Raw genomic sequence first — 46433 nt, 5'->3', positions numbered from 1 at the left:
TTTTATAATTAGACTAAACATTTTTATCGTCCAAATTTATTGACTATTTCCATCAATAAGTTTAAAATTAAATTACTAGATAGGTAATTTAATTTAGAGAAAATTTATCTTGGATATAGAGTATGCAACAGAAAGAGTCAAAATACAATGTACCAGTGTTAAAGATGCAACTAAACTATTCGGAGGAAACAAGACCTTAGTAAAAAGCTTATTTGCCAGAATTAATGCACTTCAAAGTGCAATTGTTATAAAAGATATTATTACCCTACCCACGTTCAGATTTCACGCTCTGAAAAATAAGCAAAATCAAAATCTCGAAGGTTATTTTGCTATAGATGTTAAATCACGCAAAGAACCTTGGCGAATTATACTTCAGCCATTAAATAACAACAAAAAACCTTTTGAACCTTGCAATATAGATGAGATTGCAAGGGTAGTAAAAATAGTAGAAATAAAGGAGGTCAGCAAACATTATGAGTAATTACATAGAATACAATAATAAAATGGCCTTCCATCCAGGCTATTATATCCAAGAATTAGTTGAAAATAGTGGCTTGACTCAAGAAGATTTTGCTAAACGCTTGGATACAACTCCAAAAAATCTTAGCTTATTGATTCGAGCTGAACAAAGTTTATCTATCGATATCGCTATTAAATTAGCCAGACTTTTTGATAACAGTGTTGAATTTTGGTTAAATTTGCAATCGACCTATGATGCCGCCGTAGCCGAAATTAAATCTATGGAAGAACTGATAAAAGAACGTAATATATTCCAATATATCAATTACAAATATTTTGTCGAATACTATAATTTACCGAAAAATACAGACAATATAGATCAACAAATTAAAACTGTACGTAACTTCCTACAAATATCTACCCTTTTAATACTCGCCAAAAAGAATCTCATAAGCAAATTTAGAAATTCAACCGAAAACTTAACGCCGGAACAAATTATTATGACTAATGCAATGCTACAAATAGGCATAAATCAGGCATTACAAGCCGAAGCAGTTAATTTCAATAAAACTCAATTCAAAAAATCAATTAACTTTATGGACGCTTTATATGCGGATAAAACATTAAATTTTAACCTTTTAAAAAATCACTACTCCGCTTATTACACTAACATTGATGATACCTTATTGAAGTCTGGTATTATTTTAACAAAAATACCTGCTATGCCCGGTACAAACTTCCGTAGTGCTACTAAAAAACTAGGTTCCAATGTTATGTTGTTAATCAATGATACCAATACTAAATCAGCTAATACATTAGATACTATATTTGCTGAGATGACCAATATTGCCACCGGCAACTATGGCATTACTTTAAATAATTAACTACAAAAAATCCTCGAAGTTTACCGGAAAATGTCACAACTAATAAGTTATGAACTAATTCTCAATTCACTTCGAGGATTTTTTATATTCTTCAAACCTTATCTAGCTTATTTTCTAGCGTCTGCCACCGCAGCAACGAATTTTTTAGCTGTTTCGGTAATTTCAGCCAAAGATTTTCCGCCACCGGTCAATGCGCCGCCTGCCCCGACAGCAACAGCACCGGCTTTAAACCATTCAGCTACATTATCAATGCTTACGCCGCCGGTCGGCATCATTTGAGCTTGTGGCAATGGGCCTTTTACGGCTTTAATAAATTTGCTGCCCACAACTTCGCCAGGGAATACTTTAACAATATCGGCGCCTAATTCCAAGGCCTGAATAACACCTTGGATTGTTGTAGTTCCCGGCATGCAAGCTACACGGTAACGATTACATAATTTTATGGTAGCTTCATCAAATGCAGGTGAAACAACAAAAGCTGCCCCATTTAAAATAGCCATGCGAGCTGTTTCCGCATCAAGAACGGTACCGGCACCAATAACAACTTGTGCATTATCTTTGTATTTTTCAGACAAAGTCAAAATTGCTTCATGCGCACGTGGCGTAGTAAAGGCAACTTCAATTGCTGTTACACCGCCGGCAATACAGGCTTCCGAAATCTGAACTGCTTCATCCGGCGTATTGCCGCGAATAACGGCAACAACACCTATTTTTTTTACTGTTTCAATAACTTGCAATTTGTCCATGATAAAAACCTCCTAGTATGTCCAATACTTTATTTTTTATGTCACTATACCTATATAAAACACCGTGCAACACGTGTAAGCGCTTACTTTTTAAGCTAAATATTAGGTATATAAACTACATTTTAATCACTTAACTTAGCACTCTTTTGATACGCCGCCAATTGTTCCGGTGTAGGCAATCCTTCGTTATCTCCCTCCACCTGTACTTGAAGCGCACCAATCGCTGCACCGCGACGCACAGCATCTTGCCAACTTAAACCTTCTAAACGGCCGCTGATTGTACCTACAGCAAAACCATCACCGGCACCTACGGTATCGACTACCTGTTCCACCACATACGCCGGTGCATAGAAGGCTTCGGCTTCCGTTTTAACAAAAGAACCTTTGGTCCCTAATTTAATAACCACCGCCTTGGCGCCTTGTTTGAGATAGAAGTCCGCAATGGCTTCCGGTGTATCAAAACCAGTCAAAATTTTCCCTTCACCAAAGCCGGGTAACACAATATCTGCTAACGATGCCAAGTAGTTAATTGTTTCACGCATAGCTTCTTCAGATGGCCATAAAGCAGGACGAAGGTTGGTATCAAAGGAAACCTGAACACCATGTGCTTTAGCTGTTTTCATCATGGCTATCGATGTTTCGCGGCAACTATCGGATAAAGCCGGTGGAATACCGGTTACATGTAAATGATCGTATTTATCCCAAGCAACTGTATCAACGATAGCCGGTTCCATATACGAGAACGCTGTGAAACGACGGAAATTAACGACCTCCGGATCGCCTTCCAAAGTTTTTGCTTTCAACTGCATACCCGTACGATTTACATCGTCCAATTCAACATAATCAATCCCGATATTTTGTTCTTCCAAGAAGTCCAAAATATGTTGACCGAACGGATCATTGCCGACACGGCTGATATACGCTACCTCATGCCCTAAGCGACTCATACCGACCGAAAAATTCACCTCCGCACCGCACACATAGCGGTGAAACGTGGTTACATCTTTAAGTGCCTTCGGCTCCGTTGCCACCATGAGTCCCATGGGCTCACCAATTGTTAAAACTCTTGCCACCCTCCATACCTCCTAAATATATTTTTAAAATGTCAATATCTCTTACAGGGAGTCGCGCTCCACAATTTTACCCGATAAAATAATATGTTGCTTCGCCACAGACGTACTATCTGAAGCTTCCGAAGACACTGATTCTTCAGACGCTTTAAGACTAGCCGTAACCCTCAGCAACAATAGACGGGCACATTCACTGCCTATTTGATGCGACGGCAATTCTATTACCGATATGCCCGGCCCGATACTATCCATCCACGGCCAATTATCATAACTGAAAAGCCCCACATCATCAGGGCTCCGTAATTTATTGCGCCTTAATAAATAGGCCATATCACTAAGTACAACACCATTACCGGCAAATAAAGCCAGCTTTTCACCGGCATCACGGGCCGCTGCCAGTGCAGAAAGAATCGCCGTTTTGAGAGCCGCTTTATCCGACTTAGTATATTCCAACGTCATAGCTTGACGATTTGTTAAAGCTTCATACTGTATCGAAAACTCATCAAATCGTTCACGCCGAATTCCATTGGTTCCAATTTGCCGCGTAGCAAAAAGAATACGTTCATACCCTTTGCTTAACAATAAGGCTAAACTATCATGCGTTACCTGCTTCGTATCGACAGAAACTATGTCGCATTCACAGCCTTCAACCGGTCTATCTGCCAACACAATGGGCACCATGGTACGATTCACTTCGTTCAAATATGAAACATTCGCGCCGGTTGCATTTATAACAAGCCCGTCCACACCTTGCGCAATCATGGACTGAATATAGCGTTTTTCCTTATCCGGATCATCACCGGCATCAGCCAACAGTACGGTAAAACCATGTTGTTCACAATACTCCGAAATACCGGTGTAAAGGATGGCTGAGAATGGGTTTGAAATATCTGACACGATAACACCAATCATATGACTTTGTTGCAAGCGCAAACTGCGGGCCATGCGATTCGGTTTATATTCAATATCCTTGATGACTTCACTGATACGTTTGCGCGTTTCTTCGGACATAAATTCATATTTACCGTTTAAAAAGCGTGATATTGTCGTTTTTGAAAAACCTGTTCGAGCGGCCACATCAGCAATTGTTACTTTTCCCATACAGCACCTCCCTACGCTAAAATCAATTTTTTAAGTCTCATTCTAATCCATGTATTCAATCACGTTCTAATTTATGTTTTAATTAACAGTCCATTTTGTTTTTATTTTACGAAATCGATTTACGAAATCGATTTCTAAACTTATTATACTCATAATACATCATCCGAAATCATTTGTAAAACCCTTTAACAATACTTTATAGTCATAGAACTGTCGCCATATACAGCCAATTCATATTTTTCACAACAAAAAAAGCCCGACTCTTCCCTTAGTTATAGAAAGAGTCGGACTATATCCGATTTACATACTAAATTATATAATCAAGCTAAAATATCTCCTGCACCAAGAACATGTACACAATGGTGCCTACGGCAATGCTGAGTAATAAATTGCGACGCCAATAGTGAACGACCGCCAATATTACTAAAGCAATGGCCTCCGGAATGCCGTTCGGCGCTACCGCCAACGATACGCCCTTTAACGAATACACGACCAAAAGTCCCATAACTGCGGCCGGCAACATATCGCCTAAATACGTGACGATGGCCGGCGGTTTTTCCGACTTGGCAAATACGACAAACGAAATAAAACGTGTAGCCATCGTACCAAGGACGACGGCGCCAATAGTAATCGTCATTTCCCATGCTGTCATGAAGCCGTCCCCCCTTCATCTGCTAAATCCGTTTCTTTTTTACCCTTAATCTTATACAGTAAACTGAAGATAACTACCATGAGAGCCATGGCCGGCAGCATAAATACATCCGGTCCCAAGAGAATACGCATCAAGAGCGACACGCCGAGGCCGATAAATCCGGGCATCAAATTTTTCCCTTTTAATAGCATATCCAAGAAAATAACCGCAAACAAAGCCGTTAGAACAAACTCAATACCTTTTAAGTTTAAAGTGATGAATTGACTGCCTATGGAACCCATAGCCACGCCGAGCACCCAATAGACAAAGTTCAGCCACGTTACATGGAGATAAAACCAGCCTCTATCCACATTATCCGGCAAGTTTACGGTCGCGTTGAGGGCAAATGACTCATCACACATGCCGAAAATAAGGGGATATTTTTTCCACCCCTGTGAAGTATAGCGGGTTAACATAGTCAACCCGTAAAAAATGTGCCGTCCGTTAACCATAAAGGCCAGAATAAAAGCGCCCAACGGATCAAAAGGAGCGGTCAATAAGGCGACGGTAACAAACTCCATAGAGCCTGCAAAGATGGTAGCGCTCATAATAATCGGCAAATACCAAGGCAGGCCCTGTCCTACGGCAAAGAGGCCGTAGGAGATGCCCAGAAATAAGAAGCCCGCACAAATCGGTACGGTTAAGGGAAAAGCGTAGCGAAACGCCTCCCGCCCCGCACTCTTGTCATGGCTCTTCTTACTACCATCGGGCGAAGTAGCAGCATCAATCGAAATACTATTTACATGGCGACTTTCATCATTGCGACTTTCATCATTCTTCATAGGGCCCCCAAGCCTTTTCAGCAACTCGTTTAATGAGTGCCAACTTGGCAAATTGTTCTTCTTCGGTTAAATTATTGCCTTCTTCCGTAGAGGCAAAACCACATTGCGGGCTCAACGCCAATTGCTCTTTTGGCACATACAAGCTGGCTTCTTCAATACGTGCCAATAAATCTTCTTCTTTTTCAAGTTCCGGGAACTTGGAAGTCACAAGGCCTAGTACGACCTTCTGATTTTTTATAAAACGAAGCGGTGCAAACCCGCCGGCACGGTCGGAATCGTATTCCAAGAAGAAACCGTCAATGTTACAATGACCGAATAGTGTTTCCGCCACCGGTTCATAGCCCCCCGACGAGAACCAAGTGGAACGGAAGTTACCGCGGCAAATATGCATAGTTACAGCTAAATCGTCCGGTTTACCTTCCAAGGCATAGTTAATAACTTCTACATATTTTTTGGCAATGTGATTTAAATCTAAACCGCGCGCCGCGTATTCTTTACGTTTTGTGTCATCGCAGAATTCACCCCAAGAAGTGTCATCCAACTGAAGATAACGGCAACCTGCATCATAGAAGGCCTTAATCGCTTTACGATAGGCTTTAGCAATGGCTTCAAATAAAGCATCTTCATTTTCATACTGCGGAATCGGTTCATAATGTTCTTCGCGGACACAGCAAATCAAATGGAGCATGGATGGCGACGGAATGGTAAATTTAGCAACCGCTCTATCACCGGCGGTAGCTTTTACGAATTTAAAATCTTCCAAAAACGGATGATTATCCGGGAAGTCGATATCACCTACGATTTTAAGAGTGGCCGCTTTCGGCTGATGGCCTTTAAAGGCTACGGACCAATGTTCCGCTTTAATACGTTCAACGCCTACCAGTTGTTCCAAGAAATCTAAATGCCAATACGCACGGCGAAATTCACCATCTGTTACGGCTTTAAGACCTACGTTAACTTCTTTATCGATTAAGTCGCGAATGGCTTCATCTTCGACTTTACGAAGTTCTGCCTTACCAAGAGCCCCCGCTTCTACTTCTTGGCGCGCTTTTTTTACAGTTTCAGGCCGTAAAAAACTACCTACTACATCATAACGGAACGGACCTTTCCCAATTGTCTGTTTTGCATTACTCATATTCTCAATCTCCTCTCAAAAGTGGCAGCTAATAAAAAAAGTCGTCAACAAATGACGACCTACTGTCTTATCATCTGCCGGTTACCCGTTGGACTTAGCACCTTGCCTTTTGCATATGCATCAAGCAGGTTGCCGCAGCATCATCGGGCCAAATCCCTCAGCTGCTCTGGATGATTCTATAAAATTATAACTACCTGGGGTAAAACATTACCCTTTCGATGTATATTATAATACTTCAATCAGAGATACATGTCAACTGTAGTTATACAAAAAGAGCATCAAATGCTGTGATTGTCACAAGCATTCGATGCTCTATGATTCGCTAATCGGAATATTCGTTTATCTCGCTATCGAAATAAACGCTTATTCTATTCGCAGCCTATCCTCTTATTCAGGTTTCTTGAATTTAGGGGATGTTGGGCAGGTTTCAGGTGTTACATCTTTACGTACACCAAGATCGCTGCTGCGGTCGGTGAAGTGAGTGTGTAACAACTGTTCGGACAATTCGCCCAATGGTTTATCAAAGAATTCAGTGTAAATTGCTTTGATTTCAGGGTTTTCATAGCTGGAACGAAGTTTCATGTTGGAATCCATATCGTAAATTCCTTTGATACGAGCTTCACGAACTTTGTTAGCTACCGGCATTTTTACGCGTGGCTGACCGCCGCCACCGATACAACCGCCAGGGCAAGCCATCATTTCAACGAAATCGTATTTTTTGCCATTAGCTTTCATATCGTCCAAGAATGTACGGATATTTTTACCGCCATGAACTACAGCTAATTTTAATTTTTTGTCGCCAATTTCAACTTCCGCTTCGCGAACGCCTTCCATACCGCGAACTTCCTGGAGGTTCGTGTAACGTTCAGGAGTTGGTTCTTCACCGGTAATGAATTTGTAAGCACTACGAACAGCCGCTTCCATAACACCGCCGGTATTACAGAAGATTACGGAGCCACCGGTTTCAGCGCCGATGTATTTATCCATCTGAGATTCTTCTACCTGAGTGAAGTCGATACCGGATTCACGAATCCATTTACCGAATTCACGAGTCGTAATACAGTAGTCGGTATCACGAAGTTCTTCTTTATCCCAGTATGCAGCCGATTTATTCTGTTCAGGACGACGAATTTCGAATTTCTTAGCCGTACAAGGAGCCACGCTCACGGATACGATTTTCTCAGGATCGATATTCATCTTCTTAGCGAAATATGTTTTAATAACAGCTGCTTCCATAGCGATACAGCTGCGAGTTGTAGAAATGTTTGGTAAATATTCAGGGTAGTAAGTTTCGCAGAATTTTACCCATGCAGGGCAGCAGCTTGTAAACTGTGGCAATTCGCCATGGCCGTTTACAACGCGTTCAATTAATTCGCTGGCTTCTTCCATGATAGTTAAGTCGGCACCAAAGTTGGTATCTACTACATAGTCGGCACCAAGTTGACGTAAGGCGCCAATCATTTTGCCTTCTAAAACGGAACCCGGTTCATAACCGAATTCTTCACCGATACCTACACGTACTGCCGGTGCAGTCTGAATAACCACGATTTTATCAGGATCGGCGATAGCTGCTTTTACTTCGTCCAATTCGGAACGTTCGTTCATGGAATCGAATGGGCAAGCGGCTGCGCACTGACCGCAATGAACACAAATCGGTTCATCACCGGTAGATTCTAAATCGTAGTAGTCAAGTACACCCATAACGTCAGCACAAGCACGACGGCATAATGTACAGTTTTTACATTTAGTTAAATCATGAATGATTGCAGGATTATTCTCTGAAATCGGAACACGACGATCAATATGTTGGAATCGACTTTCGAAACTCATAGTTTTGCACCTCACACAAATAATACTAGTTATGTATTCAATATAATCCAACCTCTGTTGGAACCGACATCGACCAAAATTGTATGGTTGTGAGTGATGTCTCTTTGTAGTATAGCAAATTAAATCTCCTGTTTTCAAATAGGAATTAGATTATCATTGTGCATTATTACTATGCAAAAAGTATGATAATACCGCCTTTTTTAAAGGATTTAAAAAATCAAAAAACAGCCTTCGAACAAAGGCTGTTTTTATAATTTTTATCGCATTAGTTTACTACTTACGTCCACTCAAGGCGAACACCAAACTAAATTCAAAAAGATGTTACTAAATATCCTCTTGGTTAAGACAATATCTTATCGATGCAAAGTAAATTGAGCCAAAGAATACAGTGTCTTACCTTTAATAAGGCTAGCTTCTACTTTCGCGCAAACCAACTCTTTTACTCTGAATACAAGAGCTATGGCCGACCAGTAGCTACACAATTCCGCCATTTCTTCCAAGTTTTGATGGTAAGCCGACCACAAAGAAATCATATTTTTTTCAAATATAGTTTCACCTAATACGAGTCCGCCTATAAAAATAGCGAGGTAGATAAGAAGCGTGCGATCACTAAGATGCTCTTTATATAAAACAGCTATTAAATCGCGTCCCCGCCATAGGGCCACACACAACAAGAGCGCCATGGCCCCTAAAAACCAGGGAACATATCCCCCAAACCAGACTTCATTTATCCCGGGAAATTCCGGCCCGGTGGTCGTCCATGCCATCGGATAGAAAACACGGCCCCAACTCAATTCACGACCCAGTGCCACTAAAAATAGTACCGCCGCACTCAGCCAAAGCCACCGTTCAGAGCGAGCTCCTAAAAATGACCACTTAACTGTCATTAAAAAGCCACCTAACAATATTAAGGCCTCTATATTTTCTATCCAATTATTTTCCCAAAAAGCCCAACCGGGCAAAAGAAATGCTAACGGCCAAACCACGATTAATAGCACTATACTCACTTTGTTAATTATCTTCACACCGGCACCTCCGTATCTGCTTGTGAATTTCCTTCATCGTATAAAATATTTATTTTCAGTCATTACATAATTTAGAATTTTAGTACGTAATTAGACCCAGTTTATAAATTGTTTATATTTTGTAAATATTTTATTTAAATTTTACTCTTTCTTTACAATTAATCAAACAAAAAAAACATTTAGAGTACCACTATATATATAATGTTCAAAATGGCGTTAATTAGGTTCTTAATATTGTTAATAATTCTCTTTATAAAAAAAATACATCAAGTTTATTTCACTTGATGTATGAGAATTTGCCGATACAAATCATTTCTCAATGTTCTCTCAAAATATTATTTAATATTATTTTTCATATCCTAGTGCATCACCATGGTTTCGACGCGTTTGTATTCTCCGCTTATTTGGCGTATAATCAAAATTAATAAGAGCTACAATAATATATGTTAGCTGATAACTCTATACATACTCACTAATTTAAACGAGGTGACAATATGAATATTATCGTAATGGAACCATTAGGCGTATCCGCCGCCAAAATCGAAGAAGTCAGTGCCCCACTTAAAGCAGCCGGCCATGAATTCTTCTATCCCGAAACGCAGGAGTTAGACCAAGCAAAATTATTGGATCGCGTAAAAGACGCAGATATTTTGATTTTGGCCAATCAGAAATTGTCCGGTGACATCATTCGCCAATGCCCGCATCTCAAAATGATTTCTATCGCCTTCACCGGCGTGGACCATGTGGATTTAGAAGCCTGCCGTGAACGCAACATTACCGTATGTAACGCCGCCGGCTACTCCACTAACGCCGTAGCTGAACTCGCTTTTGGTCTTGCTATTTCTGTAATTCGCAATATCGTACCATGCGACCACGAAGCACGCCACGAAGGCACTAAAGCCGGTTTGGTGGGTTTTGAACTTTTTGGCAAAACCTTCGGCGTAGTAGGCACCGGTGCCATCGGTCGCCGCGTAGCTGAAATCGCCCTTGCTTTCGGTTGCAAAGTTATTGCTTACAATCGCAGTGAAAAACAAGACCTCATCGACAAAGGCGTTAAATTCGTTTCCAAAGAAGAATTATTCCGCGAAGCCGATTTCGTATCTTTACACACGCCGTTAACGGCTGAAACGAAGGGCCTTGTGAACGCCGACATGATTAAGCTCATGAAACCGACCGCCGTGCTCATCAATACAGCCCGTGGTCCCGTGGTAGATAGCGTTGCTTTAGCGGCCGCCCTTAACGAAGGTCGTTTAGCCGGCGCCGGTATTGATGTATTCGAAACGGAACCGCCAATTCCGGCCGACCATCCATTATGCCATGCCAAAAATACCGTACTTACCCCGCATGTAGCTTTTGCCAGCAAAGAAGCACTCGAAACCAGAGCAGATATTGTTATTGAAAATATCAAAGCCTGGGAAGCGGGCAAACCTCAAAACTTAGTGTAGTTTCATAATTGCAACAAAAAGCAACCGAACTTACATAACACTGTAAGCATCGGTTGCTTTTTTATAATCATCGCCTCTAAAGTTAATGACTATTTAGTTTTTGGTTTTTCAAGCTTTAATATCGACCACAATCAATATTGGTCGTCAATAATTTCGGTGCCCTGCTCTTTGAGTGCGTCTTCCACCCATTGACGGTCCGCATCACCGGTCAAGGCCGCATGCACATTGGCTGCATCTTTGGCTTGGATTTTTTTAGCCCCTTCCAACACTTCTTCCGCATCCTGCCAAGGTACAACGATAACGCCGTCGCGGTCCATAACGACAATATCCCCCGGATTTACAGAAATGCCGCCGCAAGCAATTGGCGTATTGATTTCACCGGTGCCATCTTTGTAAGGGCCTGCCGGATTGGTACCGTTTGCGTAAACAGGCATGCTCATAGCCTCTACCGCATCACTGTCGCGAATCGGTCCGTCAATTACGAGGCCGGCAATTTGTTTATAAATCGCATAGCCGAGCATAACTTCACCCATGAGCGCCCGATATTCCGTGCCCCCGTCATTGGACACCATAATAACATCGCCCGGCCCAGCCATATTGAGAGCTTTATGAATCATTAAGTTATCGCCGCCACGCGTTTTTACCGTCAAAGCACGGCCTACCGTCACCGGTTGTTTAGGTGAAGATTTCAAAGAAACACGCGGATGCAAGGCACTGAGGCGCCCCATACAATCCGCCACATTCGCCGCCGGAATCCCCTGATATTCGTTCAATAGTTCATCACTTACCATCGGTCTTTTCAAATACACTCGATTACCTACTGCCACTAGTATCACTCCATTCTTTTGAAAACATCATCACTTTTTGCTATGACTAGCTTATATATCTATAATACTAGATATCCTCTCTTTTTTACAAGTAAAAAGAGGTATAATATAGATAAGCACAAATAATTTAGAATTGACTTTACCTCGTTTTTGTGTAAAAATTATTTGAATATATTATCAAAGGAGGCTTACGATGGCAGACGACAGACTTATAGTAGCCCTTGATGTGGCCACCATGGATCAGTTAAAAAACTTGGTGACTACCTTAGGTGACTCCGTATCGTATTACAAAGTGGGCATGGAATTATTTTATGCCGCCGGTGCCGAAACCGTTACATATTTGCAAGAACAGGGGAAATCCGTATTTCTCGACTTGAAATTGCATGATATTCCCAACACGGTAGCACAGGGGGTAACCTCTTTGACGCATTTAGGCGCCAAGCTCATCACCTTGCACAGCCAAGGCGGGCCCGTTATGATGGCGGCCGCTGCCAAAGCAGCTACCGAAGCCGCTGAAAAATTACAGGTAGAGCGTCCTAAACTCTTGGCCGTAACCGTACTCACCAGTTTTGACGATGATGCTTGGACTGCCATCGGCGGTCAATTACCGATTCGCGATCAGGTACTGCGTTTGGCAAAACTTGCTAAAGAATCCGGCATGGACGGCGTTGTAGCATCCCCGTTGGAAGCCAAGGCCATCCGCAAAGCCTGCGGCGAGGATTTCCTCATTGTAACGCCGGGCATTCGCCCAAGCTTTGCGGCTGCCAATGACCAGAAACGCATTGCTACACCGAAAAACGCCTTAGAGGACGGTGCTTCAAAGCTCGTTATCGGTCGCCCGATTACCAAAGCCGAAAATCCGCAAGAAGCGGTTCGTTTAATTGTTGAAGAAATGGAGGCTGTTCACCCATGATGACAGAACAAGAAGTAAAACAGTTATTAATCGACACTAAAGCTATTTTAGAAGGCCATTTTCTTTTGACCTCCGGACTCCACAGCCCAATGTATGTGGAAAAATTCAACGTATTGCAACATCCGAAATATACGGAACGTCTTTGCCAAGAATTGGCCGAACGCTTCAAGGATCAAAATGTTGAACTCGTTATCGGACCTATGACGGGTGGTATCTTGTTGGCTCATGAAGTTGGTAAAGCGTTAGGTACCCGTGCTATTTTCACCGAACGTGAAAAAGGCGTTATGACTTTACGTCGCGGTTTCCGCATCGAACCGGGTACACGCGTACTTATCGTTGAAGATATCGTAACAACCGGCGGTTCCGTTCGCGAAGTTGTAGACGTAGTAAAAGCTTCTCAAGGCGAAATCGTAGGTGTAGGCCTCTTGGTTAACCGTAGCGGCGGCAAAGCAGACTTTGGTATTCCAAACGACAAAGTGCAGGCTTTATTGAACCTTACCGTACCGACCTACCAGCCGGAAGAATGCCCGCTTTGTAAAGATCATGTGCCAATGACCGAACGCGGCAGCAAACATATTAAATAATTAATTATAAACTTATAGGTCATTTTGAGTTGGTCTTTAGACCGATAGGATTAGTATTTATCTAGTCTTATCGGTCTTTTATTTTTTGATTTCAGGCTTATAGGACAAAAAAGCCCTTGCCTGAATTTCAAGCAAGGGCTAACTACAACTTAAGCAAATATTCTGTTCAAACAACCCTACACATCATAGTTAAACGTAGCAGTCTGTATTACATCATCATTCAAGCTACGGCCGACAATACATTTTTCATGAAGCAAGGTTTCAATTTTACTGCGGTCTTCTTCTTTAACAGCTTTTGGTAAATGGAAGTCAATTTTAATTTCTTTAACTCTAAATTCTTCGGAGCTCACATCGGTGGCCACTTCGGCATAGGCACCAACAAAATCATAGCCCATTTTACCGCCGATAAGCCCCATAATGGAGAGGGCACAAGAAGCAAACGTGTCAGCTAACAATTCAACCGGTGAAAACGATTCTTCCAAACCGCCCACATCTTTGCCTACATCAGTAAATACAGTGTGACTCTTTTTAGCGTTTGTTAATTCATTTCTCAAATGTGCCTGCATTACAACTCGTGACATACTGCTACCTCCTTGTAAATAATCTGCCAAGTATCAAATTCAAAAGTTATTATAAAAATAGCCTTCGCTACTTTATAAACCGATCGATAGCTTCATTCAATTTATCAAGGGTTTCTGTATCATTATCTTTTACCGCATCAACGATACAATGCTGAATGTGGTCCTTTATGACAACGCGGCTCACACTTTTCACCGCCGAATCAACCGCGGCCAGTTGCACCAACACCTCACTGCAGTCGCGCCCATCCGCCACCATCCGCTTTACCGACTCCAAATGACCGATAATACGTGACAAACGATTCAATACCGCCTTAGTCTGCGTGTGCGAATGTGTATGTCCATGAGCGTTTTCATCTGTATGAGTATGTTCATGAGAATGTTCATGGCCGTGTATATGTTCATGCATCGCCTCATGACTGTGGGCAATACCTAATTCATGTAATCTATCGTGCTCCGTTTGCGCCACGTAATCACCACCTTGTTTCGTCTGTTATAAATTTATTATAACATATTGCACAAGATGACTTATGGTAAAATACTATGGTATTGTAAAACAATGGTAATACAATTTTAGTATTTACCTTTTAAGTAATGTGCGTGCTTCTACCAATTGTTTGGCCAACTCTGATTGAGGATTGGCTAAAACAGCTGCCACCGTCCCTGATTCCACAATGCACCCTTCAGCCAATAAATAGATGCGTTCACATAAAGATTCAGCTATCGTTAAGTCATGGGTTATGACTAAACCGGCGAGCTGATTTTTTTGTTTTAAATCATTTAATACGGTTAATACTTCCGCTTGCGTTTGCCCATCCAAAGCAGATGTCATTTCATCACACAAAAGTAAGGACGGATTATTGGCAATAGCCCGCGCCAAAGCGGCTCGCTGACATTCCCCGCCGCTCAACATGTGCGGATAACGCTTACTGTATGAACTTGGCAAATTCACGGCGCCCAAGAGGGTAGACACCTGTTCTTGGCCGGTTGAAGCAGAACTTGCGACCGGTGAAAACCGCGCCCTGTCTGCGACATCTAAAATGGTGCACTCTTGCGATAAAAATCTGACATTTTGTGCCCCTAAGGATTGCAAAGATTCCGACTTCACCGGCTTTGCCGGCTTATGTTTGATAGCTTCTTCAAGGCTCCATCCGATTGTTTGACGCGGATTAAAAGAACTTTGCGGATCTTGCCAAATCGGCTGGACTATTTGTCCCAACTCAGCAGGCGAATAATTGGCAAGCTCCTTTTCACCATATAAAATCTCACCGTTTAAAGTGGGCTGCCAGCCTAGTAAGCAGCGAAACAAAGTGCTCTTACCGGCTCCGCTGAGACCAACCAAGGCCACCCATTCACCACGATGAACCGTTAAACTTACGTCATGTAATACGGAGTTACTATCAGCCTCGTAACAGGCTTGGAGATTTTTAATCTCTAAAAGCGGTGCCGTCGCAACATCTGTTACTGCCACAGCACGAGGCTCTTTGTCAATCGTAGTGATGTCTTCCACGCTAATAGACGCTGAATGATCGCCCTCATTCATAGAGGCCTTCAAATTTTGCAAACAACCGTCCTGCAAACATTGCAAATGACCTTCCTGCAAACATTGCAGGCGACCGTCCTGCAATTCATATACGCTGTCACCGATACAGTTTGCCAATTCCCGTTGGTGAGTAACAAACACCAAAGTCAACCCTTCCGATTGCTGCACTTTTTTCAAAAGCTCTACTACTTGCAGTTGACGAACCATGTCTAAACTCGAAGCCGGCTCATCGGCGATTAGAATATCCGGTTTTGGGAGTAAGGCAAATAATAACGCCACCCGTTGAGCCATACCGCCGGACAATTCAGTGGGATATAAAGATAAGACGTTAAGGTCTAAATCAAGAGCGATGCTTAAAGTTTCAATCCGACTGTGGGCTTCAGCCCAATCGAGATTAATAGCCTTTGCCACATGACGACATTGCTCTTCAATTGTAAAAAAAGGACTAAAAGAGCTTACGGCGCCTTGCGCTACATAAGTGATGCGTCGGCCTCGTAAATCGTGCCAAGCTTGTTCCGATTTAGGCCAAGAAACGCCACATAAAGAAGCTGTTTCATACGTAATCCGGGCATTTTTTGGCAATAAACCCAATAAGGTCTTCAATATAGTCGTTTTGCCTGCTCCCGAAGGGCCTATAATAACGATTGCTTCACCGGCTGCAACGGTAAGATTTACATCTTGTAAGACCGACTGCCCGTCATAGGCAACTTGTAAATTTTTTAATAAAATCATCGGCTCGGTCAACACATCACCCCCTTTCCGTCAACTCTATAGCTTCACCTTTTTACATATCTACCTTTTTTACATGTCTATATTTTTACATAGCTACATTTTTTTTACATAGCTACATTTCTTACATATCTACATCTTTGATGAGTTCATAATAATCGGTCGGCGACGCTTTAAAGTTAACAACTTTATGTTTCATAACAAGATTCATTTTAAGATGAGCCACATAAATAAACGCCGCATCATCAAGCACGGTCTGTGTCATTGTTTGAAAAATCGCCTGGCGCTGAGCCGGCTCCGTTGTTTGATCCAGTTGTGCCATCAAATCCTGAATTGCAGGATTGTTATAGCTCCCCACATTGTCCACCGCACCGGCCAGGGCATTGGTCTTGAAGTAATAAGAGCCTTCACCGGTTGGCGCTGTTACAAAGGCCTTTGCAAATACATCAAAATTCCCTTGTTTTAAAACACTGCGATACGCATCGGTAGCATTGACTTCGACTTTAATACCCACCTGTTTAAGGGTAGCTTGAGCGGCTTCTGCCAAAACCGGCAACTCTTGACGCGACGTATACGTAAGCCAACGCACGGTCAGTGGTTGACCGTTTTTATCGACATAACCGTCACCGTCCGTATCACGATAACCGGCATCAGCCAGTATTTTTTTAGCCGCTTCAATATTGAAGCTTGGCGCCGTTACTTTCATATGTCCGAGCGCCGTATTTCCCGGGAACGGACCTACCGCCGCCACGCCATTCCCTTTTAAAAGCACCTTAGCAAACTGAGTCTTATCGATGCTCATGGCGATGGCTTCACGGACCGCCTTATCCCGCATAGCCGGGCTGTTGAAATTAAAGGCCACTTGATAAACCCGCGAAGTAGGCATCGAGCTGATAGTATAGGCTGAAGCATCCTTAAATAACTCCAAGCTGTTATAAGGCAAGCCCTGAGCCGCATCGATATCGCCCTTTTGGAGCGCCATAGTAAGCGTATCGCCTTCCGTGATACGTACCACTTCAACACCATCAAGCTTTGGTTTACCGTCCCAATACGAGTCATTGCGCACGAGGCTTACCGATTTTTCCGTAATATTCGTTGCCTTAAACGGACCTGTCCCCACATATAAACCGTCTTTCGGTTTTTCAGACACATCAATAATAGCACTGTACGGATCCGCCAAATAGGTCAAAAGCACGGTAGCCGGATTAGCCGATTGAATTGTAAGATTTTGACCGTCAGCCACCATCGACTGAATGCCTAAATCCTTAGGCGCCCTGTCATGCACAGCTAGAAGTTCTTCAAAATTAGCCTTCACCGCCTCAGCCGTTAAAGGTTTCCCGTTGGAAAACGTCACCTTATCCCGAATGTGCAGCTTCACCGTATGAGCATCCACAAACTGCCACGAATCGGCCAACCACGGTTTTACTTCCATGGCATCATTAAAACGCACCAACGTTTCCGCGACACCGTATCGAACGGCGCTCCAGCCTTGATACGCCTCATGAGGATTTAAACCGGCATTTTCCATAGCCGGCCCATAGGCCGTCGTGCCGTAATGTAACACTTTACCGCCGCCATCGATATTGCTGCTGCCGCAACCACTGATTACCACGGCCATAAAGACACAGGCAATGACCGCCATAAGGCGCCGCAAACCTTTTAAATGCTGCTTACCGCCTCTGCTCTCATTCATAACTTAAACCTCCAACCACAAATACCCGAATACCTCACCGTACCGATTAATGACCAAACTATAAGCTTTTCGCTTGTCAAAAAATGATTATACACACAAGCCTTAGCGTTTCTCAAAAAACTTATACACACAAACCTTAACGTTTCTCAAAAATCGATTATACACATACGCCTTATATTTTATCAAAATATTGCCGCAAGTTTTCACCGACATAGTGAAAATACGCCACCGTCACAACGATAGCGCCACCCGGCGCCAGCAGAAGCCACGGTGCGGTTTGCAATAAGCTCCGATTTAGACTGAGCATACTGCCCCATTCAGCCATAGGCGGCATAGCCCCTAAGCCCAAAAAGGACAGCCCTGCCAGTTCCATGAGAATCACACCCATATCGAGCACCGCCGTCACCACCAACGGACCCGCTATTTGCGGCATAATGTGATAGTAAAAAATCCCCCACTTCGTCTGCCCTTGCAAGCTCGCTATCTTGATATACGGTGCCGCTTTGACCTGCAGGGTCAAACTACGCGCAAGTCGCGCATATTTCGGCCAAGCCACACAAATAAGGGCCAACGCCGCGTTGCCCATGCCGCCACCCAATACGGCGGCAATCGCTAAGGCAAAAACAAGTGACGGCACGGCCAGCGCTACATTAATAAAGAGCCTAATAAGCCAGCTCATAAAACCGCCCATATACGCACTCATAATACCCAACAACGTTCCCATTACGGCAATCGTCACCGTTATAACAAAGGTTAGCCCTACCGTAACCCGTCCTCCGGCCAGAATACGGGCTACCATGTCCCGTCCGTATTGGTCGGTCCCCAACCAGTGGGAAGCACCGGGCCCTTGCAATACTTCGCTTAACACCTGCTCATAAGGGTCAAACGGCCATAGCACCGGCGCCGCAACAAACATAAAAATCATCACGCCAAGGCCGCCCCATAATAGCCACTGTATTTTGCCAAACCGCTTAAAGCCCTGCTTGCCGTCCAAGTTATATTTCATGATCGGCCTCCTTCGCATAACGGCGATTCAGCTTTGTTTGCCAAAAATCCGTGCTCCAATTGAGTAAAATGTAAAGGGCTACCAGCCAAAGCACATAGGCCTGTAACACCGGGTAATCCCTGGCCGTAATGGCATCAAAAGCCATTTTGCCAACACCGTCCCACATGAATATGGTCTCCACAATGGTTACGCCACCCAGTAAAGAACCGCAAGATAATGCCACCAAGGCTACAAGGGGGCCCGCAATAGCTCTCAGAACATACCGGGCGAAAATCGTGTACCAACTAAGACCACGGGTGCGAAGGCCCATAATATAGGGTTTACTTAATTCATCCAAGGCCAAGGCTCTTATTTGTTGAATATATTTGGCACTCATGGACCAAACCAAGGTGATTGTCGGCAGAATGAGCTGCGTCGGTTCATTATGACGGGCAATAACCGGTAACCAGTTTAGTTTTAGGGCTACCACATAAAGCAACAATAAGGCGGTAAAAAAATTTGGCATCGTATTACCGAATAAGGTCAGGCTGCGCACCAATTTATCACCTATACGACCCTTTTGGTGTGCCGTCCAAAGGCCTGTCGGCACAGCTATTAACAGAGTGACCCCTACAGCCGCTCCCATGAGAAGGAGTGTAGCCGGCAGTTTTGACCACAGCAAAGAACTGACCGCTTCCCCAGTTACCATAGATTGGCCGAAATCGCCCTGTAAGACGCCCCAAAGCCAGCGGCCATATTGCAACCATATAGGCGCCGTTAAGCCCAGTTCAGCCCTTTTTTCAGCTTGATCCTCTATAGATAAGCTCTGCTGCCCCGAAAAGACTTGATCTACCACATCATCATTAGTGAGTTGCATCAAGCCGAAGGTAAGGGTCGCTACCACCCACAGCACCCCGATTACCTGCAAAATAGGTTGACCATATTTGATACATGTGCGCCATGATGAATTGGGGCGATTAAGTAAAGCAAGCGCAGATTGCTTAGTTCTTTCTTTATTTTCTGTCATCACGGCACCTCCTTACATGAATTCTTCTTGTTACTGCGTTAAAATATACTGCCGGTTTTTAGGGCATAACTAGTGAACTTAGCGGTACCAAAGTACCCATTATTCATCTTCTTCATATTAGTGTACCTACTATTCATCACTTTGAAAAGCCCACCTAGGGGATACTTTTTTCAAAAATAACCCCCACCCCCGCTTATATCTCGCTTGATTTTCCTCTATACTGTTCTATAGAAATATTTTTGCCTATAGTAAGGACCGGCCTTAGTTCCGGCCATTATGAAACACGATAAGGATTAATAAACAGGAGTCTGTCATGGATATAACAAAACGAATTGAATCCTACTGGGATAAACGAAGCGATGCCTTTAACGAGCTGCGCCTTCAGGAACTAAAAAGCCCCAATGCCAAAGCGTGGCACGCCTTATTGGCTCAGCATATCCCCTTAGAGCGACCGATTCGCATCCTTGATGTAGGCACGGGTACCGGCTTTTTTACCTTCTTGCTCTGTCATCACGGTCATACCGTAACGGGCATCGATATGTCGCAGCAAATGGTGAATCACGCCCGTCAAAACGCCGCCACCTTTCACAGTACGGCGACCTTTGAAAAAATGGATGCTACTAAACTCACTTATGAAGATGGTACCTTTGATGCCGTCTTGAGCCGTAATCTCACCTGGACCTTACCCGATCCGAAAGCGGCCTACAGCGAATGGCTTCGCGTCCTGAAACCAAAGGGCGTCATCCTAAACTTTGATTCCGACTACGGCAAAACTACCTTTGCCCGCAATGAAGGTCACGTTCATGCCAACGTAGACAGTCAGATTCTAGATGAATGCACGGCCATTAAAAACAGTCTCACCATCAGTCAGGAAACACGCCCGGCGTGGGACTTAAAAACCTGCAAACAACTGGGAGCTCACGAAGTCAGCCTCGTGCCCGATGTACGCCCCTATGTACAACAAGATATGAGTTTACAATACGAAGAAATTCCCATTTTCATGATGCGCGTTGTAAAATAACAAGCAGCTCTCCCGGTGTGGTCTTAACCACAACAAGGAGAGCTGTTTTTCATAATTAAAATAACCATGTTACTCAAGGTTCTGTACAACCAGCACGGTCTTTAAGCAACATGGTTATTTATTTTACTGACCGAAGTCAGCTAAGTTCAATTGTACAAATTATTCGCGTGGAAGGTCGATTTCTTTAAGAATAACTTGTTTGCTGTGTTTTTCGAAGAACTGTAAAGCTACTTCTGGGAACATAGCATAGGACAATACGTCTTCGTCAGTGAAATTCTGGTAACCAAGTTCACCCAATTTCTGACGATACATTTCCAATTCAGGTTGGATAAGATCAGCTGGACGGCAAGTAATAGGTTCTTCGTCGCCGATGATTTTCTTACGAATATCTTCGCTGATAGGAGCAGGTAAACGACCATATTTGCCGCGTACCAAGTCTTTAACTTCGCTAGGAGTCATAGTGTAACGTTCCATTCCGTTTGCCATAAAGTTAACGTTCATCATAGCCATAGTACCAACGATCTGGCTGGTAGGAGTTACCAATGGAGGGTAACCGAGTTCGGCACGAACTTTAGGCATTTCGTTCATAACATCAAAGAATTTGTCAGCCATGCCCATTTCACGAAGCTGGTTCTGAGTGTTGGACAACATGCCGCCAGGAATCTGGTAATGACGAACTTCAGGTAATACTTCATGAGCCGGAGTAATACCGAATTCATCAGCGATTTCTTTGCGAACACCACGGAAGTATTCAGCCAATTCACGAAGAGCAGCTAAATCCAAACCGGTATCATATTCAGTACCGCGGAACATTTCAACGATACTTTCAGTTGCAGGCTGGGAAGTTGCATGACCGAATGGGCTTAAAGCTGTATCGATTACGTCAACACCGGCTTCAACTGCTTTTAAGTAAGTAGCGCTGGCAAGACCGCAAGTGAAGTGACTGTGTAAGTCGATCATCATGTCGTCGCCCAATGCTTTTTTAAGATCCTGAATCAAGGATACTGCATCGTATGGAGCCAACAAACCGGACATATCTTTAATACATAAAGAATCCATGCCCATTTCTTTCAATTCTTTGGCTACATCAACGAACATCTGGTTGGTGTGTACAGGGCTGATAGTGTAAACCATAGTACCTTGTACATGAACGCCTGCTTTTTTACCTGCTTTAATAGCAGCTTCCATGTTGCGAGGGTCGTTCAAAGCATCGAAAATACGGATACGATCGATACCGTTTTCTTTAGCTTTTTTAACGAATGCTTCTACTACATCATCAGCATAGTGTTTGTAGCCCAATAAGTTCTGACCACGTAACAACATCTGCAATGGAGTATTTTTAAGATGAGCTTTTAACGTGCGAAGACGTTGCCATGGATCTTCGTCCAAGAAACGAAGGCAGCTGTCAAATGTTGCGCCGCCCCAACATTCCAATGCTTCATAACCTACCGCATCCAATTTTTCCAATACAGGCAACATCTGGCTGGTACGCATACGAGTTGCCAAAATGGACTGATGACCATCGCGGAGGACGGTTTCCATGATTCTTACTTTTTTCGCTTTCATAACTCCTTCTCCTTCACTGTCGAGATGAATTGTTCTCTGCCACTCCATAAAACCTTCCACATTTTACAGATGTTAACAATCCATATCCTCTAAAATTACGCTTATGACGAATACCCGCTGTCTACCTCAGGGCAGTCTCTGTATTCGTCTCACATATCTATTAGACTACTAATGACTTTCTTTGTCAACATATTTACAATACCGATTACTCATAAATATATATTTATATTAATTATTTATTTTTTTTAGGAGCTGTTTCAATCACAATATTACGGCCATCTTTTTTAACTTGAATAGAGAAATTACCATAACCGTCCTTAAAGTATTCCATCTTAATATCTAATAAGAGCTTACCGATTTGAGTTTCCACTTTCTCAGTTAAAAACTCACGATAGAAGGCTTCCTGACTATTGGCCGGCGATTTGCGAAGTGGCGCCGGACGACGGGCCGCCGCTTCCCCTTTAAGCATAGCCGTTTCGAAGGTTTCTTCTTCCTTCACATTCTTAAACATATCATCATCGCTCAAGCCTTTTTGAATTTTAATTTTAGCCATAATACTCTTCCTTTCACTATTAAAACGAGAAAAGGCCTGCTGTAGCAGACCTTTTTCTCTTACCTATGCATAAACCTCATAATTAACACCAAAAGTCTGTTTATGCTTATTTATTACTTTTTATTGTCACTACCGGTACCGGACGACCTTTTATCTTCAATCGTCTTCTGAATCGATGCGACCGTAATATCTTTTAAATCTTGCGGCGTAGCAAAAGTATCTACCGTTTCAAATCCAACGCCAAGACGTCCTTCCATGACAGATAAGGCCTTATCATCCTCATCCACCTTGGCGATGTAAATATCTTTGTCTTTATCCACACCGATCAAGCGATAACGGCCGGGCGGATTAATAACACGCCAGCCCCCTTCCGTGCCGTCAAACATAAACACGTCACCGGTACGCACATTATCATAGAAGAAAATATCTTCGTCATAGAAAACGGCGATACGCCCGATATTGGACGCCTGCATGTAAACGCGGCGCGTATCATAGTTCGCATCCGTACGATAAATGCGGTACGCATTATCGGCCACTTTAATCTTCATATATACTACGTTGGTAGCCGTGGAGAAAGCGGCATCCACGATTTTGCTGTCTGCCGGCAAATCTTCCATCGTTGTATCCACTTCATGTTCCGGACTTTCCGGGTCAAAACGGGCCAATACCACATTATCGGAGGCCCCGCCGTAAAGCCCCATAATCGCCAAATCGCGATCCGGTAACCATTCGAAATAACTTACCGAACGGCCCTTTAAATCAATATTGGTCGGTGTTTTTTCACCGGACTTGTACACTTTAACGGAATCCTGAGTTACTACCGCCATATACTTATGACCTTCGGAATAATATTTATTACCATCCACTTCAGGGAAGTTACCGTCTTTTTCCTGACCATCACTGGCCGTTACTTCAAAATCCGTAGTCGGGGCGAAGTAAATTTGATCTAAGTAGTAATAGATGCCGCCCTGCAAGGCCAAGCCCAGTGCAAAAGCTGTCATTATTTTACCAAACGATGCCATAGCCCCTCCTATTCAACAATAAAGGCCGTCGGAATCATCCGTTCGCCCAATAAATCGGCCGGTTTATTAATAACTTTGCCGTTATAATACAAGGTCGTACTGGAACCGCCATCAAGGTTAGCCGCAATATAGCAGCCCTCTTCGTAAAGCACATCCTGCACGTCACGCAACGTGGCGCCCGTGGAATAGCCCGGTTGGCGTCCGTCGATAACGAGGAAAATCACCGTGCCGTCTTTTTTCTGACCGATAGCCGTACGCGGGCCGATGCCCCAGCCGCCGTCACCATCAGTAATCATCTTTTGGCCGTCCACAATAAGCGGCGGTCCGAAGGTAATCCCTTCAGCCGCATCCATGTCGGCCAATTCCGTCTTAGTATAGGTACCGGCGATTAAGTTGCCTTGCTTCGTAAAACCGACAAAATCAACCGCTTCATCGGGACCTACGTCCTTACCGATAACATAATTGCCGTCCTGCATAATAAAACCGTATGGCAAACGGCCCGTACCGGTACCGTTCGGATCGTGGAAACCGCCCGCATTAATAGCGGCTACCGCATCATTATCCTTGGCAATATTACTTACGGTTTCCCCTTTTTCCTGAATATTTTTAGCCGTAGCCACCTTCACGCGGCGCGGATCCGGAATTTCAAGAACGTACCCCACATAACGCGTAGACTCAATGCGGCGCATTTTGAGCGTCGTATCTTCGCGCGCTTTAAATTTAAACAAATCCTGACTCCGCACGGTGCCGACCGTCCCGAGAATCATGTTGATTTCGTCTTGATTAAACAACCAAGTAATATACTGTGGATGACGCGAACGCATAATCGCCCCCACAACGGTTCGTTTCAGATTATCAAAAGGGCCAAACAGCACCACAATCGGCGATGTGACAGCGGTAAAAATAAACATGACGAGTATGAATTTTACCCACCCTCTGCTAAAAAATCGTTTCATCCTTTACTCCTATCTATTATAAATCGGTGTAATCCTCAGTGGTAATACGCTCTTCAAAATGCTTTAAATCCACTGCATTGCCTATCCAGATACGCTGTAAGGCATACGGATTATCACCGTGGTGAACCCAACCCGGATTCATAGTTACAGCGAGCAAAATACCGTTATCTTCGGCCGCTTTTTGCGTGTAGTCATCTTGACGACCGTACGGATAACAGAACCACTTGTTGTCGATACCCAATTCATCCTTGAGTGCCTTCTGAGCTTTTACAATATTATCCAACTGTTCACTCTTAGAAAGTTCGTTCATGCGTACATGATCATAGCCGTGACTGGCAATGGTAACGCCGCCTTTTTGCATTTCTTTAATTTGTTCCCACGTCAAACGGGTCCCCACATCGCCGGGATTTACAAATACCGTTGCGGCGAAGCCGTATTCTTTGAGCACCGGATACACGATGCTGTAGGTATCGGCATAGCCGTCGTCAAAGGTGAGTACCACCGGTTTAACCGGAACGGCTTTACCGTTACGGACGTAGTCATTTAATTGTTCCATCGTAATCGGGTTGAACCCTTTATCGTGTAATAATTTCATTTGGGCGCGGAATAAATCCTCGCGAATTACCGCATCATTGTCTTCATCGGGTCCCACTTTGTGATACATCAGTACCGGAATCCCTTTAGGTACCGCTGTAGCCACCGTCGTTTCTGTCTTAACCGCAGCCGGTTTAGCTGCTTCCGGAGCCGGTTCTTTAGTGTCCGCCGCACAGCCGGCGATTAACATCATAAGGCCCCACATCAATCCCAAGACTATTATGAAACGTTTCATTATAAGCCTCCTACTTATTCAATTGTCTTCTAAAAACATTTATGCACTCTATATTATATCATAAAGAATTGTCCTATGCCTATTGACACCGAATCAAATCGACTCCTATACTTGAAGTATATTCGAATAATAAATATAACATTATAGCAATAGACTCAGATGAAGTTTTATTTTTTGAAAAAACGAAAGGAGTCCTCTCTTGTGAAAAAGAAAATCGCCCTTGTGCAAATGAATATTGTCGCCGGTGAAGTCGAACAAAATTACGCCCACGCCACGGAGTTGATTGAAACGGCCGCACAGCAAAAGCCGGATATTATTGTTCTCCCCGAAACATGGAACACCGGGTTTAAGATGACCGAAAAGCTTCCTCAGGAGGCCGACAAAAATGGGGAACGCACCCAAACTCTACTCAGTGAATTGTCCAAAAAGCATGACGTGAATATCGTGGGTGGCTCCGTAGCCACCTTGCGTGATGATAAAGTGTATAACACAACCTACGTGGTAGACCGTAAAGGCAATGTCATCTCCGAATTCGATAAAATTCACGGCTTTTCGCCGGCTAAAGAAGATCAGTACTTTGAAGGCGGTAACCATACGCACCGCTTCTTCCTCGACGATATTCCTTGCTCCAGCGTCATTTGCTATGACATCCGCTTTCCTGAAATCATTCGTAAAACAACTCTCGAAGGAGTGGATTTATTCTTCGTACCTGCCGAATGGCCTACCTTGCGCCTTCGTCATTGGGAGCTTCTAAACACCGTCCGTGCCATAGAAAACCAGATGTTCCTATGTGCTGTGAACTCATCCGGCTTCATCGGTAAAGTGGAAGCAGCCGGTAACTCCATGCTCCTCGATCCGTGGGGCGAAGAAATCCTCCACCTCGGTAAAGACGAAGAAATTGCCGTTGGTACCATTGATCTAAGTGTGATTCAGGAGATTCGAAATAAAATTAATGTGTTTAGAGATAGACGGCCGGAGTTGTATTAGGGTAAAACACGACTGACATAGACATAATAAGCATAATTATCCTGCCATTAGAACCAAAAACTGTTAGACAAACAAATAATTAAAGCGTATGATAAAGACATTATTATGAATTATACATTTTTTAATGATGTTTATATTCTAGCCTTAAACTAAATTATGAATCAGCCGCGTAGCAACGACTATCCATAGGGTTCTGCTTAGAATATACCACAACGGGGAGGCGTATGTGGTGAGTCCAAAAGATAAAGACAAAAAGTATGTTACACCGGAATTTACAAATTCACAAGTAGCCGAAGATGAAGGCGTAATGCGCTTTCAAAGACGAACAGAGCGAAGAATATTGGCCCGCAAGGCGAGATTCGGCTTGGAGAATCGTGCGGAAGCCTTGGCTCTGGCGCCGTTATTTGTCTCGCCAATGCACGTAGAAATGCCTGACGATGGCATTCCACGGGGCAATGCTCTATTCAATTGTTTGGGGTATAAAATTGCCAATTTGCGCAAAGTAAAAGGTTGGCTGCAAAAAGATTTAGCCAAGGAAACCGGAATCAGTGTCAGTTATATTTCAAAACTGGAACGTGGCTATCAAATTGAAGGCGTAACGCTTGATATCTTACTCACCCTCGCCAACGTGCTGGAAGTGACATTAAAAGATTTATTTGATTTTTCAAAAGAAGATGTCTACTTTGCTTATTATCGACTGAAGATTCACAGCTATTCCTAACTACTCATAACAGAGTGAATTCTTATAGTATGTTACCTTAACAACTAATATGCTACCCTAAGCCGTATACAAAAATCTTCGTAATTTTTTATTTTTACGATTGACAAGTTATTTACTTTCCCTTATACTATTAAAGTACGTTACACGACGTGGAGAGGTGTCCGAGCGGCTTAAGGAGCATGATTGGAAATCATGTGTGCGGTGATACCGTACCGAGGGTTCAAATCCCTCTCTCTCCGCCAAGCTAAAAAGCGCTGTCTGATTAGTCAGACAGCGCTTTTTTATGTCTACTCGTATTCTACTTTACATCTACTTTTTTATATATAACGTCTCCTTATTTTTTACACACTCCTTACGTTTCCATTACCATTCATTGATATTCTCCTGATATAATCAGCTTACATATGCGAACTGCATAATTTTCTGGAGGTGCATGATAACAATGAAAAAGCAATGGAAATGCTTACTCGCCCTAGGTATGACGCTTACAACCATGGGAGGTCTCGGCTTTGCGGCTGACGGCGTTCAAACAACGTCCTACATCGTTAACGCAGACAAATTCCAATTGCCTTATGCCGGCAATGAAGCTGCTTTTAACCACAAAATCAACCCCGGTTATGGCTCCGCCCTTGCCTTGAAATCCATCAACAAAGACGGCACGATTGAATTCTATGCCATCACCGACCGCGGTCCTAACGGCGACATTCCAACCTATGTGAAAAACGGTAAAAAAATGTCCGGGAAGTTCTTCCCTACCCCTGATTTCACACCTAGCATCGGTATCATCAAAGTTGATCCCGCCAAAGATCGTGCGGACATCATCAAATCCATTCCGCTCAAAGTTAACGGCAAAGCCATCACAGGCAAACCGGTTCCATCCGGCCTCACCGGTTCCACTAACGAAGTGGCTTTAGACTTCAATATGAATAACTTGGGCACCGACGTAAACGGTCTTGATACCGAAGGTATTTCTCTCGACAAAGACGGTAACTTCTGGATCAGTGACGAATACGGTCCATTCGTAGCCAAAGTAGATAAAAACGGCAATATCATCGAAAAATACGGTCCAGGCATGGGCTTACCTACCATTTTAGCTAACCGTGTTCCAAACCGTGGTAGCGAAGGCGTTACCGTTGATGAAAACGGCCATGTATTCGCCTTTATCCAAAGCCCGATGAACATCGACGGCAAAACGGCCAAAACAGCTAAATATATCCGTATCGTTGAACTCGACCCTACAACGAAAGCTACTACTATGTATGCATATCCTGTAGATACCGGTTATAAAAACACCGGCGCCGCCAAAATCGGCGATATTACGTCTATCGGCAACGGTCAGTTCCTCATGATCGAACAAGGCAAACAAAACGGCAAAATGCAAAACCTCATCTACAAAGTAGACCTTAACGGTGCTACCGCCATCCCTAACAACGGTGACCTCGAACTCGGTCTTTTAGACGGTCAGATCGTACCGGCTAAAAAAGAACTGGTTCTCGACTTACGCGCTCAGGGCTGGGATATTGAAAAAGCCGAAGGTCTCGCTCTCATGCCTGACCGTAAAACTATCGTAGTTGTTAACGACAATGACTTCGGCATGGACATCAACGTAGATGACAAAGCCGTAGCGGATGCTGAAGTAGATGATTACACCTACGACGCCGACAAACAAGTCATGATTTATGACGAAGACAAAGCACCTCATGATGTGACTATCAGCTTGAAGCAAAACGCTCCGTCTGAACAACAAAGCCAGATTTGGTTCTTCACTTTGCCAAATGCTTTATAATACCCTAACCTCAATCAACCTCAAAAGCTTTGGTACGTAGAATCTTTTCAATACCTACAATTTAAGCAAAAAGAGCAACAATTCCTCGTTGTTGCTCTTTTTGTTTGCCCCTGTCATTTCGACTACGGAACTTAATGCCAAGCGTTTACAACGAGGTTTTCATTGAACTTGTCAACATGAGAAAGCATCTGTATTTTTCAAAAAAACAGTAAATTTTAAATTTCCTACTTTACAAGTGTGATTTACTCATGCTATAATCAGCCTCAAGAAATTCAATAGCGATATTATCAAGAGTGATGGAGGGACTGGCCCTATGAAATCCGGCAACCATTCGATGGTGCTAAATCCTGCGGCATGTCCCGAGAGATAACAAAGAAGTAACGATGACTTGGGAATACAAGGGCATCGTTTTTTTATTACCCATCGCTTACTATTTTGTATTTGGGGATACAGGATAACCATGAATTTCAATTTTGTTATATTATTTTCAGTATATTATTTGAGACAAAAGGAGAGTTTTAACATGAAGAAATTTTTATCCGTAGCTGCTACTTTCGTATTAGGCAGCGCCCTACTACTCGCGGGATGTGGTACTGATCAAGGCAACGCCGCAGCCGGTTCTGACAAAAAAGTAACATTAACCGTCGGTGCTTCACCGGTTCCGCACGCTGAAATTCTGGAACATGTAAAAGACAAATTGGCCAAAGAAGGGGTAGACCTTAAAATCATCGAATTTAGCGACTACATCAAACCTAACTTGGCTTTAAATGACAAAGAAATCGATGCCAACTTCTATCAACATATTCCATTCATGAAAAAATTTGAAGAAGAACACAACATGAAATTTGTGTCTGCCGGTGCCGTACATATCGAACCGATGGGCTTATACTCCAATAAAATCAAAGACAAAAACTTACAACAAGCCGTACCAAACGAGGGCAAAGTGGCGATTCCTAATGACCCGACCAACACGGGACGTGCTTTACAATTATTACAACAAGCCGGTCTCATTACGTTAAAAGACCCTAATAACATTTATTCCACCAAACTGGATATCGTTTCCAATCCTAAGAACTTAGATATTATCGAAGTAGAAGCGGCTCAAACACCTAGAACCCTTGATGACGTAGATATTGCCGCTATTAATGCCAACTATGCCTTGGGTGCTAATTTAAATCCGTTAGCCGATGCGTTGTTCTTAGATTCCAAAGATTCGCCATATGCTAATTTAATTGCTGTTCGTCCTGGTGATGAAAATCGCCCAGAGATTAAAAAATTGGTAGAAGCACTTCATTCGCCTGACACCAAACAGTTTATTGAAGAAAAATACAAAGGCTCTATCTTACCGGCATTCTAATTTATTCTTCTTTTCTCTTTACAAGTTTGTCCCCTCGTGGTATACTAACGAAAGAATTAAATACGGACTGTTATCGAGAGCGATGGAGGGACTGGCCCTGTGAAATCCGGCAACCATTCGATGGTGCTAAATCCTGCGGTATATACCGAGAGATACGAAGTAAATGTAGGCGACTCGGTTTTACCGAGCCGCCTTTTTTATTCCGATACGTTTCGTGCAGTTTTTCTATTTTGAGGAGGTAGAGACATGAAAAAATTATTTTCGTTAGCAGCTGCTGCTATTTTGGGGAGTGCCTTACTTTTGGCCGGTTGTGGCAGCGACAACAACGCATCCGCCGGCACATCCGGTAAAACAGTGATTACGGTTGGTGCATCACCGGTTCCACATGGTGAAATTTTGGAGCAAGCTAAACCATTATTGGAAAAAGAAGGTATTGAACTTAAAGTTGTAGAATTCACCGATTATGTAAAACCTAATATGGCGCTTAACGACAAAGAATTGGATGCTAACTTCTTCCAGCATGTGCCATATCTTGAAAAATTCATCAGCGAACATAAAATGGATTTAGTATCCGCCGGTAAAGTTCATGTTGAACCAATGGGTGTTTACTCCAAAACGATTACCGATAAAAACTTGGAAGCTAACTTGCCTAACGGCTCTAAAGTAGCGATTCCGAATGACCCAAGTAATGGCGGCCGTGCCCTTATCTTATTGCAAAAAGCCGGTCTCATCACTTTGAAAGATCCTAATAACATTTATGCTACAAAAGCCGATATCGCTTCCAACCCTAAGAATCTTGAATTCGTAGAACTCGAAGCCGCTCAGTTGCCACGTAGCCTGGATGACGTAGCTATTGCCGTTATTAACACTAACTACGCTTTAGAAGCTGGTCTTGATCCTCTTAAAGGTGCTTTATACTTAGAAGATAAAGATTCCCCATATGCTAACATCGTAGCGGTACGTAAAGGCGACGAAAATCGTCCTGAAATCCAGAAATTAATGAAAGCCTTACAATCTCCTGAAGTTAAAAAATTCATCGAAGATAAATACAAAGGCGCTATCTTACCAGCTTTCTAAATCGTAAGATAATTTAAAACCAACAACAAATACAACTAACAACTAAAAGCCCGCTGAAGTGCTTCTCATCTGAACACTTCAGCGGGCTTTTCTTAAGTAGTGAACCATGTTTAAAGGAGCGAAGCGACGCATAAATATGTGTGAATCTCTTAGTTCGCGGCGTAAAATTTTACGAAGTAAAATTCACAGCCGCCGAACAGAACGTATTTACAAAGTACTTTGCGCTCACATCACACCAAATCCTTCGGTCCGAAGCTATGTGGTAACATTTCGTCCATGGTATAGCTTATAATCTGTCCGGCTTCATCTTCCAGCAAAATCTGCGGAATATCGAACTCTAACATCACCTGGCGACAGGCGCCGCAAGGCATGCACGGATTACTTTTCAGACCTACAACGGCAATCGCTTTAAACGTCGTATAGCCTTTGGCAATCGCCGTCTGAATGGCACCTCGTTCGGCGCACATGGTAAGGCCGTACGACGCATTTTCTACATTACAGCCGCTTATAATGGTACCGTCTTCACTGAGTAACGCTGCCCCTACGGCGAAGTTTGAATAGGGACTATACGAATGGAGCGCCGCTTCTTTCGCCGCCTCAATTAATTTCTGTTGCCATGCTTCCATGGTTTTCCTCCCCGGCTTATTTCATAATTGATTACATTTGTTGGTGATTATATATATCGCTCCGTACCGTCCGCTGTAACTCTGGCAAATACCAACGGTCGCTTAACCGGAGGTTCACCGGCTATCGTAAGAGCATCTAAGTAGCGAGTTTCCCCTTCTACCAAAGTACTTTCAGTACCACTTTGCAGGTACGCAATGGTTTCACCCGCTTCAACTGCATCACCGGTCTTTTTAAGTATCCAAATGCCCGCCTTATAATCGAGCGCATCCGTCTTCGTATAACGGCCGGCCCCCAAGGCCAGGGCGACTCGCCCGCAGGCTTCCGCATTCATGTGTGTGATGTAGCCTGCTTTAGGTGCCAGTACGGCTTTTTTATAGGCTGCTTCCGCAAAGGCTGGTTCTGTCAAAACGGTTGCATCACCACCCTGGGCTTTAACCATTTCGACGAATTTTTCAAAACCGCGACCACTCTTCAATGTGTCTTCCGCCAAAGTTACACAGTCTTCATAAGTCCCTTTACCACCAAGATACAGCATATTGGCGGCGAGGGTTATGGACTCGTGAATTAAATCTTCAGGGCCTTTACCGCGCAGAACTTCCACGACTTCCGCAATTTCGGTGGCGTTGCCGATGGCCTGCCCCAAAGGCCTATCCATATCGGTAATCAGCGCCACTGTTTGACGCCCGTTATGATGACCGATAGCCACCATCGTTTCCGCCAGTCGCACCGCATCATCCAGCGTTTTCATAAAGGCACCGCTGCCTACTTTAACATCCAAGAGAATCGCATCGCTGCCGGCGGCCAACTTCTTACTCATCACGGACGACGCAATGAGGGGTATGCTGTCCACCGTGCCCGTCACATCACGAAGAGCATACATGAGTTTATCGGCGGGCGCCAAATTACCGGATTGCCCGGTTACGGCAACCCCCACCTTTTTGACAATATCAAAGAACTCTTCCTTCGATAAGGCCACGTTCACATGAGGAATGGATTCCAATTTATCGATGGTACCGCCCGTATGGCCAAGGCCACGGCCCGACATTTTAGCGACGGGTACCCCGCAAGCCGCCACGATAGAGGCAATAATAAACGTCGTCTTGTCGCCCACCCCGCCGGTGCTGTGCTTATCCACCTTAATACCCGGAATCGGACTCAAGTCAATCTGTTCCCCCGACTCAGCCATAATCATGGTCAAATCCGCTGTTTCCACGCCCGTCATCCCTTGGAAGTAGACCGCCATGAGCCAAGCACTCATCTGATAATCGGGAATATCGCCTTTTACATAATTATCGATAATATATTTCAACTCTGCCTTTGTATGAGCCTGGCCGTTGCGTTTTTTGATAATCAATTCATTCATATGCATAGTATCACCTGTTTTTGTGAAAACCGCAGTGGCGGTCTCTTATTATCAACTATTATAAATGGCAGCTACTAATGCCTAAATTCCGCATCCGCTTAAAATGTTTCGTCTAAACGATTGGCCAAAAGGCCTACAGCCGCACTGGCACCAATACGGTCACAACCGGCCGCCAAATACGCCACCATGTCTTCGATGGAACGAATTCCGCCGGCTGCTTTTATCTTAACATTCGGGCCGATATGCTTTTTAAATAAAAGCACGTCATCAAGCGTAGCTCCGGCTGTGCCGAAACCGGTGGAGGTTTTAATATAATCGGCGCCGCCATCCGTTACCGCTTGGCAAAGGGCGATTTTCTCGGCCTCCGTCAAATAACAGGTTTCAATGATAACTTTAAGCACCTTTTCACCACAGGCCGCCTTAATCGCCTTAATTTCTTCCACTACGTTCGCATAATGACCGTTTTTAACCATGCCTAAATTAATGACCATATCCACTTCGGACGCACCGTCTGCTATGGCCGCTTTTGCTTCAGCCACTTTGACAGCAGTTGTCATGTAACCGAGGGGAAACCCGATAACCGTGCAGATGTTAACTTCTTCGCCGTATTTTTCAAACACCGGCTTCACATAGGTCGGAGGAATGCAAACGGAGGCAGTTTCAAATTCCACTGCCTCTTCCACCAATTGCTGAATAGCCGCCCAATCGGCGGTTGCTTTCAATAAAGTATGGTCCACATGTTTTAAAATTTCTCGCCCCGTATATTTCATTACTGTCGCTTTGCCGCTCATACGCCACCCCGCATCATATTAACTGTATATTGTAAAAAATTGACTATTCTTAGAAGAACGACATCTGTTCGCCCGATGCTTCTTCTTTTACTTTTTCACGATGGTCTTCCGTAATGAACGACTCCTTAGCGAGACCGATATTAGCCAATAATTGGTCCATAGATTGAACCCCACGCTTTTTAGCGGCCGCAATGGCTACCTGTGCACAAATTTCCGCATCATCCAGTGCATAATGATGTTTGAACTCATAGCCCAAATAAGCAGCTAATGTATTCAATTTATGATTCTGCAAATCAGGCCAAACGCGTTTGGAGATTTTTACCGTACAGGTATAATCAAGTTCCGGCCATTCGATATTATAGTGATCGAGCGTAGCACGTAACACGCCGATATCAAACTTAGCATTATGAGCGATAACCAGCTTTCCTTTCAAGTGATTTTCATAAATAGCCGGCCATAATTTATCAAAAGTTGGTTTATCCATTACATCTTTTGGCAAAATCTCATGAATGGCGATACATTCTTCATCAAACTGCATGAACGGTGGCTTGATAAGACTATAGCCGCGTTTGGTAATCTCTCCGTTTTCAACAGTGACTACCGCCAACGAACAGGCGCTGTTGGCGTATTTATTGGCTGTTTCAAAGTCAATGGCAACAAAATTTAACATATATAAACTCCTTTTATTGTGAATCAAATAATCAATGTGCTTTTATTTTCAGGCATTAATAAGGCCGCTCGTCACAATATGGACTGATAAAAAGCCTTTTCTATGCCGCTACTATATCGAAACATCTACCTTTTATTATACTCCATATGATAGGTTTTATCATCTATTTATACAGTTCAAAATTCAATTTTAAACCCTATTTTTCCTTAGAACGAAGTGCCGCGAGAATACCAAAAACACCTTTTAAACCGTATTTTCCATTAAAACGAAGCACCACGAGAACACAAAAACACCGCAAGTGACGCGCATGGCCTCTCACCCATACGCGCCGTCTTACGGTGTATTGTGCAATATTAAATCTTGAACAGATTTTGATGTATATAAACTTCCCTCTCAGGGAAGGTGCCATATTATATTAACAGATTATCTATGTAAAAGCCGAAGGCTGTCATTATTCTAAATGCAACATTGTGCCTGTTTTGACAATAAATTATATTGTCTTATTTAATAAGTAAATGTGGGGTCTTCATTTCCATGAAAGCGTAGGTCCCCGGTGCAATCATGAGCAAATCGCGATCTTGTTCATTCAATTTAGTACGGATTTCGCTATCACGGTTAGCCAAAATTTTGTGGAACCATTTAGGGTCAATCAATACGCCGGTACCGATAGCGGCAATATCGGAGTATTTAAGCGCCGCTTCCACGTCTTCACGAGTATGAATATCGCCTACGGAAATGAGCGGTAAACGACCGTTAATTTTTTCATACACATATTGTAACATAGATTTGTCGGCATATTTTGCTATATCAGTAGCTCGGTCATAGCGCGTTAAGGAAATGTGGAGATAATCCAGTTCTTTGTCGGCCAATTGATCAACGAGCCACAAGGTTTCTTCCAAGTTGAAGCCCGGATCGGTTTCTTCACGTGGGGAGAAACGATAGCCTACGATGAAGTCTTTATTACCTGATTCTTTTACCACCTCAAGGACACCGTCTACAACACGTTCAATGAAGGTGTAGCGTTTTTCCATGGAGCCGCCCCATTTATCGGTACGACGATTGGAATGTGGTGAAAAGAACTGATGTAACAAGTAATGGTTGGCCCCGTGAAGTTCAACCCCGTCAAAACCGGCTTTCATGGCACGAACCGTAGCTGCTTTGAAGTTTTCAATGATTTCTTCAATTTCATCATTGCTAAGTTCGCGAGGTACTTCAGACCCTTCGCGGCCCGCCGCATAGGCACTCGGCGCTACCGGTTGTTCACCGCCCAATGTCTTGCTGTCCGACATACGACCGGCATGGAAAATCTGAAGAATAGCTTTCGTTCCGTTTTCTTTCATGGTTGCGGCTAATTTTGAAAGGCCCGGGATAAATTTATCATCATAAACGCCGAGTTCACCGGTCCAGCCGAGGCCGTTCTCTTGGATATTTGCTACACCCGTAATGAATAGGCCAGCACCTCCGGTACGCATGCCGTAGTAAGCAATTTCATCACCGGTTACCGTACCGTCATAATAACTCATACGCGTGGTCATCGGTGGAATCGCCAAACGATTCTTTAATACGACACCATTTCTTAATTTTACTTGTTCCGTTAACTGTTTCATCGGTCAATCTCCTTTTTGCTGACTATGACGGCTTTTAAACGTCATTATCTCTTCTCTATCTGAACAATAGTTTTGCCTATTGGAATTTTCACCACAAGCATGCCTTTATTAATATGCATGCTCATGCATGTATCTATGTAAAAAAATATATGTAAACAACCTAAGCAGTAATCACGTCTCATTACTGCTTAGATTGGAATTACTGACAGCTACTCAACTTCATAACCCACCGTTTATCGGTCGGTTGTCCTCATACAGCCTTATTTGTAATAACACTGCAATACTTCTTCTACTACTGTTTTCGCTTCTGCCAGTCGTTTCATACCACAATCCGTAATGGCGATATAAACGCCTCGTTTATCACAATCGCAATTAACTCGTTGAATCGAGCCGCAATTGCTACCTTCCATACGAACGATCATACGCGACATAGCACTTTGACTAAGCCCCATATATTCTTGCAATATATTCAAACGCATTTTCTTTTCTTCGCTGTGCGCCAAAAAGTATAATACGTAATACCCGTTTAATGTTACTGATGTTCTTGCTTCTAACTCTTTGCTCAAAGCATCGGTTATATCTTTAACTCGTCTTATATCGGCTAACCATTGATCCATGAAAGCCATCGACTCACCTCCTCTAAATGCATGTACATGCATTTACTTTGTTTAGTATAAAGCATGTTCTAAAAAAATGCAACCCCTAAATTTAAATTTTTCTATCTTTTTAAACTTAGGGGCTGCCATGCCTTATTTATTCTGCTATATCTAGTATTCAGCTTTTAGTATTCAGTTTTCTGAAAAATCCGTATACTGCGTCGATTATACCCTATTTTAAAATCGGCACGGTGTACGAACCATGAGGCATCAATAAGATTTCCGCATCTTTACCGAGCTTTGCTTCGGCCAATTTCAAAGCTTCGTCCAAAGAGTGAACCGGTGTGAAAAAGGCTTTACGGGCGTAGTCATCATCGAGACTCGACATCAGGTAGAAGTCGGCTTTTTTCATCAAACGGGTAACGGCATAGGCTTTATGACGACCAATTTGGAAATCGTGACGCACCGAATCTTCGATGGCCTGAATCGAATGGAAGTCATTTACCGTTTGGTCAAAAATAGGTGAACCGGAACCTTCGCGGCATTCCGCCAATAGAATTACCACACCGCCCGGTGCTACGGCACGAACCGCATTATCCATGGTCTTTTGAGACTGGTAGATATTAATATCTTTTGGATAGCCGCCGGTTGAAGCAATAACAATCGGTGCCTGACGTTCAATAACCACACCGTTTTGGGCGTTTACGAAGTCACAAGCAGCTTTATGGGCAGAAATATAATCACCCGCAAATACGCCGGTAAATTCTTTTTCACCATTCAATACTACGTTCAGTAAGAAAGTAGGCGGGCACATAGTCACACCTTCCATTTGATCATCATAGATAGGATTCCCTTCCAAATGGCCAAGCGTTGCTTTATCGTCAAGCATTAAGCTGTGGTTTTGACGAATCGTTTCATAAGAGGCTACGCCCGGTAAAATCGCCTTACGGCCACCGCCAAAACCGGCAAAGAAGTGATGGACTACGGAACCGGTACAGATAATGTGGTCTGCTTCGACTACATGGCGATTGAGCCATACATCGGTACCGAAGGACGTCGTGCCTACATGAACGAAGTCTTCTTTTTTCTTCGAACTGGAGTTATACATGGCAACACGACCGGCGGCCTCCATCCCCACTTCGCTAATCATTTCGGCTTCAGTCATGTCACGATGTGTCCCTAAAGCGAAAACTATCTTAATATTTTCATCAGGAATCCCCACTTCGTTCAATTCATCAAGAATAATCGGCATGAAAACATGGGTATTGGCAATACGGGTTGTATCATTGGCAATGATAGCTACCGTTTCACCGGCTTTAAAAAGCTCTTTGAACGGTTTGGAATCAATCGGATGGGCCAACGCCTCCTTAATAGCCGCTTCCGGGTCTTCAATCACCGGTGTTTCCGCCATATGTAATTCCCCAATAATACGTTTTTCATCTAAACTGCAGTCAATCATTTGATCGCCATAGTGAAATGAGTAAGTTTTCATGCGTAAGCCCTCCATTATAATGTTTATATTATTACACCAGTAATGTATATGTCTCCGTATCCTGATAACGGCCCTGTTTGATGCCTACTTCAGGCACGGTTCCCGAGAATGTAAAGTTAAATTTATTATGCAATGACACGCTTGCCTCATTGCCCGCTGTGATTACGGATACAACGAGATGAATGGAATCGTCGTCTTTAGCCAATTGCAAAATATCCCCCATTAAGCGACTGGCTACGCCTTTGCCGCGATAATTCGGGTCGATGTAGATGGATAATTCCACCGTGCTGGCATACGCTTCTTTGCTGCGATATTCAGACAGCGTTGCATAGCCGCAAACGTTACCATCAATTTCAGCCACCAAGAGCGGATGGTTTTTTATATTATGGTTTTCAAACCAAGTGGTCCATTCATCAATCGTACGAGGCTCAAGGTCTAGGGTCGCCACGCCATGCACTACTTCGTAGTTGTAGATGTCTAATAATGTGGGAATATCTTTACGTTCGCCACGGCGCACTGTAATCTCTGCTTTCATGTAAAGCACCTCTTCTTCTCAAGTTTGTTATAAACAATTATAGCATATGAGGAGATAATTGGGGTAAAAAGGTAAAGGTTTGAAGGTATACTAAAGTTGCATCTATATAAAAATAAAGGCACGAGCCCGAATAGGGTCATGCCTCTATTTATTAACTATATAATATCTTACTTAGCAAGAGCTGCTTCCAATTTAGCCAAGCGAGCTTTTAATTCGTCGTTATCAGCTTGTAAAGATTGAATATTTTTATCCTGGGCCGCCAACTTCTGATCTTGAGCTTCTAATTTATTAGCCATTTCGGTCTTACTCATATTGTTATATGGCGAAGATTCACCGAATTTAAAGGAAACACCGGCATTATACATATCGTCGCCACTGCCTATGGATGCTGCAATATTGAACATAATATCGTTATTAGGACGATAGAAAGCACCTACTGCAGCTGCTTTTTCACCTTTATAACCACCCATACCAACGGCAAAAGATACTTTTTCATTAGAGTCAAAATCTAATGGATGTAACGCCGCTAAAGCAGCCGAACCGGCAGCTACTTTATTGATTTCTGTTCCTAAACGAGAAATTTGCTGACTGTTGCTCATCGTTTGAGCCGCTACACTGTCGATAGATTTCTGCAATTGATCGCGAACTGTAACAACCTGATTAACCGTAGCTGCATTCATGGAGCCGGCTACTAATGGAGATTCTCCTACATTGCTGATAACTTGGCCATTAGCATTAATTCCGTCAGTAGTAATGTAGGTATTACCGCCTACCGTGATGCTGTTTTCTACTATAAGATTAGCCGGTACATCATTAGTTACTGTTGTGCCGGAGCTTGCCCCTGCACTGCCGGTATTGCCCGTATTGCTGCCATTATCTGTATTGCCGTTATTATCATTGTTATCTGTATTGCCGGTATTACCTGTATTACCGGTATTATCATTGTTATCTGTACTACCTGTATTATCTGCATTGCCGGTATTATCATTGTTATCTGTACTACCTGTATTACCGGTATTATCGCTATTATCTGTGTTGCCTGTATTACCGGTGTTATCGGCTGATCTGTCTTCGCCTGGATTAGTAGCATCCGGATTGGTAGTACCTTGATTACTGCCTTGTCCGCCAGATGAATTATTATTAACTAAATTAGTAACTGATTCGTCAATCTTATCTACACGTTTTGTAAGATCAGTAATATTTTGGTTTATGACATTGTTAAATTCAGTTACCTTAGTAACTACAGTTTTTAACTGAGCCACGTTAACGGCATCCGTATCGGCACTACCGGCCGCAACATTAATAATTTGACGTGTTTGAGCCTGTCTAATAAGGTTTCCGTTTTTATCATAAACGGCAGAACGCCCTACACTTACAGCACCTTCGGTCGATTTATAGGTAGCCAAAATGGCGTTTTTAGCGGCAACACTAGCTTCATTTATGTTATTGGCGGCTTCAAAGTCTTCTAGCTTACTACTAGCATCTTTTTGTGCCGCATCCCATGCCTGTAGAGTATTATAATCTGCCTGGCGCGCAGCTTCATCAGCATACGTTGTCGTAGTCATTTTAGCTAGTTGCTGATTATAGCCTTGGTAGTATGCCATGTAAGTCTGACGTAACCGTTTCCATTCACTATATGTATCGGCAGATATATTATTATTGTTGTAAAAATCAGTGACCGCCTTAATAACCGTTGCATCTCCGCTGGCTTTAGCTAATGCTATATCATTCGCTCTTGCATCACCATAACGCAGACTCAAATCAGCAGTAAAATTCTTATCAAATGGAATATAGCCATACTTACCAAATGTGCGATCTGCCACAGCTCGATCACCTAAAGCAACTGCACCGCCTCGATGAAGATCATAGGTAGCACCACCAATAGTAGTCCCGTTACCAAGTGCTGTACCTCCATTCAATGCATTAGAGCTATCCCCTATAGCAACGCCACTATTATTAGATCTCGCATTATAGCCAAAAGATGTCCCGTCAACGGCTAAAGATGAATTCCCAACAGCAGTAGCATATTGATTAGAATAACGCTTTTGTAACGTTGAACCGGTATTAAATTGGGCGGCAATTGCACTGTTGCCAATAGCTATACCACCGCCGGCTTTGGAATTAATCCCAATTACAGTCGCTGAGTTAACACCGAAATTATCACTACCAACCACCACTGAAGACGACCAACCTTCATTTGAGTAACCAATACTGGTTGCTCCATTATTGGCAAAATTACTAAAACCGATAGCCGTCGTAATCATTTTATTTAAATCTGCAATTGTATTAGGTTTATTCACCTCTGTATTCGTCAAATCAAGTTTTTCCGCCGAAACGAATGAATAACTGCTGATTAATGCCAATAAAGTTGCTGTAACACGTAGCGAAGCTTTCTTTGTATTCTTAGATAACACTAATTTTTGTTTTAACATAATCCCACCCCTAAAATTTCCCAATTCAATACCTATCGAATTAAAAGCAAGAGTAAATTTTAATGAAATCTTCATTAACCCTATCAATTAACTACTATATTAATCCATTATTTTATCAAATGCAACACTTCAAACGTTTAATGGACTCCATTTTAGTCCATTTTAAGCGTATTTTATTCCATTCAGGCAAAACTATACCAATTGTGTATATTTGATGAATTTTGCATTTTTCATTGATTTTATAAAGTTTAACGAAACGTTAAATAATGAAATATTACACGATTATGATAAAAACAAATTAATATCAAAACCTCATTCAAATTTGATATACCAACTAGTTTCAGGGGTTTTATTGTATTAAAGCAGTAAATAATTAAAAATTCCGAGCAACCTAAATTAGATTGCTCGGAATTTATTCTTTCTGCTATTAATAGCATATTAAATTAGTTTTTTAATGACTACATATAATATCTTACTTAGCAATAGCTGCTTCCAATATAGCCAAGCGAGCTTTTAGTTCGTCATTATCAGCTTGTAAAGAAGCAATATTCTTATCTTGTGCTTCTAATTTATTAGCCATTTCAGTTTTGCTCATATTGTTATATGGAGAAGATTCACCGAATTTGAAGGAAACACCGGCATTATACATGTTGTCATTGTTACCTACAGCGGTAGCAAAGTTAAACATGATATCGTTATTCGGACGATAGAATGCACCGATAGCAGCGGCTGTTTCACTCTTATAAGCACCCATACCAACGGCAAAGGTCAATTTTTCATTAGAATCAAAGTCTAATGGATGTAAAGCGGCTAATGCAGCAGCACCGGCAGCTACTTTATTGACTTCTGTTACTAAACGGGAAATCTGCTGACTGTTATTCATAGTTTCAGAAGCCACATTATCGATGGATTTTTGTAATTCATCACGAACGGTTACCACTTGGTTAACGGTAGCTGCATTATGAGAACCGGAAACTAAATCAGATTCGCCAACGTTTTGAATAACTTGGTTATTGGCATTGATGCCTTCGTTGGTAATGTAAGTGTTGCCACCAACGGAAATGCTGTTTTCAACTTTAAGGTCTTTGTTCAAAGAAAGGCTGAAATCATTTTTACCGTTTTCTTTAACTTGGATGTTGCCGTCGCCGGTAATTTTAGTTGGAGTAACTAAACCGTTAACTTGACCTAAAGCGTCTTTCAATTGACCTTCCGTAGCGGCACGGTCGGCTTGAACTTTAGTAGGATCCCAAGTTATATTAGTAAGACCGGTAATAGTGCTGGCACCATCTTTAGTACCAATGGAAACATCACCAGCCTTAATGGTGTCGCCTAGGCTTACTTTAACACCTTTGCTTGCATCTTTAGGGTCAACAGCACTGATTACTACACCGGTATCTTTGTCACCTTCGATATTCAAACTACCATCACCATTAACAATGTTTTTAATAGAGTTATCAATTTTGTCGACACGAGTGTTAAGATTATCAATCTTAGTTGTGTTTTCAGCAATCTTATCACTGTTTTCGCTTACTTTAGTGGCTACTGTTTTTAACTGTGCTACGTTAACAGCATCGGTGTCTTCAGTACCGGCAGCTACGTTGATAATCTGACGGGTTTTACCATCAGCGCCTACGCTAACAGCACCGTAGGTGGATTTATAGGTGGATAAGAGAGAATCCTTGAGTGTTACAGCAGATTCTGAAATACTATTTTCCTTTTCATAAGCTCGTAAAGCTTTAATAGCTGCTGTTTTAGCACTTTCTAATTCTTTAAGGGTATTAAAATCCTCTTGACGATCAGCTTCAGTTGCATACGTTTTAGCTGTCATTTTAGCCACCTGATCATCATAAGCTTTTAACTTGGTAACATAATCCTGGCGTAATGTCTGCCAACCGGCATATGTATCTTTATACTTGTCGTAAAAAGCATTTACACCATCAATGACAGTCTGATTACCGGTTGCTTTTGCCAAGGCTATATCAGAAGCCATAGTGTCAGGATTTGCAGCTAAAGTCGTGTTCAACTCATCATTTAACGGTACATATCCATAAGAACCGGAAGCACGATTAGCATAGGAATATTGACCTAAAGCAACTCCGCCACCACGATAAGGATCATAAGCGGCACTGCCGGTCTTGGCTCCGCTACCAAGAGCTGTACCTCCGTACATTGCACTAGAGGAATTACCCACGGCAGTACCGGTACGGAAAGATTTGGCACTGGAACCAATTGCCATACCATTAATAGCGGAAGAATTGTTTCCTATGGCAATAGCGTCAGTCTGATTAACATCAGTTAGTTTTGTCCCCACATTCCAACGTGAAGTACTAGCTGCATTACCAATAGCAATGCCACTTACAGCACGTGAATCAATACCTATCACCGTAGATTTTGAAGAGCTATAGTTATTGTAGCCCACTGAAACAGCGCCGACTAAAGCTTTATTGAGTCTCCCTACAGCGACACCACCGTAGACGCCCCAACTTGTTGCATTGTTACCTGTGCCTATTGCCGTTGCCTGATTAACAGCATAGTTATCAAAGCCAATGGTTGTAGTTAATGTATCATTGTTTGTAATAACCTTATTAGGGTGAGTCGTGCCTTCAGCGGTTAAATCAAGATGTTCTGCCGAAACAAAGGAATAAAAACTCATTAACGCTAAAACGGCAGCTGCAATCCTAGGCGTAACTTTTTTTGCTTTTTTGGATATACATAATTTTTGATGTAACATAAATACCACTCCTAATAAACTTACTATTGTACTACTTAGTCGAACCAAATTCTAAAATCAATTTTTAATGATTAATTCATTAATTTCTTAATTCTTAACTATAATAGTCCTATTTAGATTAAATTTCAAGACTTTAATTTTTTAATGAAGACTCACTTTCTCCAATATACACGTATTGAAAAAGTAGGAATACTCGATTACTTTTATGTGTGTTTAATGAATTTTTGTAATGATTTATAATTTATGCAGTTTAGTTACTACTTGATAAGAATAATATTTTTCGATTATGAAAAATGATTACATTTAACAAATTCATATTATTATGTACTTTGTAAATATTTTATAAAATAAATTTATAAGGTTTTACAGTCTCTTTACATTTAAATTTTAACAAATTGTAAGTAGTTGTTACGTCCATAAAATAAGGGGATATTGACCAACTAGTAAAAATGATTGAACTCATATCTAGATATTGATATCTATTTTTATTTTTGTAAATTTCAGATGTATTCATTAGGTGAAATAACATACTATAAATCAATAAGTAGAAATAAAAAAAACACACCGGAGGGTGTGTTGATGGGATTATATATGATTTAGGATGTGGACGTATAGCAGGGATAGGGGCTGTTATAGGCTATCATGTGGTGCTGGCAGGCGTAGTGGCTTATTGCGTGATTGATTTAGGGCATGGCAGCATTGATACGCTCGCTGAGGTGTAGAAATACTATCATTTGATGCTAGAGGGCTAGTGGCTTAACGCTCTATTGATTTAGGGCGTGACCGCATTGCTTCGCTCGCTGCAGTAGAGGAAGTTAGATGCGCTCATTTGGTGCTAACGGCTATAGTGGCTTAATGCTCTATTGATTTAGTGGCATACCGCATTGCTTCGCTCGCTGCAGTTATCTTATTTAGTAACGCAGAGTACGGTGCGCCTGTTCAGCGACTACCTATCATTCGTACGCAGTCACGCTATATATGCTTCCCGTTCGGATGCTGTGGATTTCTCTTCGAGAAATCTTACGCCCCGAACTACGCGATTCGCTATAATTTATGCGTCGTTTCACTCCTTTAAATTATGCTCTCTGCGTACGAAAGAAAGTGATGCAATACGATTTGCGCGTCACTTCGTTCCTTCAAATCGTTTGCCCTACTTTTCCCAAGGCCAAGGCCTGGTCGGATAGGTAGTCAATAGAATAAAAAAAAGACACACCATTCGGTGTGTCCTTTTAGTCAATCAGCGACTACCTATCCTCCCAGGCCGCTTCCAGCCAAGTACTTTCGGCGTATACGAGCTTAACTACTGTGTTCGAGATGGGAACAGGTGGATCCTCGTAGCTATCGCCACTGAATTTTTCAGAGCTTGTACTCTGAAAACCACATAGAAGTGTAGATTATGTAAGTTACACATTAGATAATTTTTGATATGAGTAGGTGCTCTAGGCACTTATTTATGTTGCGTCGCTCCCCAATTTACAATATACCTTGTGTCCGGCGCCTGTGGATTTCTCTTCGAGAAATCTTACGGCTCGGACTAAAAGATTCACACAAATTTATGCGTCCCTTCGGTCCTGTAAATTTGGTTCACTATTTAAGTAAAGCCCTCGATCTATTAGTACCAGTCAGCTCCAAGCCTCACAGCTCTTCCACACCTGACCTATCAACCA

The 46433-nt window shown here is 42.7% G+C and carries 41 protein-coding genes, 1 tRNA gene, 1 rRNA gene and 3 riboswitches; of the genes, 12 read left to right on the top strand and 31 right to left on the bottom strand.

The features are described 5' to 3' along the window. The first annotated feature begins 109 nt into the window (after window positions 1-109). A complete protein-coding gene (locus EO124_RS08420) occupies window positions 110-481 on the top strand; it encodes a hypothetical protein (RefSeq protein ID WP_127059165.1) in 372 nt (123 codons plus the stop codon). Further along, on the top strand, window positions 474-1343 hold the full coding sequence (locus EO124_RS08415) for a HigA family addiction module antitoxin (protein WP_127059164.1): 870 nt from the start codon (window positions 474-476) through the stop codon (window positions 1341-1343). Before EO124_RS08420 ends, EO124_RS08415 begins: the two co-directional genes overlap by 8 nt. Before the next feature lie 107 nt (window positions 1344-1450). Here the strand turns inward: EO124_RS08415 and EO124_RS08410 are convergent, their stop codons facing one another. The 8 genes from EO124_RS08410 to EO124_RS08375 form a co-directional block, all read right to left on the bottom strand. Then, window positions 1451-2089, bottom strand: a complete 639-nt coding sequence (locus tag EO124_RS08410; RefSeq protein WP_127059163.1) for a bifunctional 2-keto-4-hydroxyglutarate aldolase/2-keto-3-deoxy-6-phosphogluconate aldolase — start codon at window positions 2087-2089, stop codon at window positions 1451-1453. A gap of 122 nt (window positions 2090-2211) precedes the next feature. Then, on the bottom strand, window positions 2212-3162 hold the full coding sequence (locus EO124_RS08405) for a sugar kinase (RefSeq protein WP_127059162.1): 951 nt from the start codon (window positions 3160-3162) through the stop codon (window positions 2212-2214). A gap of 42 nt (window positions 3163-3204) precedes the next feature. Then, on the bottom strand, window positions 3205-4260 hold the full coding sequence (locus tag EO124_RS08400; RefSeq protein WP_127059161.1) for a LacI family DNA-binding transcriptional regulator: 1056 nt from the start codon (window positions 4258-4260) through the stop codon (window positions 3205-3207). A gap of 325 nt (window positions 4261-4585) precedes the next feature. Continuing rightward, the gene (locus EO124_RS08395) at window positions 4586-4912 is read right to left on the bottom strand and encodes a branched-chain amino acid transporter permease (RefSeq protein WP_127059160.1); all 327 of its coding nucleotides are present in this window, start codon (window positions 4910-4912) and stop codon (window positions 4586-4588) included. After that, window positions 4909-5733, bottom strand: coding sequence for an AzlC family ABC transporter permease (locus EO124_RS08390; protein WP_127059159.1), 825 nt, complete (start codon window positions 5731-5733; stop codon window positions 4909-4911). The genes EO124_RS08395 and EO124_RS08390 overlap by 4 nt, the downstream gene beginning before the upstream one ends. Further along, a complete protein-coding gene (locus EO124_RS08385) occupies window positions 5723-6868 on the bottom strand; it encodes a 5-methyltetrahydropteroyltriglutamate--homocysteine S-methyltransferase (RefSeq protein WP_127059158.1) in 1146 nt (381 codons plus the stop codon). The genes EO124_RS08390 and EO124_RS08385 overlap by 11 nt, the downstream gene beginning before the upstream one ends. 67 nt (window positions 6869-6935) lie before the next feature. Continuing rightward, a riboswitch (SAM riboswitch) is annotated at window positions 6936-7045 on the bottom strand. Between the two features lie 210 nt (window positions 7046-7255). Next, on the bottom strand, window positions 7256-8698 hold the full coding sequence (locus EO124_RS08380; protein WP_127059157.1) for a [FeFe] hydrogenase, group A: 1443 nt from the start codon (window positions 8696-8698) through the stop codon (window positions 7256-7258). Window positions 8699-9051: 353 nt separating this feature from the next. Continuing rightward, window positions 9052-9585: a hypothetical protein gene (locus tag EO124_RS08375; RefSeq protein ID WP_127059156.1), complete on the bottom strand. Its 534-nt coding sequence runs from the start codon at window positions 9583-9585 to the stop codon at window positions 9052-9054. Window positions 9586-10217: 632 nt separating this feature from the next. Here EO124_RS08375 and EO124_RS08370 point away from each other — a divergent pair. Continuing rightward, entirely contained in the window at window positions 10218-11168 is a 951-nt protein-coding gene (locus EO124_RS08370; RefSeq protein ID WP_127059155.1) for a 2-hydroxyacid dehydrogenase, read from the top strand. Window positions 11169-11299: 131 nt separating this feature from the next. On the opposite strand, the gene EO124_RS08365 is transcribed toward EO124_RS08370, so the two are convergent. Then, entirely contained in the window at window positions 11300-11995 is a 696-nt protein-coding gene (locus EO124_RS08365) for an RraA family protein (RefSeq protein ID WP_127059154.1), read from the bottom strand. Between the two features lie 193 nt (window positions 11996-12188). Between EO124_RS08365 and pyrF the strand changes: the two genes are divergently transcribed. After that, window positions 12189-12908, top strand: coding sequence for an orotidine-5'-phosphate decarboxylase (gene pyrF / locus EO124_RS08360; RefSeq protein ID WP_127059153.1), 720 nt, complete (start codon window positions 12189-12191; stop codon window positions 12906-12908). Next, the gene (gene pyrE, locus EO124_RS08355; protein ID WP_021840214.1) at window positions 12905-13492 is read left to right on the top strand and encodes an orotate phosphoribosyltransferase; all 588 of its coding nucleotides are present in this window, start codon (window positions 12905-12907) and stop codon (window positions 13490-13492) included. Before pyrF ends, pyrE begins: the two co-directional genes overlap by 4 nt. A 176-nt stretch (window positions 13493-13668) precedes the next feature. On the opposite strand, the gene EO124_RS08350 is transcribed toward pyrE, so the two are convergent. From EO124_RS08350 to EO124_RS08325, 6 genes are all read right to left on the bottom strand, one after another. Beyond that, window positions 13669-14073, bottom strand: coding sequence for an OsmC family protein (locus EO124_RS08350; RefSeq protein ID WP_127059152.1), 405 nt, complete (start codon window positions 14071-14073; stop codon window positions 13669-13671). A 67-nt stretch (window positions 14074-14140) separates the two neighbouring features. Then, entirely contained in the window at window positions 14141-14539 is a 399-nt protein-coding gene (locus tag EO124_RS08345) for a metal-sensing transcriptional repressor (protein ID WP_127059151.1), read from the bottom strand. 111 nt (window positions 14540-14650) lie between these two features. Continuing rightward, complete coding sequence (locus tag EO124_RS08340; protein WP_127059150.1) at window positions 14651-16345, bottom strand: ABC transporter ATP-binding protein; 1695 nt, start codon at window positions 16343-16345, stop codon at window positions 14651-14653. Window positions 16346-16466: 121 nt separating this feature from the next. Next, window positions 16467-18035 carry an ABC transporter substrate-binding protein gene (locus EO124_RS08335; protein ID WP_127059149.1) on the bottom strand — a complete coding sequence of 523 codons (1569 nt, stop codon included), beginning with the start codon at window positions 18033-18035 and terminating at the stop codon, window positions 16467-16469. Between the two features lie 172 nt (window positions 18036-18207). Continuing rightward, window positions 18208-19041: an ABC transporter permease gene (locus tag EO124_RS08330; RefSeq protein ID WP_127059148.1), complete on the bottom strand. Its 834-nt coding sequence runs from the start codon at window positions 19039-19041 to the stop codon at window positions 18208-18210. Beyond that, window positions 19031-20047: an ABC transporter permease gene (locus EO124_RS08325; RefSeq protein WP_127059147.1), complete on the bottom strand. Its 1017-nt coding sequence runs from the start codon at window positions 20045-20047 to the stop codon at window positions 19031-19033. The genes EO124_RS08330 and EO124_RS08325 overlap by 11 nt, the downstream gene beginning before the upstream one ends. Window positions 20048-20360: 313 nt before the next feature. Between EO124_RS08325 and EO124_RS08320 the strand changes: the two genes are divergently transcribed. Further along, window positions 20361-21068 (top strand): class I SAM-dependent methyltransferase, encoded by a 708-nt coding sequence (locus EO124_RS08320; protein ID WP_127059146.1) that lies wholly within the window; start codon window positions 20361-20363, stop codon window positions 21066-21068. 159 nt (window positions 21069-21227) lie between these two features. Here EO124_RS08320 and EO124_RS08315 read toward each other — a convergent pair whose 3' ends face one another. The 5 genes from EO124_RS08315 to EO124_RS08295 all read right to left on the bottom strand — a co-directional run bounded on the left by EO124_RS08315 (window position 21228) and on the right by EO124_RS08295 (window position 25994). Further along, complete coding sequence (locus EO124_RS08315; RefSeq protein WP_127059145.1) at window positions 21228-22634, bottom strand: pyruvate carboxylase subunit B; 1407 nt, start codon at window positions 22632-22634, stop codon at window positions 21228-21230. 232 nt (window positions 22635-22866) lie between these two features. Further along, window positions 22867-23187, bottom strand: a complete 321-nt coding sequence (locus EO124_RS08310; RefSeq protein ID WP_127059144.1) for a hypothetical protein — start codon at window positions 23185-23187, stop codon at window positions 22867-22869. Window positions 23188-23300: 113 nt separating this feature from the next. Continuing rightward, window positions 23301-24209 (bottom strand): hypothetical protein, encoded by a 909-nt coding sequence (locus EO124_RS08305; RefSeq protein ID WP_021841092.1) that lies wholly within the window; start codon window positions 24207-24209, stop codon window positions 23301-23303. Between the two features lie 8 nt (window positions 24210-24217). Further along, window positions 24218-25165 (bottom strand): phosphodiester glycosidase family protein, encoded by a 948-nt coding sequence (locus tag EO124_RS08300; RefSeq protein WP_127059143.1) that lies wholly within the window; start codon window positions 25163-25165, stop codon window positions 24218-24220. A 16-nt stretch (window positions 25166-25181) separates the two neighbouring features. After that, complete coding sequence (locus tag EO124_RS08295) at window positions 25182-25994, bottom strand: polysaccharide deacetylase family protein (RefSeq protein WP_127059142.1); 813 nt, start codon at window positions 25992-25994, stop codon at window positions 25182-25184. Between the two features lie 201 nt (window positions 25995-26195). Here EO124_RS08295 and EO124_RS08290 point away from each other — a divergent pair, with 201 nt between their 5' ends. From EO124_RS08290 to EO124_RS08265, 6 genes are all read left to right on the top strand, one after another. Next, the gene (locus EO124_RS08290) at window positions 26196-26981 is read left to right on the top strand and encodes a carbon-nitrogen family hydrolase (protein ID WP_127059141.1); all 786 of its coding nucleotides are present in this window, start codon (window positions 26196-26198) and stop codon (window positions 26979-26981) included. A gap of 229 nt (window positions 26982-27210) precedes the next feature. Next, window positions 27211-27702, top strand: a complete 492-nt coding sequence (locus tag EO124_RS08285) for a helix-turn-helix domain-containing protein (RefSeq protein WP_127059140.1) — start codon at window positions 27211-27213, stop codon at window positions 27700-27702. A gap of 151 nt (window positions 27703-27853) precedes the next feature. Continuing rightward, window positions 27854-27944: transfer RNA gene (locus EO124_RS08280), tRNA-Ser, on the top strand. Between the two features lie 200 nt (window positions 27945-28144). Further along, complete coding sequence (locus EO124_RS08275) at window positions 28145-29488, top strand: esterase-like activity of phytase family protein (protein WP_164726598.1); 1344 nt, start codon at window positions 28145-28147, stop codon at window positions 29486-29488. Window positions 29489-29769: 281 nt separating this feature from the next. Continuing rightward, window positions 29770-29861, top strand: a riboswitch (SAM riboswitch). A gap of 150 nt (window positions 29862-30011) precedes the next feature. Next, window positions 30012-30845: a MetQ/NlpA family ABC transporter substrate-binding protein gene (locus tag EO124_RS08270; protein WP_127059138.1), complete on the top strand. Its 834-nt coding sequence runs from the start codon at window positions 30012-30014 to the stop codon at window positions 30843-30845. 67 nt (window positions 30846-30912) lie between these two features. Beyond that, window positions 30913-31004: riboswitch (SAM riboswitch) on the top strand. An 87-nt stretch (window positions 31005-31091) separates the two neighbouring features. After that, the gene (locus EO124_RS08265) at window positions 31092-31922 is read left to right on the top strand and encodes a MetQ/NlpA family ABC transporter substrate-binding protein (protein ID WP_127059137.1); all 831 of its coding nucleotides are present in this window, start codon (window positions 31092-31094) and stop codon (window positions 31920-31922) included. 230 nt (window positions 31923-32152) lie between these two features. Here the strand turns inward: EO124_RS08265 and EO124_RS08260 are convergent, their stop codons facing one another. From EO124_RS08260 to rrf, 11 genes are all read right to left on the bottom strand, one after another. Beyond that, a complete protein-coding gene (locus EO124_RS08260; RefSeq protein WP_127059136.1) occupies window positions 32153-32548 on the bottom strand; it encodes a cytidine deaminase in 396 nt (131 codons plus the stop codon). Between the two features lie 47 nt (window positions 32549-32595). Next, window positions 32596-33912, bottom strand: coding sequence for a thymidine phosphorylase (locus EO124_RS08255; RefSeq protein WP_241230693.1), 1317 nt, complete (start codon window positions 33910-33912; stop codon window positions 32596-32598). A gap of 98 nt (window positions 33913-34010) precedes the next feature. After that, a complete protein-coding gene (gene deoC / locus EO124_RS08250; RefSeq protein ID WP_241230692.1) occupies window positions 34011-34703 on the bottom strand; it encodes a deoxyribose-phosphate aldolase in 693 nt (230 codons plus the stop codon). Window positions 34704-34752: 49 nt separating this feature from the next. Next, window positions 34753-35373 (bottom strand): 3'-5' exonuclease, encoded by a 621-nt coding sequence (locus EO124_RS08245; protein WP_127059134.1) that lies wholly within the window; start codon window positions 35371-35373, stop codon window positions 34753-34755. Window positions 35374-35873: 500 nt separating this feature from the next. Continuing rightward, a complete protein-coding gene (locus EO124_RS08240) occupies window positions 35874-36980 on the bottom strand; it encodes an NADH-dependent flavin oxidoreductase (protein ID WP_127059133.1) in 1107 nt (368 codons plus the stop codon). A 260-nt stretch (window positions 36981-37240) separates the two neighbouring features. After that, on the bottom strand, window positions 37241-37606 hold the full coding sequence (locus EO124_RS08235; RefSeq protein WP_127059132.1) for a MarR family winged helix-turn-helix transcriptional regulator: 366 nt from the start codon (window positions 37604-37606) through the stop codon (window positions 37241-37243). A gap of 202 nt (window positions 37607-37808) precedes the next feature. After that, entirely contained in the window at window positions 37809-39068 is a 1260-nt protein-coding gene (locus EO124_RS08230; protein WP_127059131.1) for a nickel-dependent lactate racemase family protein, read from the bottom strand. Between the two features lie 31 nt (window positions 39069-39099). Continuing rightward, a complete protein-coding gene (locus tag EO124_RS08225; RefSeq protein WP_127059130.1) occupies window positions 39100-39603 on the bottom strand; it encodes a GNAT family N-acetyltransferase in 504 nt (167 codons plus the stop codon). A 167-nt stretch (window positions 39604-39770) separates the two neighbouring features. After that, complete coding sequence (locus EO124_RS08220) at window positions 39771-42035, bottom strand: YadA-like family protein (protein WP_164726596.1); 2265 nt, start codon at window positions 42033-42035, stop codon at window positions 39771-39773. A gap of 472 nt (window positions 42036-42507) precedes the next feature. Next, complete coding sequence (locus EO124_RS08215) at window positions 42508-44766, bottom strand: YadA-like family protein (protein ID WP_127059128.1); 2259 nt, start codon at window positions 44764-44766, stop codon at window positions 42508-42510. Window positions 44767-46001: 1235 nt separating this feature from the next. Beyond that, a 5S ribosomal RNA gene (rrf, locus tag EO124_RS08210) occupies window positions 46002-46118 on the bottom strand. Window positions 46119-46433: the final 315 nt, after the last annotated feature.

Origin of the sequence: Veillonella ratti (assembly GCF_003992115.1) — a bacterium.
Lineage (GTDB): Bacteria > Bacillota > Negativicutes > Veillonellales > Veillonellaceae > Veillonella_A > Veillonella_A ratti.
This window is presented reverse-complemented; position numbering and strand designations above follow the sequence as displayed.

Coding starts and splice junctions, on each gene's coding strand:
- EO124_RS08375 (WP_127059156.1), bottom strand. CDS start 9,585: ATGACAGTTAAGTGGTCATTTTTAGGAGCTCGCTCTGAACGGTGGCTT.
- EO124_RS08295 (WP_127059142.1), bottom strand. CDS start 25,994: ATGAAACGTTTCATAATAGTCTTGGGATTGATGTGGGGCCTTATGATG.
- EO124_RS08275 (WP_164726598.1), top strand. CDS start 28,145: ATGAAAAAGCAATGGAAATGCTTACTCGCCCTAGGTATGACGCTTACA.
- EO124_RS08225 (WP_127059130.1), bottom strand. CDS start 39,603: ATGAAAGCAGAGATTACAGTGCGCCGTGGCGAACGTAAAGATATTCCC.
- EO124_RS08390 (WP_127059159.1), bottom strand. CDS start 5,733: ATGAAGAATGATGAAAGTCGCAATGATGAAAGTCGCCATGTAAATAGT.
- EO124_RS08305 (WP_021841092.1), bottom strand. CDS start 24,209: ATGGCATCGTTTGGTAAAATAATGACAGCTTTTGCACTGGGCTTGGCC.
- EO124_RS08260 (WP_127059136.1), bottom strand. CDS start 32,548: ATGGAAGCATGGCAACAGAAATTAATTGAGGCGGCGAAAGAAGCGGCG.
- EO124_RS08320 (WP_127059146.1), top strand. CDS start 20,361: ATGGATATAACAAAACGAATTGAATCCTACTGGGATAAACGAAGCGAT.
- EO124_RS08255 (WP_241230693.1), bottom strand. CDS start 33,912: ATGAATGAATTGATTATCAAAAAACGCAACGGCCAGGCTCATACAAAG.
- EO124_RS08415 (WP_127059164.1), top strand. CDS start 474: ATGAGTAATTACATAGAATACAATAATAAAATGGCCTTCCATCCAGGC.
- EO124_RS08335 (WP_127059149.1), bottom strand. CDS start 18,035: ATGAATGAGAGCAGAGGCGGTAAGCAGCATTTAAAAGGTTTGCGGCGC.
- EO124_RS08310 (WP_127059144.1), bottom strand. CDS start 23,187: ATGGCTAAAATTAAAATTCAAAAAGGCTTGAGCGATGATGATATGTTT.
- EO124_RS08400 (WP_127059161.1), bottom strand. CDS start 4,260: ATGGGAAAAGTAACAATTGCTGATGTGGCCGCTCGAACAGGTTTTTCA.
- EO124_RS08370 (WP_127059155.1), top strand. CDS start 10,218: ATGAATATTATCGTAATGGAACCATTAGGCGTATCCGCCGCCAAAATC.
- EO124_RS08265 (WP_127059137.1), top strand. CDS start 31,092: ATGAAAAAATTATTTTCGTTAGCAGCTGCTGCTATTTTGGGGAGTGCC.
- EO124_RS08385 (WP_127059158.1), bottom strand. CDS start 6,868: ATGAGTAATGCAAAACAGACAATTGGGAAAGGTCCGTTCCGTTATGAT.
- pyrE (WP_021840214.1), top strand. CDS start 12,905: ATGATGACAGAACAAGAAGTAAAACAGTTATTAATCGACACTAAAGCT.
- EO124_RS08410 (WP_127059163.1), bottom strand. CDS start 2,089: ATGGACAAATTGCAAGTTATTGAAACAGTAAAAAAAATAGGTGTTGTT.
- EO124_RS08215 (WP_127059128.1), bottom strand. CDS start 44,766: ATGTTACATCAAAAATTATGTATATCCAAAAAAGCAAAAAAAGTTACG.
- EO124_RS08395 (WP_127059160.1), bottom strand. CDS start 4,912: ATGACAGCATGGGAAATGACGATTACTATTGGCGCCGTCGTCCTTGGT.
- EO124_RS08270 (WP_127059138.1), top strand. CDS start 30,012: ATGAAGAAATTTTTATCCGTAGCTGCTACTTTCGTATTAGGCAGCGCC.
- EO124_RS08240 (WP_127059133.1), bottom strand. CDS start 36,980: ATGAAACAGTTAACGGAACAAGTAAAATTAAGAAATGGTGTCGTATTA.
- EO124_RS08350 (WP_127059152.1), bottom strand. CDS start 14,073: ATGTCACGAGTTGTAATGCAGGCACATTTGAGAAATGAATTAACAAAC.
- EO124_RS08330 (WP_127059148.1), bottom strand. CDS start 19,041: ATGAAATATAACTTGGACGGCAAGCAGGGCTTTAAGCGGTTTGGCAAA.
- EO124_RS08380 (WP_127059157.1), bottom strand. CDS start 8,698: ATGAGTTTCGAAAGTCGATTCCAACATATTGATCGTCGTGTTCCGATT.
- EO124_RS08340 (WP_127059150.1), bottom strand. CDS start 16,345: ATGATTTTATTAAAAAATTTACAAGTTGCCTATGACGGGCAGTCGGTC.
- deoC (WP_241230692.1), bottom strand. CDS start 34,703: ATGAGCGGCAAAGCGACAGTAATGAAATATACGGGGCGAGAAATTTTA.
- pyrF (WP_127059153.1), top strand. CDS start 12,189: ATGGCAGACGACAGACTTATAGTAGCCCTTGATGTGGCCACCATGGAT.
- EO124_RS08230 (WP_127059131.1), bottom strand. CDS start 39,068: ATGAAAACTTACTCATTTCACTATGGCGATCAAATGATTGACTGCAGT.
- EO124_RS08235 (WP_127059132.1), bottom strand. CDS start 37,606: ATGGCTTTCATGGATCAATGGTTAGCCGATATAAGACGAGTTAAAGAT.
- EO124_RS08300 (WP_127059143.1), bottom strand. CDS start 25,165: ATGAAACGATTTTTTAGCAGAGGGTGGGTAAAATTCATACTCGTCATG.
- EO124_RS08220 (WP_164726596.1), bottom strand. CDS start 42,035: ATGTTAAAACAAAAATTAGTGTTATCTAAGAATACAAAGAAAGCTTCG.
- EO124_RS08245 (WP_127059134.1), bottom strand. CDS start 35,373: ATGTTAAATTTTGTTGCCATTGACTTTGAAACAGCCAATAAATACGCC.
- EO124_RS08315 (WP_127059145.1), bottom strand. CDS start 22,634: ATGAAAGCGAAAAAAGTAAGAATCATGGAAACCGTCCTCCGCGATGGT.
- EO124_RS08325 (WP_127059147.1), bottom strand. CDS start 20,047: ATGACAGAAAATAAAGAAAGAACTAAGCAATCTGCGCTTGCTTTACTT.